Below are 57,671 nucleotides of genomic sequence, written 5' to 3' on the forward strand. Positions count from 1 at the left end.
CAACTGGAGCATGGGCGCCAAAATAACCATCGACTCCGCCACCCTGATGAACAAGGGGCTGGAGATGATAGAGGCCCGCTGGCTTTTTGGCCTGGAGCCGGACCAGATAGAGGTAGTGATACACCCGCAGTCCATTATACATTCCCTGGTACAGTTTGTGGACGGCTCCGTAAAGGCCCAGATGGGCCTGCCGGATATGAAGCTGCCCATACAGTACGCCCTGGGATACCCGGAACGCCTGTCCAACGATTTTCCCCGGTTCTCCTTTAAAAATTATCCTTCCCTCACTTTTGAGCAGCCGGATACTAAAACTTTCCGTAACCTTGCCGTAGCCATCGAGGCGATGAAAAAAGGAGGAAATGCCGCCTGTGTGCTGAATGCAGCCAATGAAGAGGTGGTGCATGCCTTCCTGAAGAACCGGATCGGTTTCTTGCAGATGACGGAAGTGATCGAGGAAACCCTGGTGAAGATACCGTTTATCGAAGTGCCTACCCTGCACGATTATTATGAAAGCGATACGGCCGCCCGCGAGCACGCCGCCACGCTGATCAATGCCATCGTGATCTGAGCACATCTTTAGTAAATCGTAAATAATATAATATCTTACACCGGCGGATACTTTTATCTATCAGACCTTTTTTAATTACATGACAACACAAGAAATATTAGTAAAAGCCGGGCAGTTGATCCTGTCGCTGTCTATCCTGGTGGTATTGCATGAATTAGGACACTTTATCCCGGCCAAGCTATTTAAAACAAAGGTGGAAAAGTTCTACCTGTTCTTTGATCCCTGGTTCTCTTTATTCAAATTCAAAAAAGGCGACACCGAATACGGCGTAGGCTGGCTGCCCCTGGGCGGTTACGTGAAAATATCCGGCATGATCGATGAAAGCATGGACCGGGACCAGATGATGAAGCCGCCGGAGCCCTGGGAGTTCCGCTCCAAGCCCGCCTGGCAGCGCCTGATCATTATGATAGGAGGGGTGACGGTAAACCTGATACTGGGCTTCCTGATCTACGCCATGATGCTGTGGTACTGGGGAGAGACCTACCTGCCCACCCAGAATGTAAAATATGGCGTAGCCGTGGATTCCCTGGCGCAGAGCATTGGCCTCCGCGACGGCGACAAGATACTGAGCATAGACCACCGGCAGGTGGAGAATTTCCAGGCCATTCCCGCCGAGATCATCCTGGAAGAAGCCAAAAGCATACAGGTGGAGCGTGACGGGCAGGAGCTGAGCATTGCCATTCCCCCCGGGTTCATCCGGCAGATGATCAAGCAGAAATCGCCCTTTGCCGTGCCCCGGGTGCCATACTATGTAGGGGCTTTCAGCAAGGAATCGGCCGGTGAAAAGGCCGGCATCCGCAAAGGCGACCGGCTGATATCCCTGAACGGGGAGCCGGCTTTATACCTCAGCGATTTCAAGCACAAAATACCGCAACTGAAGAACCAGCAGGTACAGATAGGCGTGCTGCGTGGCAAGGACACTTTGCAGATCCCGGTGCGGATACCGGAAACCGGTGTAATAGGCGTGGCCATAGACGCGGACCTGTCCAAGTTCTTTTCGCTCAATGTAAAAAAATACTCTTTCCTGGAGGCCATTCCTGCCGGGTTCAACAAATGCATTAATACCCTGGTAAAATACGTGCAGCAGCTCCGCCTGATCTTTGTATCCAAAGAGGTGAAGGCCAGCGAATCGCTGGGCGGTTTCCTGAGCATCGGCAACCTGTTTCCCGGCGAGTGGGACTGGATGTCGTTCTGGGAAATGACGGCCCTGCTGTCCATTATCCTGGCATTTATGAACATACTGCCCATCCCGGCGCTGGACGGCGGGCATGTGCTGTTCCTGCTGTACGAGATCGTGACCGGCCGCAAGCCGAGCGAGAAGTTCCTGGAATATGCCCAGATAGTAGGTATGGTGATACTGTTCGGCCTGCTGCTGTATGCCAATGGCCTGGACCTGTGGCGGAACATTTTCAGCAAGTGGTTTTCGTAACTGCTGATAGCTGAAAATGTCGTATCTTTGCATTTGCAAAAGCAAACCGGGGCTGCCTGGTTTTGACAGCATAGGTCTTTGAAAGTGTAAGCATGTCGTGCGTTGTGTAATTAGCACGTAAATCTGAATGCTCAAACAATAACTGGCGAATCTAACTACGCCATGGCTGCCTAATCAGCGATTAGACACCCATTATAGCCGCCGGAGTTGCTGCCCACTACGACTCCCGCCGCCGAATCAAACCATAGAGGGATAGGTACACATGGTTTCTGTGAGTGTGTAATGAAAATCTCAACGGATAAGGACGAGGTTGGTTTGTTGTGCCCCTGCCGAGTCCCGACACGCTAATGCACAAATAAGCATGTAGAAAGCTTTTGGAGGATATGTTTGGACGCGGGTTCGATTCCCGCCAGCTCCACTTTCTTTATATTATTGGACAATTTAATTTAATAGGTAGATCAACTTGATTTACCTATTTTTTTGTGCTTTGGCGATTTTTATTTTGTCAATTTGATAACTGGAATAGGGACGCTATCAAAGACTTTGTTTAGCATACGTCATCTTATTGGTAAAAGACGGGCCGATGGAACGCAATTGGAAATTTTACTAGTTTTGGTGCGCGAAACCTCGCCTTTCGGCAATACGTGAGCGGTTATCCTAATGCTATTAAAACAATTACACCCAAATGCCTATAAAAAAATCCGAGCTCTATAGATCCATCTGGGCGAGCTGTGATGAACTCCGCGGCGGCATGGACGCCAGCCAGTACAAGGACTACGTGCTTTTCATGCTCTTTATTAAGTACGTATCCGATAAATACGCTGATTCCGATGACTTCGCACCTCCGGTAACCATTCCTAAAGGTGCCAACTTTAAAGATATGCTCGCACTGAGGGGCAAGGATGATATCGGTGATAAGATCAATACGCAGATTATTCAGCCGCTGATCAACAGCAATTCAAGGCTGTCGAGAAGCGACTTTCCCGACTTCAATGATCCCAATAAGCTGGGTGAAGGAAAGGCCATGGTAGACCGCCTTACCAACCTGATCAACATATTCAACAGCCCCTCGCTTGATTTCTCAAAGAACCGTGCCGATCACGACGATATTCTGGGCGATGCCTATGAATACCTCATGCAGCATTTCGCCCAGGAGAGTGGTAAAAGCAAGGGACAATTTTATACACCGGCCGAAGTGAGTCGCATCCTGGCCAAGGTAATCGGCATCAGCCCTAGAAATTCAGTGGCCGCTACCACCGCTTACGATCCTACCTGCGGATCGGGTTCGCTGCTACTGAAAGTGGCGGCGGAAGCGGGCAAGCACATCACCCTGGAAGGACAGGAAAAAGATGTGACCACCTCTGGTCTGGCGCGCATGAACATGATCCTGCACGATTTTCCCACCGCCAACATCATGGCGGGTAATACGCTGGCCAATCCCAAGTTCAAAGACGGCGACAACCTGCGTACTTACGACTATGTGGTAGCAAATCCGCCTTTCTCGGACAAGACCTGGAGCGCTGGAATCACACCTTCTGAAGATCCCTTTAAGCGCTTTGCCTGGGGCGAACCGCCGGCCAGGCAGGGCGATTATGCTTACCTGCTCCACATTATTCGCTCCATGAAATCCACTGGCAAGGCAGCCTGCATCCTGCCACATGGAGTATTGTTCCGCGGCAATGCGGAAGCGGTGATTCGCAAAGAGCTTATCCGTTCGGGCATACTCAAAGGCATCATCGGTTTGCCGGCCAACCTGTTTTACGGTACAGGCATCCCGGCCTGCATACTGGTATTGGACAAAGAAAACGCTTCCGCCCGTAAAGGCATTTTCATGATTGATGCCTCCAAAGGCTTTATGAAAGACGGTAACAAGAACCGCCTGCGTGAGCAGGACATTCATAAGATCGTGGATACCTTTAAAAAGCTGGAGCCCATCGAGAAATTCTCCCGCATGGTGTCCCTGGAGGAAATTGCTGACCCGAAGAACGATTACAACCTCAACATCCCGCGCTATATCGATACCACCGAACCCGAAGACATCCAGGATATAGACGCCCACCTGAACGGTGGCATCCCGCAGCGCGACATTGATGATATGAAATCCTATTGGGAAGTGCTGCCTGGGTTGAAACATACGCTCTTTGAAGAAGGCCGCAGGGGTTACCTGAACGCACGGCTGCATGCGCAGGAGATTCGCAGTGCTATTCAACAGGACAAGGAATTTTTAGCGCTGAAGGAAAACAACATAAAGATATTTGAAAACTGGAAAAGGAAAGCCTTGCCGGAACTGAGAGATTTTGACAGGGACGCGCATCCCAAAGACCTGATCCATGCCCTCTCTGAAAGCCTGCTCGAGGATTTCCGCAAAGCGAAGCTCATCAACGCCTACGAGGTGTACCAACACCTGATGGATTATTGGAACGAGACCATGCAGGATGATGCCTACCTCATTGCCGCCGATGGCTGGAAAGCGGAAACCCGCCGCATAGTAGAAGAAGTGAAGGCCGGCAAGGACAAGGGCAAGCAAAAAGACAAAGGCTGGACCTGCGATCTCATTCCGAAGGCATTGTTGGTATCGAAATATTTTGCCAAAGAACAGGAAGCGCTGGACGCCAGACAGGTGGAACTGGAAACAGCGCAGGCATCCCTGGCCGAACTGGAGGAAGAGCATGCCGGGGAAGAAGGCGCTTTTGCCGAACTGGAAAAAATCAACAAGGCCGAGATCAGTAAACGCTTGAAGGAAATAAAAGGCAGTAAAGATTATAAAGAGGAAGAAAAGGTTTTAAAACAGTGGCTGGATCTCGACGCGCAGCAGAGCGTACTCAAAGCCGAAATAAAGAAGCGCGATGAAGCGCTGGATAAACTTGCCTATGAGAAATATCCAAAGCTCACGGCGGACGAAGTGCGCTCCATAGTGATAAATGATAAATGGTTGCCGGCTATTGAAGCCAGTGTGCAAGCTGAAATGGACCGCTTGAGTCAACAGTTGACCGGTCGCCTGAAGGAGCTGATAGAGCGCTATGAAACACCATTGCCCCAAATTGAACTGGCGCTGGCGGAAGCGGAAGAAAAAGTTAAGTTTCACCTGGAAAAAATGGGGTTTGTATGGAATTGAAGGAAGGATATAAAATGACTGAAGTAGGGGAAATACCTGAGGATTGGAATACTCCCGCCTTGGAAGATGTTTCGCAAGTTATTGGAGGAGGGACTCCTAGCACACAGAATAAGGAATTCTGGAATGGGGCAATAAATTGGTTTACCCCTTCTGAAATAGGAAAATCAAAATATGTTGCTGAAAGTTTAAGGAAGATTACGGAAAAAGGATTGAGGAACAGTTCCGCAAAATTATTGCCGGTAGGATCAGTACTCCTTACAACAAGAGCAACTATTGGGGAGTTAGCCATTACAACAGAACCTTCATGTACTAATCAGGGCTTCCAGTCATTAGTATTAAGAGAAAATGTTAACTTAGACTTCCTCTATTACGTACTTTGTAGACGAAAAAATGATTTTTTAAGAAATGCATCGGGTAGTACATTCCTAGAAATAAGTCCCCAAAAGGTTAAAAAGACGAAGGTTCCTTTTCCTAGAACATATTGTGAACAAACCGCCATTGCCACGACCTTGTCGGACATAGATACACTGATCGCCCGGACTGAAAAGCTCATCGAGAAGAAGAGAGCCATTAAACAGGGTATGATGCAGCAATTGCTCTCGCCCTATGATATGGAAGGGAGGTTGAAGGATGGGTGGATTAAGAAGAAGTTTACAGAAATTGTGGATTATGTACATGGGAAAGCGCACGAACAACACATTGTTGACGACGGTAAGTTTATCGTTGCCAACTCAAAGTTTATTTCAAGTGACGGCGAGGTCAAAAAATATTCCAATCATAGCTTCTTGACTGCAAAATCAAATGATATTTTGACGGTGCTTAGTGACTTGCCTAATGGGAAAGCATTGGCAAAGTGTTATTTCGTAGACTGTGATAATAGATATGCAGTCAATCAGCGAATTTGCATTTGGAGAAGCAAAGGTGCCGACCCCTTATTCTTATATTACCTACTGAACCGGCATGAATACTTTCTTCAATTAGATGACGGGGTTACGCAAACTCATATTTTAAATGGAGACATTGAGCGGTTTGAAATCGATATATTAGACAATAAGAATGAACAAATTCGAATTGGAAAAATTTTCAAATCAATTGAAAATGAAATGAATAGTTGGGTAAAATATATCGGCAAATTACAATCACTCAAACAATCCATGATGCAATCCCTACTCACCGGCAAAATCAGAATATATAAACCCGAATATGAACCAGCAACCCAGGTCTGAACGACATTCCCAAAACCGGGTAGTGCAGCTCTTCACCCAAACGCTCGGCTACGCCTACCTAGGTAACTGGGAGAAGCGTAAGGATAACCGAAACATTGAAACGGAGCTGTTTAAAGAGAGCTTGCAGAAACGAGGTTACACCGATGCGCAGATCTCCGCCGCCCTGCTGAAATTGGAAGCGGCCGCGGACACTACCGGCACCACGCTCTACCAGGCAAACATGCGCACTTACCAATTGCTACGTTATCCCATTCGCGTCAAAACATCGGTAAACGAACCTTACAAGGATGTATGCATCATTGATTGGGACAATCCGGCTAACAATGATTTCGCTATCGTGGAAGAAGTCACCCTCAAAGGCGGTTACCAGCGCCGGCCCGATGTGGTGCTCTACCTCAACGGTATCGCCATCGGGGTCATCGAGTTCAAGCGCAGTTCGGTGGAGATCAACGATGGCATCCGCCAACTCATTACCAACCAGGAGAAAATCTTCAACGAGCAATTCTTTTCCACCGTGCAGTTGCTCTTCGCCGGCAACGACTCCCAGGGCCTGCGATACGGTACTACCGGCACACCGGAGCAGTTTTTTGTGGAGTGGAAAGATAAACATAAAAAGAGCAGCACATTTCCCGGCGAATTACTCGATACACCGCTGGCGCAGCTTTGCAACAAAGATACCATCCTCGATCTCATTCGCAACTGCGTCCTGTTTGATGCCGGGCAAAAGAAAGTGCCGCGCCAGCACCAGTACAACGGCTTTAAGGCTGCGCAGGAACGCATCCGTCAACGCGAGGGCGGGGTTATCTGGCATACCCAGGGCAGCGGCAAAAGCATCCTCATGGTGTTGCTAGCCAAGTGGATCATGGAACATGACGCAGATGCGAGGATACTCATCATCACTGACCGCGATGAGCTGGATAGACAAATCGAAGGCGTGATGCGTAACGCCGGGGTATTGCCTGAAGATGCGCTCTCGCCACGTATTACCTCAAGAGCCGGATTACTGGAAGCCATCGCTGCTACCACCCCCCGGTTGCTTTGTGCCCTTGTGCATAAGTTCGACAGCACCGACCTGACCGGAGCCCTGCCGCCAGTCAGCGGAAAGTTTTACGTGTTCGTGGATGAATGCCACCGTACCCAGGGTGGCAACATGAATAAACAGATGAAACGCTGGATGCAGCATGCCATTTTTATTGGATTTACTGGTACGCCCCTACTGCGTAATGACAAGCAGACTACTCGCCAGGTATTCGGAACAAATATTCATACTTATAAATTCCATGAAGCGGTTGAGGATGGCGTAGTGCTCGACCTGAAATATGAAGCGAGAAAGGTGCCGCAGCAACTCACCTCCCAAGCCGCCATCGACAGGTGGTTTGATGCCAAAACCCAAAATCTCAACAACTTTCAGAAAGCCGTGGTGCGCAAAGCATGGGCCAATATGGAAAAGTTGATGAGCGCAGGGGAACGCAAGCAGCGTATCATTGCCAGCATCATCGAAGATTTTACCCTAAAGAACCGCCTGAACAACAACCGCGGCACAGCCATTTTGGTGGCGGCTTCCATTTATGACGCCTGCCATTATTACCGGCTGTTCCAGCATACAGATTTTGGACGCTTCACGGGCATTGTCACCTCATACGAACCCAATCATAATTCCATTTCGAGAGAACCCGCCAACAGTGATGAACGATATAAGTTTGATACGTATACGCAATATGTATTGAGAGCCGGCCAGACTACCGGGAAATATGAAGAGGAGATCAAGAGAAGGTTTAAGGATGAACCGGCCAATTGTAAACTGTTGATCGTTGTGAGTAAGCTGCTCACCGGCTTTGATGCGCCTTCCTGCTCGTACATTTACCTGGATAATGAGTTGCGAGATCATAGCCTTTTCCAGGCCATCTGTCGCACCAACCGCCTCGACGGCGACGATAAGGACTTCGGGTATATCGTGGATTTCAAGGAATTGTTCAACAATTTGCAGCAGGCTATTGCCGTGTATACCTCCGACGAACTGGATGTGGAAGATGGTGATGAGAAAGAGAATAATGTGGAGCTCGAACACTGGTTAGTGGCGGGCCGGGAAAAGCTAGATGCCGCCAGGGAAGCGCTCAATTATTTATGTGAGCCTGTGGCCCAGCCCCACGAAGTAGAGCAGTTCTTCGATTATTTCTGCGGAGACCCTTCCAATCCGCTTTCCCTGGGCGAAACCGAGCCGCTGCGTATTGCTTTCTATAAAGCAGTAGTGGCTTTTGTAAGAGCGTATGGGGCTATTTCACTGCACATGAGCGAAGCAGGATACAGCGCTAGTGAAATTGCAGGTATTGAAAAGGAGATTGCTTTCTATTCTGATGTACGCCTTGCTATCAAGCGCTATGCAGGCGAAGAACTTGATATTAAGCCGTATGAAGCTGATATGCGTCACCTGATGAATACCTATATTAAGGCAGATCCCGCGGATCCATTTGGTACGGTGGATCAATATTCGCTGGTCGATCTGATCATCCGCACAGGTATTCACGACGCCATTGCCCAGAAACTAAATCAGAAAGGAAAACTATCACGCAACGCCATTGCCGAAGGTATCATTAATAACGTAAGGCAGACGATCATCCGCGAACGGCTTACCGATCCGCGCTTCTACGAAGAAATGTCGAAATTACTGGATGACCTGATACGGCAGAAGCGTGAAGAAACCGAAGATTATGAAGCGTTTTTGCGAAACGCTGAAGAACTTGCAAGAAAGATGGCGAAGGGGCAGCATTCCGAAGATGTTCCTGGAAGGTTGCGCGGCAAACCGGAGGCCATCGTAATCTATAACAATCTTCCCAATATCCTCTCTGCCAATGCAGATAGCAGCCAGGTCGCAGACCCTGGGACAGTTTATGGTGATAAATTCATACCACTTGCATTGGAAATTGACCGTGTAATGCGTGAAAGAGCCCCTGCAGGCTGGCGGGGAGATGATACTCGGGAGAGAGAAGTCTTGAATGCCTTATTTCCTGTGCTAAACAGGGACAGGGGAGCAACCGAGGCATTGTTCGAACTTCTTAAGAACATGAAAGGCTACGAATGAAGGATTTGATCCAACTGGGAGACATCAGTATTGAAGTGAACAGGAAAGCGATCAAAAATGTACACCTGTCGGTGCATCCTCCGGATGGAAGGGTGACCTTGTCGACTCCTTTAAACACGCGATTAGAAGTAGCAAGGGCCTATGCCATCACCAGACTTGCCTGGATCAGGAAGCAGCAGGAAAAAATGAAGGCTCAATTGCGGGAATCACCCCGTCGTTATATTCAACGTGAATCACACTATCTCTGGGGAAGAAGATATTTACTGAACATAATACATACAGAAGATAAAGCGCATGTAACGATTGATCATAAGCGTATTACGCTGCATGTAAAGCCTGGCAGCAACAAAAGCAGAAGGGAAGCCATTATGTATGAATGGCAAAAATCACTGCTGCACGATTACATACAGCAGGTAATTCCCAAATGGGAGAAAATACTCGGCGTAAGGGTAAACGCTTACTATGTGCAGCGAATGAAAACAAAATGGGGGAGCTGCAATTATCGTTCGGGCAATATCCGATTAAATACGGAACTGGTTAAAAAGCCCAAAGACCTTGTGGAATATGTGATCGTTCACGAAATGGCCCATTTACTTTTTCCGACCCATAGCGGAAATTATGTGGCACTGATGAATCGTTTTTATCCGCGCTGGCGCGAAGCCAGAATGGAACTAAATGACCTGCCACTGGGGCACGTGGAATGGAAAGATATGTAAAGTTATAATGTATTTAAATGATTGGATTTCAATTAGTTTTTATTCTTAATAATATTTTCTAATTTTGCAGTAAATGATCTCCGATGAAATCCGGCGAAAACTTCAAAATATCATTAGAGGAGATGTCCTTGAGGGGCAAGAAGATCATTGCACAGCAATCAGAAATCTCCTTTGCCAAAGCTTTGGCTCAGATCCAACTGTTAAAAGAGAATTCGAAAGTCGCTCAGTTCTCAAAGAAGAGCAGGCTCGCTTCTTAAAATCTTACGCAGAAAATAACAGGCTTTGGATACCTGCCTTAGCCGAAGGTAGCCAATATTTGACCCGGGGCGGCGAGTCTGAGATTTATCTGGCACCTGATCATCGACATGTTATCAAAGTAAACGACGCTGTTTATTATGCTACCTGGACTGAATATTTCAATAGCCTGGTAATCCATAATTTGTTGTTCCCAAGCACTGCCTATGAATTGTCAGGTTTTACTGCTTGCAAAGATAGCGTACTTTGTGTTGTGCTCAGGCAACCATTCATCGAAGGTGGGCAGGCCAACCTCGCAAATATCAAAGAACATTTAACCTTTAACGGGTTTCGGAATACTAAAAGACAGGACTATTTCAATGAGGAATTTGGATTGATATTGGAAGATATGCATGATGAGAATGTAATTTCCAGGGGAGATGTACTGTTTTTTATTGATACAGTATTCTACATAATGGAAAAGGAGTAATTGCCCTTCCTCCTCTAAAATACTTGTTAATTTTCCGGTTGCCCGCAAGCGCCTGTTGTCCGTATTTTTGCATTATAACAAACCGCAAATGCAACTTTCAACAGACGTGATGTACCAGGCCATTCTCAACAAGGATACCTCTTTTGAAGGCGTATTCTTTACGGCGGTGAAAACAACCGGCATATTTTGCCGTCCGTCCTGCAGGGCCAGGAAACCCAAAAAAGAGAATGTCGAGTTTTTCAGTACGGTGAGGGAAGCGATCACAAAGGGATACCGCCCCTGCCGGGTCTGCAATCCCATGGAAAACCTGCATGAAACGCCGCCACAGATAAAACAGTTGATGGATGACCTGAACAACGATCCTTCCCTGAAGATCAGGGACAGGGATCTCAGGCAAAGGAAGCTGGAGCCGAATGGCGTCCGGCGCTGGTTCCTGAAACATTATGGGCTCACCTTTCACGCCTACCAGCGGATGCTACGCATTAATACCGCCTTCAAAAGGATACAGGAAGGGCAAACGGTAACAGATGCCGCGTTCAATATGGGATATGACTCGCTCAGCGGTTTTGGCGATTCATTCAGAACTGTTTTCGGGTTTTCTCCCAGCGACAGCAAAACAAAAAGAATAATAGACCTCAGAAGACTGGAAACGTCCCTGGGAACCATGTACGCCTGTGCCGTGCAGGAAGGCATCTGCCTGCTGGAGTTTACAGACCGGAGAATGCTGGAAACGGAATTCAGGGACCTGGGCAAAAAGTTCAATGCCAATATTGTGCAGGGGCATAACCCGCATTTTGCCTTGCTGGAAGAGCAACTGCGCGAGTATTTTGAGGGCAGCCGGAAAGCATTTACCGTTCCTTTATGCACGCCGGGCTCGGAGTTCCAGTTAAAGGTGTGGTCGGCGCTGCGGGAAATTCCCTATGGCGAAACAAGAAGTTACAAGCAGCAAGCGGAGCATATCGGTTCGCCGGAGGCTGTAAGGGCGGTTGCGCAGGCCAACGGCATGAATAAAATAGCCATTATCATTCCATGTCACCGCGTTATTGGCGGCAGCGGTGAACTTACGGGTTACGGTGGCGGCATCTGGCGCAAAAAGAAGCTGCTGGACATGGAAAAAATGAACCGCTAAACCGGTTGCGTTCCCTCTCTTTCTCTACTCCCTTTTCTTCATATCATTCAATTATTCCGGGCTATGACAGCACGTTCATACAGGCCTGAAGGGATCGCATTGGCGGTGCTCCTGACGGCTCCGTTACTTTATGTGATCGATATTTTCATCATTAACATGGCCATACCCGCCATAAAAAAAGGCCTGAACACAACCGATGCCGCTATCCAGTTGGTGATTGCAGGGTACCTGTTAGGCAGCGCCTGCTTTTTTATCATTGCCGGCAGGGTAGGGGACGCCGTGGGAAGAAAGAAAGCGTTCTTCTGGGGAATGCTGGCTTTTACCGTGACCTCCTGCATCTGCGGCATGGCTACCACCTCCCTGGCGCTGAACATAGCGAGATTGCTGCAGGGTATTAGTTCGGCATTTATGGTAACGCAGTCCATTGCCCTGATACAGTTGCTGTTTACGGCGCCCGGGGAAAGGGCCCGGGCCATTGGCTGGTACGGCATTACGCTGAGCATTGCCGCTATTATCGGCCAGATACTGGGCGGTTACCTGGCTGATACGCATATGCTTGTTGCAGGATGGCGCCTGGCGTTCTTTATTAACGTCCCTGTAGGCATGCTTGCCTTATGGGCAATCAGGCGATACCTGCCGGAAACGCCCGGGGAGCCCGGCTCTGGATTTGACTATGCCGGAGCGGTGACCATCATGTTCGGCCTGGGCGCCCTGATCTACTCACTCACCGAAGGCCGGGAACAAAACTGGCCGCTTTGGAGTAAGGTCATGATCCCTGTTGCAGTGGTGGTACTGGGTGCTTTCTTTCGTAGCCAGAAAAGAAAAAGCCGCGGCAACCTGGCTCCCCTGATGGATACGAACCTCTTCGGTTTAAAAACGTTCAATATCGGGTTGCTGGCCGTGCTTTTCCATTTTATGATGCATACGGCCTATTTGCTGATGAGCGCCGTTTACCTGCAAAATGGCCTGCGTATTTCGGCCCTGCAGTGCGGGGTGTGCTTTATCCCGCATGCGCTGTTGTTCATGCTGTCTTCGGCTATTGCATCCAGGATGCTGGTCAGGCATGGCAGGAACGTACTGTTGGCCGGCCTGGCGATCATACTGGTGTCGTTTGTCCTGCAATTGATCTATTTTAACGGGCATACCAGCTTCCGGGTAGCCATGCTGCTGATTGGCCTGTACGGGTTGGGCAACGGGCTGGTGCTGCCATTCATGTTGAACGTTGTGCTCAACGGGGTTCCTGCGCAACATGCCGGGGTGTCTTCGGGCATTTTTTCAACCCTGCAGCAAACCGCATCTGCCCTGGGGATCAGCATTATCGGCGGGATATTTTACCAGTCCATCGTACACAGTCCTTCCGACAAATACACCATTGGCCTGCACAACGGTCTGAAAGCAGGCATGCTGTGCCTGGTGATGGTGGCGCTCATGCTGAGCTTTCTTCCTAAAACTTTTTCAAAAGAATCGGCAGCGATGGCTGCTGAGTAAGGGGGATGGGTGACTGTTATTTTACCGCGTAGCTTTGAAAAAACCATCTACTTCCCTGGCCCACAATTCCGGTGTTTCCAGTGCTGCAAAGTGGCCGCCCTTTTCCATGACGGTAAACCGCTTCAGGTTTACATTTCTCTCCGCCCATTCCTTTGGCGTAGGAGCGTCTCCGGGGAATGTCGCCACGCCGGTGGGCGTGTTGACCTTTTGGCCCGAAGCCAGTTGCTGATAGAAATTTACCGCATATGTACGCATAGAGGAATTGATTGTCTGGCTCACCCAGTAGATCATGATGTTGGTGATCAGCTCGTCCTTTGTGAAATGATCCTCGATCGTGCCATCCTGCGTACGCCAGGTATTGAACTTTTCGATGATCCAGGAAGCGAGACCTACCGGGGAGTCATTCAAACCATAAGCCTGCGTTTGCGGCTTGGTGGAGTGCAGCATGGCATATGCTCCTTCCGTGTACCACCATTGCTGGATGAACTGCCCGAATTCCTGTTCCGCTTTGGTCATGGTGCTCCAGTCTTCCGACCCCTTGGGGTACCCCACGTCTGACAGGTGAATAGCTGCCACGTTTTCGGGGTGAAGATTGGCGAGTGACTTGGCGATGCCGCTGCCAACGTCGCCGCCAGCCACCAGGAAGGTTGGGTAGCCCAGGGCTTCTTTCATCAGCATAGCGAAAATTTTTGCGGAGCCGTCATCCGTCATGGCCACGCGGCTGGAGAAACCGAAACCGGGAATGGAAGGTATCACCATGTCATAGTCGTCCGTTAGTAAGGGAATGACTTTGTAATAACGGTAGAAACAATCGGGCCATCCGTGCAAAAGCAGCAAGGGCCGGGCATTGGGGTTTTTACTTTTGATGTGCAGGAAATGAATGGTAAGACCGTCTATTTCCGCTGTGAACTGTGGAAATTCGTTGAGCGCGGCTTCCTGCCTGCGCCAGTCGTAACCATCCTGCCAGTAAGCAATCAGGCTTTGGAGAAACACGGGATCCGTACCGTATTTCCAGCCGGCGTTTTCAGGCGCATCGGGCCAGCGGGTCTGGCGGAGGCGGTTTTGAAGGTCGTCCAATACAGTTTGTTGCACATCGATCCTAAAAGGTTTCACATTAAACATATGGGAGGTTTTTTGGGTTTGCGCGTGGGCGGTTTCCGTTATAACAGCGATAGCCAGTAAAAGGATGATCTGTTTCATGGGTCTTTGTTTGATGAAACAAAATTCCAGGTGGGCTATGACAACAGTATGTCAGTAGCAAGCCGGCTGTCAGAAATAAAAATACGTTCTTTTGAGGAAAAGGCGAAAAGGCGGGTACAACGGACGTAAGCCGCCCGCTGCATCCGCCTTTATAAGGGGTAATATATTTACGTTGAGCGCTGCTCAGTAAGGCAACTGGTAGTACCGGCAAACCGCGTAGTAGTCATTAAAGTCTATATCCGGCAATTGATCTGCAACCCGCCCGCCGGCTGTTACCTGGTTGGCATAGATGCGGATGATCCGTATACTGGCGTATTCTTCCCCGGTCCCGGAAACCTTGTTGATCACAAAGTTTACCTTGCCGGACGCATGAAACCAGTAGGCGCGGTAATCACTGCTGCCATTTAAACCGAAACCGGGTATGGGATATACGTTGCCGCTGGCCCTTACCAGGTATATATGCCAGGCACTGCGGTTCATGGTGTCGGCCGTAGTGGTGACCTGCAGTGTAACGGAAGCGGTAGTGGCAAAATTGTGCGCCCCGTAAGTGTATTGGGTAACGTTGGCATTACCGGCAATGCCTTGTGGCCCCTGTGGGCCTTGAGGTCCTTGCGGACCCTGGGAGCCGTCTGCGCCGGGAGTCCCCTGCGGGCCTTGTTCTCCCTGCGGCCCCTGTGGGCCTTCCAGGCCGGGATCTCCTTTTTTACAGCTAATGACAGCCAGGGATAATACAATAGCAGCAATGAGCATTTTGAACTGTTTCATGATAGTTGAGATTTGGGGTTCGTATTAATAAAATGACCGCTGTGAAATTATAACCTAATCCGGTAGGGACATCAGGTATAAATACCTGATTTGAATAGCGTATATACTGCATTTAGGAGCAGGGGCTGGCGGTGGGAGCCAGCCCCTGTCTTTATTGTTGTTGGGTTTTAATATAATAATCGGTCGCCGCTTTCATAAAAAGCGCCAGTTGCCTGTCGGGCAACACATCAGCAGGCGCATCCTGGTTGCCGGCAACATACAGTTCCCCCATTTTCCTGAGATACTCCAGTTTGTGTGGCGCTATTTCCCCGCCGGTGAGCCGGTTGATGATCTGGTAACGCCGCGCAATGCATTGTTGTACCTCCTTGCTTTCAGGGCCGCCGGGCATGAGCGCCGTTAACCGCGCAGTAATGTCATGCAGTTCCGTTTTCATAGATTCCATTTCCTGCTTGTCTAAACTGCGCAGCGTAGCCTCTATTGCTAAAACTTTTTCCTGGCCCCATCTGGACATGGCCGTTGTTCTGTAGGCCATCATTTTATCCTGCGGGATACCTTCGTATAGATCTTCTGCCTGTAACATAGTTTTGTTTTTTAGTGTTACCAATGTTTTTTCTATGGTACCAACCAATGTGTTTATCCTTTCCTTCCGGGCCAACAACGCTTTTTTATGCTCCTCCAGGGCCTGCTCCAGGTCAAATGCCGGATCATCCAGGATGGCGCAAATGTCTTTCAGCGGAAAGTCAAGTTCCCGGTAAAAGAGTACCTGCTGCAAACGCAACAGTTCTTTTTCGCCATATAGCCGGTACCTGGCCTCGGTACGGACAGAAGGTTTCAGCAGGCCCAGCTTGTCATACAGGTGTAAGGTGCGCACGCTGACACCAGCCAGTTGGGCGAGCTTTTTTACAGAATAGTTGTTCATTGTTTGGATTTATACCTTGTCAGTGCAAATGTAGGGTATGACCTAAGGTGAGAGTCAAGGGGCAAGCCGGATTTTTTTAAAATACGGCTAAAGGTGTTTTAATGTTACCTATCTTGCTCCCATGAAATTCAGGTTCAACCCATGGTACATTGGACTTACTATTTTGCTGTTTCTTATAGAAGTGCTGATTGCCAGGTATGTACATGACGCGTTTATCCGTCCCTATGCCGGCGATTTCCTGGTAGTTATCCTTATGTATTGTTTTATATGCAGCTTTGTACAGGCGCCGGTGGTACCGGTGGCTTTGGCAGTGCTGGCATTCTCATACCTGGTGGAGACCCTGCAATATTTCAACCTGGTAAAACGGCTCGGCCTTGAACATTCGCGGATAGCAAATATTGTTATCGGGAATCATTTTTCCTGGGCAGATATATTGGCTTACACACTGGGCGCGGGCTTTATAATGCTTGCGGCGCAGCTCCTGCGCAAAAGATCGCCTAGCGGGGCTACAGGCGCTTTATCCGTGTAGGAATTTTTATTCGCGGAATGCTTATCTTTGCCCCATCGCAAAACTGACAAAGCCTTGCGCCATGTAATCGTATCAACATATTAAATCTTCGTACGCGCTGCTCCGTGATGGAGCGGCAGGAAATCTGTTTGTTGATATAAAACCACTTTACATGGCTATTTCACGAAAATACGGCCGCACTTATCATTACCCCTTCTCGCCCGGCACCACCAGCGATGACCGCATACGGCATGACTATTGGCAGCATCTGCAAAAGATACCCGTGCTGGTGCATACCGAAAAGCTGGATGGCGAGAATAACTGTCTTTCACGTCATGGTGTGTTCGCACGTTCCCATGCTGCGCCCACTACCTCGCCCTGGACGGAGAGTATCCGGCGTTTTTGGGAGGGTATCCGCAGGGACCTTGGCAACCTGGAAGTCTTTCTGGAGAACCTGTACGCGATCCATTCTATTGAATACCGCAACCTGGAACATCACTTTTACGTGTTTGCCATACGCGAGCATGACCGCTGGCTGAGCTGGGAGGAAACAAAGTTTTATGCCGGTATGCTGGGTTTGCCCGTGGTACCGGAGATACAAGTGATCCCTACGCCTGCAGACCGGCATGCTTTTGAGCAGGAAGTGTGCGCTATTGCCGCAGGGCCAGGGGCGCTGCAACCGTATAATATGCTGGATGGGAAACCATCTACAATGGAAGGCATCGTTACCCGTAACGTTGAAGGTTACCCGGTGGATGCTTTCGCTGAAAATGTATTCAAATATGTGAGGAAAGGGCATGTGCAAACCGGCGCGCACTGGACGCGTAACTGGAAGCGCGCCCGCTTAAATTACGAAGGAGGTAAGCATGTGGACTATCACGGATCATAAAGACTGGACATTGCTGGAGCAGCAGTTTGACTGGGTGCGGGACATGCGGGAAGTACCCCAGGATGCGCTGCATCACGCAGAAGGCAACGTCGCCATACATACAAAAATGGTACTGGAAGCGATGGCACAGGATGTACGTTACCAGGAGCTGGATACGCAGGTACAGGAAACGCTTTGGGCAGCCGCCCTGCTGCACGATGTGGAAAAGCGCAGCACCACCGTTACGGAACCGGACGGCAGGATCACTGCCCATGGCCACGCACGCAAAGGCGCCCAGACGGCCCGGTTCCTTCTCTACCGTGACTTGCCTGCTCCCTTTTTTACCCGGGAGGAGATCGTGGGCCTGGTGCGGCATCACAGCCTTCCGCTCTGGTTGCTGGAGAAGCCCGATCCGCTGAAAACGCTGATCAGGGCCAGTATGGAAGTAAATACCCGCTGGCTGGCCATGCTTGCGCGCGCGGATGTGCGGGGGCGTATCTGCCAGGACCAGGAAGACCTGCTTTACCGGGTAGATTGCTTCGAAGAGTTCTGTAATGAGCAGGGCTGCTGGGGCGCCACCCGCCCCTTCCGTTCTGCTCATGCCCGCATGCATTACCTGGAGCGGGATGACGCCTACCCGGATTACGAGCCCTTTGAGGCGCCTGAAATGGAAGTAGTGCTGATGAGCGGGCTGCCGGGCGCCGGCAAGGACACTTTTGTGAAAAAGCATTTCCCCGGTATGCCCGTCATTTCCCTGGACGATATCCGCCTGCAACGCGGCATCGATCCTGGGGACAAGACCGGTAACGGTCAGGCCATCCAGGAAGCAAAAGAACGGGCCAGGGTGTTATTGCGGAAAAAGACAGGCTTTGTCTGGAACGCTACCAATACAACGGCGCAAATGCGCAGCCAGTTGATCTCGCTGTTCCTGGCTTACCGGGCACGCGTAAAGATCGTGTACGTGGAGAGCCCGTATATGGCCCTGCACAAGCAAAACCGCGACAGGGAAGCAGTGGTGCCCCCGGCCGTGATCGACCGGCTGGTGCGCAAACTGGAGGTGCCGGCGCCCTGGGAGGCCCATGAGGTGAGCTATCATATTCAATGACTGCGATCAGTGAGGGATAATATGACTATGAATTGACCAAACAAAACGGGGTAGTGCCAATCGCCTGGTACTACCCCGTTTATGCTACCCCGTTCTAACTCAATACCCCGGGTTCTGCAACAGGTTGTTATTCCCGGATATGGCCTGCGTAGGCACCGGGAATCTTTTATAATGATCATCAGAGGGTTCATGGTCCCACCAGGATTCCGTCGTGAATTTTTTCCAGCGGATCAGGTCCGTCCTGCGGCGACCTTCGGCCAGGAATTCAGTGCCCCATTCATCCAGCATACGGTACTCATCCAGGTTGGCGGCTGTTACCGGGTCGGGATCTATGCCGTTTTCAAAATTGCGTTTTCTCACTTCATTGATCAGGGTGGCCGCCCCGCCTTTATCTCCTTCGCGCATCAGGCATTCTGCCAGCATGTACTGGATCTCCGTCAGGCGGATAGCCGGGTTATCCGCGCCCCAGCGCAGGCTTTTGTCCGTATTGTTCGGGACAGGCACCTTCACGATGCGGACGCCGGTATTCTCTTCTCCTTCCGACATTTTGGAGGGCAGCTCGCTTACGGAGGCGTAGCGCCTGCCGGGGCCCACTTCGGAGAAACGGCCTACCTGGTCTACAAATACCAGCGGCTGGTCTTTGTACTCTTCGCCGCCGGTGATCACTTCCCCGGAAGGCGTCAGGTGCGGGCCATAGATGAACATGCCTTCATAACGGCCTCCGCCCAGGTATTTATACGGTTTTTTCCGGAGGTCGAGGTCATTGAATTTCCTGAAGGGAGCACCCAGCTTGTATTCCGCATACCATTCTCCCGTGGGTTTCTTTGAAGGGGTAAGATGTGCGCCGTTCCAGCCGCCGCCGTCTATGCCAAAATACTTAATTGTATTATAGTGGTAGAAGGTATTGTAGAACCAGTCATATTGCAGCTTGTTGAATTCCGAGGGAATGGACCAGATGATCTCCGGCGACCGGTCATTGCTAAAGTTGTGCGGGCCGTACCAGGTGGGGTCCAGGCTATATTCGCCGTATTGTTTGGACAGGATGTCCTGGCAGAGCTTTTTGCATTCCGCAAACATGGGCTGGCCGATATAGGCTTCCGCATTGAAATAAAGCCTTGCCAGCAAAGCGGCTGCAGCAGCCTGCCGTAAAGCCCCTTCTTCCATGTCCCCGGCATTCTTTTTCGGCAGTTTCTGTATGGCTTCCTTCAGCAGCGTTTCTACGTGCGTGAATGTCTCCTTATCGGTGTTGCGCGGCAGGGACTCGCCTTCCAGGGATTCGAAGATCGGGAGTCCGCCGAAATAGTCAAGACCTCTCAGGTAGAAGAAGGCGATGAGCGTAGTGAGCTGGTTGATATGATCATCCTTATCCGCCTGCGTCAGCGCAAACTTTGTATAATCCAGCTTTTCCAGGTCCTGCTTGGTGTCCAGCGCTAAGGCAACTCCCATCAGTGTTCCGCGCCAGGTGCCCCATATCCAGTTGTCATCCGGCGTCCAGCGATGGTAGTGATACCTTTCATTTTCCCCGCCGTTGTACCAGTGCCGGCCCTTGGTAGTGATAGCAAACTGGTCGGCAGTGTATTCCTGCAGGTTCCAGCGGTCCTCTCCCAGGTACCAGCGGGCATGGGTAAACGGGCGGTACAATGCCGCTTTGATGTCTTTTTCGCTTTTGAAGAATGTTTCAGGCGTTACCCTGTCATAGAACTCCTGGTCCAGGTTGGTACAGCCCCCCAGGATAAGGAAGGCCGCCGTCAGCAATGTAAATCCCAATATCTTTTGCATACTAATGACTTGTGAAATGAATAATGTGGCCCATTAAAAGCTGGCCTGCAGGCCAAACATGAACGTGCGTGTTTTCGGGTATACATCCCTTTCCTCAAAACCCGGTTCCAGGCCATTGATATTTACTTCCGGGTCCAGCCCGCTGTAATTCGTCAGCACGAACAGGTTACGGGCCGTAGCATACAGCCGCAACCCCTTGAGGGGCTTCACCATCTGCGGCCGGAAGGTGTATCCGAGGCTGAGGGCGTCCAGTTTCAGGAAAGTGCCTTTTTCCAGCCAGTAGTCGGTGAGCTCCTTTTCACCTGTGATATGCTGATGCTTGTCAAAGGCATCGCGGAGCACGTTCTGTCCTCTCACGTTCGGAAGGCTGTAGTACATGTTGATCATGTTGAATACATCATGCCCGATCCAACTGCGCATGTAAACGCCCGCGTCAAAATTTTTCCACCGCAGCGAGTGGTTCCACGAAAGGATCAGCGTGGGGATAGCATTGCCGACGAATGCTTTATCCTCATTCCGTTTAGCCTGCTCCGTTACATCAAAGGGCTTGCCTGTTTTATCATACAGCATCCAGTTGCCTTCCTCTGTAAAGCCGGCAAAGCGCCAGAGGAAGAAGCGGCCGATGTCTTCACCGGGATACAGGCGCACGGCGGTGCCGGGGTTACCGGGAGCGGGAAATGATTTACGGTCGGAGAAGGTCTGCCCGCCATTCAGCGTGGTCAGCGTGCTGCGGTTGGCAGACGCTACGATGCCGGTGGTATAATCCCAGTCTGCTGTTTTTACCGCGTTCCAGTTCAGCTCTACCTCATATCCCCTGTTCTCCATGTTGCCCACATTCACAGTGGTCTTGTCATGGATAGCAGGTGGCTGGGACACGCTTACGTCGTAGATCATATCATCCACACGGCGTTTGTATACATCTATACGCCCGCTCAGGCGGTTGTCAAACAATGCGAAGTCAAGGCCGGCGTTGAACTCTTTCTTTACCTCCCAGCGGATATTGGGGTTCTGGTTATGCAGCACGCCATAGGTGCGCAGCCATTCCCCGTTCACCAGCCACCAGGTGTCCGGGCCGTACATGCGGGTGGCTACATTGGCATTGAAACCTTCATTGCCGGTAGCGCCGTAGCCGCCGCGGATCTTCAGGTTGCTCACAATAGGGGAGCCTTTCAGGAAAGGTTCTTCAGACAGGCGCCAGGCGGCAGACAGGCCGGGAAAGTCGCCCCAGCGGTTGCCGGGGGCAAACTTGGAGGAGCCTTCGTGGCGCAGGGAGGCAGTAACAATATACCGGTCCCGGAAGGAATAGTTCACCCGTCCGAAGAAAGCGATGAGCTTTACGGTGGGGCTCTTCCAGGAGCCCAGTCCTGCGCGCCCGTCGGCCAGCCAGGTGCCCGTGTTCATATCGTTTTCTTCAATCCCGTCTACCGGGAAATTGGAGTTGTTTGCGTCAAAACCCTGCCCGTTGAAATCCTGGTAGGTATAGCCGCCTACCGCGTTGACCTGGTGGTAGCCGATCGACTTGTTGTAATTCAGCGTCAGCTCCAGGGTACGGTCGTTCCACCGGCTGTAGGACTGGCTGGCATACCCGTCAATGTTATCATTGCGGGAAATGCGGTGCTGGGCTGAGCGGTAGAAGTTCTTATGCTCCGTGTCATTCTTTAATGCCACCATGCCGGAGGCGTACAGGTCTTTGGTGATGTTGATCTTCAGTGTGGAGCTGGCCAACAGGTACTTGAACTGTCCCTGGTCTTTCCGCAGCTTCACTTCCGCCAGCGGGTTAAAATAATCATAGCCGCCAACGGGAATGTTGTAGCCGGTTACGTCATTCGGGTCATAAGGCGTTTCCGTAGGATTCATTACCAGCGCCATATTAAATATCCCGTTATCGCTGAAGTCCGCATCGGCCTGCATGTAGCTGATATTGCTCGTTAGTTCTGCTGCACCGTCAAAAAAGCGGAAGTAGGTATTGATACGGCCGCCGCGTTCTTTTCTTTTGGACTCAATGGCCATGCCTACGGCATCGCGGGCTGTGAAGGAAGCATATATCTGCGCATTTTCCGTTCCGCCGTTCACATTCAGCACGTAGCGCTGGCTGAAGGGAGACTGGTTGGTGACTTCCTTGTACCAGTCGGTTTTATGCCCGAAGTCGGTTCCCATGTCGTGTGCCACGAACTCTTCCGCGCTGAGGGACTCCGGCCTTCTGCGGACGGATTCAAGAAAAAGCTCGCTGGTAAAGCTGGCGCGTATGGCGCCGGCCTTTGCCTTTTTGGTAGTAATGAGGATCACGCCGCCGGAAGCCCTGGTGCCATAGATGGCGGCGGCAGACGCGTCCCGGAGTACGCTGATAGATTCAATATCTTCTTTCACCACCGTGTTGATATTGCCGCCAGGGATGCCGTCTATTACCACCAGCGGGCCCTGGGCTGCATTGATGGAGTTTACGCCGCGGAGCTGGAGGGAAACGCCGGCGTTCGGATCCGTGCCATTCGTGGATTGCACCGTGAGGCCGGGCACTTTTCCCTGTATGGCCAGCAGCGGCGATACGGTGCCGGCAATCAGGTCACGCTGGCCCAGGTTGGTAACAGCGCCGGTGAGGTCCCGTTTGTTGATGGAGCCGTATCCCACTACCACTACTTCATTCAGCTCCGTATCCGCGCTTTCGAGCATCGTCACGTTGATGGTCGTTTGCCCGTTTACCGGGATGGCCTGTGCGGTATATCCCACATAGCTGAAAGTGAGCGTGCCTTTTTCGTCTACACGGACGGTATATTCGCCGGCTTCGTTCGTCACGGTGCCGGAACCGGGGCCGGATGCCACGGTAACGCCCGGCAGGGGAAAACCTTTGCTGTCCGTTACCAGCCCGGTTACAGTGATCAGCCCAAGCGGACGTTCATCTTTTTTAATGACCACCAGTTTGTTCTCCATCTGGTCAAAAACGAGATCGGTGCCTGCCAGCAACCGGCTCAGCAGGTCCATTACGGGCATGTCCTTTGCATCCAGCGTCACCTTTACCTGGTCGTTCAATACCAGGTTGCTGAACACAAACCTGTAATGGGTCTTACGCTCCACTTCCTTCAGGGCGCTGGTGAGCTTTGTATTGTGGAAATCCACACTGACCCTGTCCTGTGAATTTCCCTCGTACGCCGTAACCTGCAATGTGGTAAGCAGCAATAATGCTGTTGTCAATTTCATAAGTAGAATCTTTTTAAACGCCCCTTCCAGGGGCAGTTTAATACAGGTGATTTTCATACCTTAGAGTAGGTTTAAATGTTAGAAATGCGGCACAGGTATTGTCTGATGCACTGGCCATGTTTTTAACCGGGAGCGTACAGGTACCAACTGTGCCCTCCCTTCTTTTTTTAGCAAACGGGAATTTTATTTATTTGACGTGATTTTGGTGACTGATCGTTATTTCTTTTCCATTGATACTGTACGTAAATCCGTATGAAGCCTGCAGCGCTTTCATAACCTGGTAGATATCCTCTTTTTCAAATGTGGCGGTGAAACTATATTGTTTGACGGTTTCATCTTCAAATATGATCTGCACATCAAACCAGCGTTCCAGCTTTTTCCTGATATCGGCGAAAGATTCATTTTCGAAGATCAGCCGGTTTTGCGACCAGGCTGTTTCGATATTCTCCTGGTTATGGTTGTAGGAAAGCGGCATGATGGCTGTTCCCAACTGGTGAACAACCGGCGAGGCCGGGCTGGATGAAGGCAGGGCGGCCAGGTCTTTGCTGAGTACGAATTTCTCCTTCGGCAGCAGCGTTTTGTAGCCGGATGCCGCGTGCTCCAGGCGTATTTCCACCTTGCCGCTGATGAGGGACGTTTCGCTTTTCTTTTCCCCCGGGTAAGCTTTTACGTTAAAGACGGTACCTAGTACCTTTATTTCATATCCTTCTACTTTTACGATAAATGGCTGACCGGCATCATGTGTTACATCAAACAGCGCCTCTCCCGAGAGGCTTACGGAACGGTGCTGGTTGCCGAAGTCCCGGTCTACCTGCAAAGTAGACCCGGCATTGAGCAGCACTGTAGAACTGTCCGGCAGCCTGATCTTCTTTTTTTCCGCCAGGGCTGTTGTGAACACGTATTCCTGTTCTGCCGCTGCCGGCTCCTGCCGCTTCCCGTTGCGGAAAAGGAAGGATACGGCTACAACGATCACAGCGATGGAAGCCGCTATGGCAATGGCTTTCCCGATATGCCGGCGCGGCCGGCTATCCGGGGATATTGCTGTTGTACCTGGTACAGGCGCATCCTCGGGCGCTTCCATCAGCATGAGGGAAAGGCCCAACACCAGTTCGCGGGCTTCTGCCAGCGTTCCCGCTTCCTCCGGGTGTGCTGCCTGGTAATTTTCCCAGTAAGCGACGTCTGCCGGGTCCCTGCCGTAGCAATAACTGATAAATGTATCATCTATGACCAGTTGTTCTATCTCCAAACGATCGGGCATGCTATACCTGTTTTAGATATAGACGGAAGCGCCCGGCTGATTTACCAACTTTTCCTGGTAATTTTTTTGGGGGGGAGTGCGGGAAGGGGATTTTCCGCCTAAAGCAGGGGCAGCAGGGAGAAGACTGCTGCAATTTTCAAACGGGGATGCGCCCGTTTCAGCTCTTCCCGGAGGGCTTTGATGGCTTCGTAGAGGTTATTATAAACGGTCCGGGTATGAAGACCGGTACGTTCAGCGATCTGTTCCGTGGTGAGGCCTTCGTAATATTTCAGGTGGATCACTTTCTGGCAGCGGGCGGGCAGCCGTTTGTAAGCCGCCCTGATGGAGGCCAGCAATTCCTCGTTGGCCTGGATGCGTACCAGGCTTTCCAGCACGGAGGGCTCGTAGGCGGTGGTGTCCATCATCGCCGCCCGCTGTTGTACTGTTTTTGTATGCCGGTAGTGATCGATCAGTTTGCGGATAAAAGCCCTGGTGAGGTAGGTCCTGGGATGTTGGACCGCCGTGGGGTCGAGATCTTTTTGCAGCAGCTCCAGGAAGAATTGCTGCACCAGGTCCCGGCTTTCATCTTCTCCATATCCCCAGCGGGTGGCGACATGGATCAGGTGAATGTGGAACTGCGCGTACCAGTTGTCGACGTGTTGTGAAAAGCTTGACCCCATAGCCCTGATGCGCCGAAAAAGTAATAATTAAATCCAAGCCATCCAAATTTCCCCGGAAAATGCTGCCCGGTAACCGCCGCAGCCCGCAGGTTTTGCCCTGCAGGCCGCGGCGGTATGTAGCCTGGCGTCAGCGCTGTGAACCGGTAGCGGCAACAGTATCTTCCTCCAGCTTTTTTTCAATGCTTTGCCGCAGTTCAAAAAGATTGTGACTGATGGCGGAAAGCCGGTCGCAAATATGATTGATGCGAAATACCCAGCGCAGGATTGCAACATAAATGACTACTACGCCGATGACCAGCATCAGTAATGGAATAAGTACTATGTAGTTATCCATAGGAAAATGTTTTATAAGGTGAAAAAATAGGCTGCCGCGTCAGCAGTTGCATTCGGACCTGTCTACATAAGTTTTATTTCCGTTGCTGTTGATATAGTAGCAACCTCCCTGTGCGCCTTTATACAGGCGCTTGCCGTTGTGGTATCCGCAGCCGGAAGCGCTGCCGCCGGAGGCGTTTCCCCCGGAACCGCTACCGCCTGAAGTGCTGCTGCCAGGAGACGTTTCGCCGGAACCGCCATCTTTTGAACAGGCCAGTAAGGAGAGCATAATAAGGGTTGACAGTAAGATCTTTTTCATAGCGTATAGTTGAGTTTACTCGTAATATTACCGGCATTCCGGGAGTGCCAGCAGGTTATTGGTCCAACGGGCATCTGCATCTGTTCTCAGGTACTTTCCGTTCGGGCCATCCACTACTTCTATATTGGCCCTCCTGCCATTAACGTAGGTATGGTAGGTATGGACGTTATTCTCAATATACCAGATCACTTCGCTGCTGGTCAGCTTCCAGCCCGCGCCGCCTAAATGTGTGATCCGCTTATCGGGATCGTTGTGGTCCTGTTTGTGGATACAGGTTACTTCATAATTTGCCATGATAAAAAAAAATTTTGGTTTTGAAATGGAGTACTATTCAGCAGTTAAAACTGCTATTCAAAACTAAGCAGCTTCTGTTTACCTGCAGGAGGGGATTTTTCCGGTTTTTATAAGCGTAGCAGGGAATAACAGGAGCGTCGGTCAGCCGGTATTACCACCAAAATTTGGTAAATCAAAAATTAATTGTCATTTTTACAATTAAGCTGTCGCCGATGGCTGCCACCGTTATGAATAAATGCTTCAGGCCGTACCTGAAGACAGACAGGTCCACTGCGTTATGATATGTAACTACCGGCACAGCTATGCTCCGATCATTATTCAAACCCGAAAATATACCGCTATGAGCTCAGGCAAATGGACAGGCTGGCTTTTAACAGTCATGATGACAACCTTCGTCAGCCATGGATACGGACAACAGCAGGCGGCGCTTTTCCCGCTCTCCGCCGTGCGGCTGCTGGAAAGTCCCTTTTTGCAGGCGCAGCAAACCGATGCGCAGTATATCCTGTCGCTGGATGAGGACCGGCTGCTGGCGCCTTTCCTGAAGGATGCGGGCATCCGGCCGCTGAAGGAGAACTATGGCAACTGGGAAAGCGACGGACTGGACGGCCATATTGCCGGCCATTACCTCACGGCGGCCGCGCAAATGTATGCGGCCACCGGTGATACCGTTTTCCGCAACCGGCTCAATTATATGCTGGATTGGCTGGAAAAATGCCAGCAGCAGAACGGCAATGGCTATGTGGGCGGTATCCCGGACGGGAAACAAGTATGGCAGCAGGTAGCGCAGGGCAGGGTGGAGGCCGTCTGGCAAAGGTGGGTGCCCTGGTACAATCTGCATAAGCTGTATGCCGGCCTGGTAGACGCTTACCAGCTTACCGGCAGTGAGCAGGCCAAAAGGATACTCATCGGTCTTTCGGACTGGTGCCTGCGTTTGACGGACAAACTGAGCGACGGGCAGATGCAGCGCATGCTGGGCAATGAACACGGCGGCATGAATGAAGTATTTGCCAACGTTTCCCGGATCACGGGTGACGAGCGATACATGACCCTGGCGAGGCGGTTTTCCCACCGGGCCATACTGGACCCTTTGCTGGAGCACCAGGATTCGCTGACCGGGCTGCATGCCAATACGCAGATACCCAAGGTGGTGGGCTTTGCGCGCATCGCGGCCCTTACCGGGGACAAGGCCTGGGCGGATGCAGCGGAGTTTTTCTGGAACACCGTCACCCTGCACCGGAGTGTTTCATTTGGCGGTAACAGCGTGCGGGAACACTTTAACTCCCCCGATGATTTCAGTCCCATGCTGGAATCCAGGGAAGGCCCGGAAACCTGTAACAGCTATAATATGCTGAAGCTCACCAAAGCGCTCTTCCTGGCAAACCCCGATGCAAAATATATCCACTATTATGAGCGGACCCTGTACAATCACATCCTTTCTTCCCAGCACCCGGAAGGCGGCTTCGTTTATTTTACACCGATACGCCCGGCCCATTACAGGGTATATTCCTCCTCGCAGCAATGCTTCTGGTGCTGTGTGGGGTCCGGCATAGAGAACCACGGCAAATATGGTGAGCTGATCTATGCCCACCATGCGGATGAGTTGTATGTCAATTTATTCATCCCGTCTGTACTGCAGTGGAAGCAGCGGGCGTTGGAGCTTTCGCAGGAAACCCGCTTCCCTTTCGAGACGTCCTCCACGCTGAAATTCTCTACCCAACGGCCGCAGCGCCTGGTGGTAAAACTGCGGCAGCCTGACTGGATTGCAGGCGCTTTCGAGGTGCAGGTCAATGGTAAACCGGTAAAGCTTCCGCCTGCCCGGAACGGGTATGTATCCATTGCCCGGACCTGGAAGAACGGGGACCGTATTACCGTGCGCCTGCCGATGCGCACCACGGCGGAGGTGCTCCCGGACAGCAGTCAATGGGTATCCTTCGTGCACGGGCCTTTGGTGCTGGCGGCCGCTGCCGGCCGCTCAGCTATGCCGGGGCTGAAGGCCGACAGCAGCAGGTGGGGGCATATTGCACACGGCAGGCTGGAGCCGTTGGAGGATGCGCCCTTGCTGGTGATGGAGGACCCCGCGCATGCGCCGATGCCGCGGGAAACAGATACCGCCGGGATGGTGTTCGGCATGGCCCACCTGGTGGAACAAGCAAAATATAAAAACCTGGAGCTGACCCCTTTCTTCCAGTTGCACGACAGGCGTTATATCCTCTATTGGCCTTATGCAGCAGCGGAGGAGGTCCCGGGCATAAAGGCTGCCATCCGGCAAAAGGAACAGGCCCGCCGGCAAAAGGAAGAGGCGACGGTGGATGTAGTATATCCCGGTGAACAGCAGCCCGAAGCGGATCACCAGTTCAAAGGAGGGCAAACCCGCGCCGGTTTTTTCAGGGAACGGCATTACCGTAGCGGTAAAGACTGGTTCAGCTATGTGTTGTCAGGCAGGGGAACGACGCCTGCAAAGCTGAGCATTACCTGCTATGGCGCGGAAAAGGACAGGAGCTTTGATATTTATGTTAACGATAGCCGCATAGGCGCCATCACCTTAACCGGGGAGGGCGGCAATGCCTTCAAAGATCATGTGTTTGACCTGCCGGCTGGTATTTCCGGCGGGGAGCCGCTCACCATCCTGTTCAAAGCCAGGTCCTCGTCCGCCATCGGAAGAATCTTTGAAGTAAGGTTATTAAAATAAAACAGCACGATTATGAAATTCCCTGCTTTCCTGGTAGCCATTTTAATGACCGGTTTAGCGGCGCAGGCGCAGCGCGCACAGAACCCTGTCATTTACGCGGATGTTCCCGACATGTCCATGATCCGGGTAGGAGACACCTATTACATGAGCAGCACTACCATGCACATGAGCCCGGGCGTGCCCATCATGCAATCCACCGACCTGGTGAACTGGCAGACCGTGAGCTACGCCTACGATGTGCTGGATGATGTGGACGCATTGAACCTTGCCAACGGGAAAAGCACTTATGGCAGGGGTTCATGGGCCAGCAGCCTGCGTTATCATAACGGTACTTATTACGTGACCACGTTCTCCAATACCACGGGTAAAACCTATATCTATTCCACGAAAAATATAGTGCAGGGCCCCTGGAAAGCGGTTTCGTTCAGCCCCTCCCTGCACGACCATTCCCTGTTCTTTGATGATGACGGCCGGGTATATATGGTCTATGGCGGCGGCAGGATCATGCTGACGGAGCTGAGCAAAGATGTTTCCGGCATTAAACCGGGAACGGACAGTAAGGTGATCATTGAAAATGCCAGCGCGCCTGCCGGCAACAATATCGGTCTGCCTGCCGAAGGTTCCCAGTTGTTCAAGGTCAATGGCAAATATTATCTTTTCAATATCTGCTGGCCAAAGGGCGGTATGCGCACCGTGGTGGTGCACCGTGCGGATAAAATTACGGGGCCTTATGAAGGCCGTGTCGCCCTGCAGGACAAGGGCGTGGCGCAGGGAGGACTGATCAGCACACCCGCGGGAAAATGGTATGCCTACCTGTTCCGGGATTTCGGTGCCGTAGGCCGTATTCCTTACTGGGTGCCGGTTACATGGGAAGATGGTTGGCCCGTGTTAGGTATTGACAACAAAGTGCCTGGTTCCCTGGATCTGCCGGCCGGCAGGGGATTGGCCCCGGGTATTGTCAGTTCCGATGAATTTGACCGTCCGCAGGGCGGCAATTCCCTGCCGCTGGCCTGGCAATGGAACCATAATCCGGATAATGACCATTGGTCGCTCACGCAGCGTCCCGGTTATCTCCGGCTAAGGACCGCCAGGGTGGACACCGCTATCCTGCAGGCACGCAACACGTTAACGCAAAGGACATTTGGTCCTGTTTGCTCAGTTGTCACGGCGATGGATATATCCCGTATGAAGGAGGGCGATTGTGCGGGCCTGCTGCTGTTGCAAAAGCAATACGGATGGGTGGGCGTGAAGGCGGACAAGGGCGCGAAGTCCATCGTAATGGTAAGCACAGATGCCGGCCGGCCGGTGGAAAGACAGCATATTCCCCTTACGCAGGATATCATTTACCTGAAGGCAGATTGCGATTTCAGGGACCGCACCGACAAAGGTTATTTTTATTACAGCCTGGATGGAAAGTCCTGGACGCCTGTTGGCGCCACTTTGCAGATGGCGTATACCCTTCCTCACTTTATGGGTTACCGGTTCGGATTGTTCAACTACGCCACGAAAGCGCCCGGCGGCTACGTGGATGTTGATTTTTACCGCGTGAGTGACCGGATCTCAAAGTAGCCCTGTTGCTGTTTCAACCCCGCATTGTATCCCCCCAAAGGCTGCCTCCTGCCTGGCAGCTAGCTGCTTTTTTTAAACATTTTATATTTTATGTACTACAAATAATCGAATTTGTGTACTTTTATTGCTGAAAACGGGAAATTGTATCCCTATATTCTGTTTTATATACTACATAATAAATGGGCAACCACGATCAACCAGGCAGCAATATGTAATACCTAACAGGGACAAGGCCGTCAGGCTACTATAAATTTCACAATTATGAAAAGATCACTTTTACCACGTTCATTATGGCAAAAGGGGTGGCTGGTGCTTTGTTTCGCCATGTGCCAGCCCTGGAATGCCCAGACCTATGCCGCCAGGCCGTTTACCGGCCAGCAACAGGAAAAGATCAGGGTTACCGGGCAGGTAACCGACGAAGCGGGACAGCCTTTGCCCGGCGTCACCGTTGTTGAAAAGGGCACATTAACCGGTGCTGTAACCGATGGAGCAGGCAGCTTCTCCCTGCTGGTAGCGCCTGATGCCGTCCTCGTATTCTCCCTGATAGGGATGGAAAAGCGGGAAGTGCCCGTTAACGGGAACAGCGTCGTCAATACTACCTTGTCCGGCACTTCAGTCCGTTTAAATGAGATCGTCGCGGTAGGTTACGGCAGCCAGTCCCGTGCAACGCTTACTACTTCCATTTCCAAAGTGTCCGAGGAGGAGTTCAGGCACGCCCCGGGCGCCAATCCCCTGTTGCAACTGCAGTCAAAAGTGCCCGGCCTCACTTTGCAGATCGGTAACGGCCAGCCGGGCGCTTCCCCGGATGTGTTTATCCGCGGCGGCACCACCACTTCTCCCAATTCCGACGCGCCGCTGATCATCGTGGACGGCATCGTGTCCCAGGGAATGCGGTCCCTGCAGGACATGAACCCGGACGATATTGAATCGGTGGAAGTGCTGAAAGACGCTGCTTCCACGGCCATCTACGGCGCCCGGGCCGCCAACGGTATTATTATAGTGAAAACCAAATCAGGGAAGGCAGGAAAGCTTGCTGTGAATTTCCGCTACACTTTTGGTATTGAGCAGCAGGCAAAAAGACTGGACCTGCTGAACGCGCGGGAATATGTGGAGCTGACGCGCCGCAATACCGCCCTGTTCAATAAATCGAATCCCGACTTCTTCCTCACCGGCGGGCGCTATGGCATGTCTACGGGCAATCCCCGCAATTCCAACAACACGCTGGAATTCCTGGACGTTTATACCCTGGAGTACGGGCAGGAGTATGTGAACCACCTGCTGAACAACGAAGGATGGGAGACGATGCCGGACCCCGTGACGGGCAAGGATCTCATCTTCAAGAACACCGACTACCAGGATGTTACTTTCAAAAGCGGCATCAAGCAGGAAGTGGATGTAGACATCAGCGGCGGTACGGACAAGGCCACCTACTACTTCGGCCTGGGATACCTGGACCAGGACGGGATTGTAAGGGGAACCAAGTACAGGAACTACAGCGCATTATTCAATGGCACCTTCCGGCTGACCGACCGTTTTTCGCTTACCAGCAAGGTGGCTTACCAGGTGCGGGAGTCCAACGCACCGAACAATTATGAATGGGTACTGAGCCGCAGTGTGCTGATGCCTCCTACCTACCGCCTTTATTACGAGAACGGCCTGCCGGCACCGGGCGAAGGGATATCTTCATTCCGCAACCGCATCCACGAGATCTACTACAAAACGAATTACAACGACGGCAAGGTATACCGCACTACCCTGCAACTGGGTGCCGACTGGGACCTGGCGCCCGGTCTCCGCTTCTCTCCCTCGGTGTATTACTTTACAGCCCAGGGCATTGACAACAAGTTTGAGGCTTATAACGAGACCGTGACCAACAGGCCTGCTTCCGCTTCGCATAATATGGACCGGCATTTCCAGTTCGATGGTGTGCTGACCTATAATAAACAGATCCGGAAGCACCACCTCGACGGTGTGCTGGGCACCAGCTATAACTCGGACTATTCTTACCGTCTTTCCGCCACCGGGCGTGAAGCGTTGACAGATCATATCCCCACGCTCAATGCTACCAGCGATCTCACACAACGGGCCTCCTCCGGCAAGAACTATGATGCCTTGCTCAGCTTCTTTGGCCGTGTGAGCTACGATTTCGACCGGAAGTATATTTTCTCCGCCAGCATTCGTGAAGACGGATCTTCCCGTTTTTCCGAAGACCGAAAATGGGGCTTTTTCCCCGGGGTATCCGCCGGCTGGAATGTTCACCGCGAAGATTTCTTTGAAGGACTGAGCGGCGTGATCTCCCAGTTGAAGGTACGCTCCAGTTGGGGTAAAACAGGGAACAACTCTCTCAGCATATTCGATTCAAGGGGCCAGTATGAAAGCGGGTTTGCGTACCTGGGCGAAGTGGGCATTCTCAATACCACCCTGCCTAACACCATGCTGGTATGGGAGTCTACCACTTCCTTTGATGCCGGGATTGACATCGGCTTCTTCGATGGCCGGCTGTCCCTGCTGGTGGACTATTACAGCAAGCTTACGGATAACCGGCTGTTTGACCGCCCGCTCTGGAGCTCTACCGGCTTCCCTAATGTAAAAAGCAACTACGGGTCTATCCGCAACCGCGGCGTGGAAGTGGAATTGCATGCCGTACCGGTAAGAACGGCCCGTTTCAGTTGGGACCTGGGCATGACCTTCTCCTACAATAAAGGCATCGTGGTATCGCTGCCGGAGAACGGGGAAGACAAGAACAGGATAGGCGGCAATTTCGTGTATGACCCTGCTGCAAAGACCAACGTAAAAGTGGGCGGTTTTGCGGAAGGGGAGGAGTTTGGCGGAAGGTGGGCCTACCATTACCTCGGTGTTTACCAGACCGACGAAGAAGCCGCGAATGCCCCCCGCGACCTGAATGCCGCCAGCAGGACCAAGATAGCCGGCGATGCCAAATTCGAGGACCGCAACAATGACGGAAAGCTGGATGCTGCAGATATGATCTACATGGGCTCTATCCGTCCGGATAAAATGGGCGCCATGGTGAATACGCTTAAGTATAAGCAGCTTACCATGCGCGTTGTACTGGATTGGGCGGTAGGCCATGTGATCGATAACGGGCTGAAAAGCAACATCATGGGCAGCGCCCGTAATAACAACAATGCGCTGAGAGATGCGCTGGAAAATTCCTGGATGCAGCCCGGAGACGATGCAAAGTATCCGCGTTACACCGTTCAAAGCGATGTGGATTATAATTTCCGCAATCACCAGCGCTGGGACAACGCGATCGGCAATTCCGGCGGCGGCAGCAATAATTCCCTTTATTACGGCAAAGGTGATTTCCTGGCTTTCCGCGAGGTATCGCTCAGCTACATGCTGAGAAGCCCGTTGCTGAAAAAGGCCTATATCAACGGACTGGAGATATTCGGCGGGGTGTACAACATCGGTTATATTACCGCCTATGAAGGACTGATGCCGGAGATATACACCGGCCGGGATTATGGCGTTTATCCCCGTCCCCGCCAGTTCAATTTCGGCCTGCGCGCCGGGTTTTAAAAAATTCCACCGACAAAAAAATACCAGATGAAAAAATATATCATCCAATATAGCCTGATGCTTACACTGGCTATGAGCGCCGGTTGCAACGATCTGCTGGATACGGATATCGTTTCAGATATTGTCAACAAGGATTACTGGAAAACAGAGGACGATGCAAGGGCCTACCTGGTCGGTATTTATGCACAGCTCCGCGATGCGGTCAATACCACCTATTACTTCGAGGATCGCGGAGATGCTTTTGTAAAGGGCATGGAAGGCGGCCCGTCCAATGCCTGGACGCAGAACCTGAACGTTTCCACGGCGCCGGGCTGGCTGAACTTCTACAAAGTGATCAACCATTGCAACCAGTTGCTGAAACATACGCCGGGGATCCCTTTTGCGGATGAAAGCGACCGGGACCGGATACTGGCGGAAGGTTATTTTATCAGGGCCTACATGTACTACTGGCTGATCCGCGCATGGGGAGACGTGCCCCTGGAGCTGGAGCCCACGGAGAATGCGGACCATCCGCAACTGGCGCGGGCTTCCCAGCCGGAAGTGATGGCGCAGATCGAAGCGGATGTGAACAGGGCTATTGAGCTGTTCCCGGAAAACGGGTTTATCAATAAAAGCCGCGCTTCCAAACCTGCGGCATGGGCGCTGAAAGCTGATGCGCTGCTGTGGAAGCACAAGGTGCTGGGTGGTACAGACGCCGATCTGCAGGATGTTATCACCGCTGCAGATAATGCCGGCACGGGACTGAGCCTGGAAAGCACCTACTGGCATATTTATGCAACGGACCGCAGGAACGGGAAGGAAGTGATCTTTTCCATCCATTTTCAGCGGGACGAAAAAACGGGCCAGTACGCCAGCCAGTTAAAACCGCGCGATATTTTTGTACAGGACGCCGTGAACAGGAACAGCATTGCATTTGCCAGGAGTGGTGCCCGCAGCCAGTATGCACCCAGTCCCAAGCTGGAGGACCTGTATCTTGTTAACAGCGCGGACGTCCGCCTGAAAGAAGCGATCATCAAGGCGGTAGCGGCTGACGGCAGCATCATCGGGGTGTTTGACAACAAGATGCGCGGCAGTAACGCTGCCGGCAACCGTTATTACGACAGCGATATCATTGTTTACCGGCTTTCTGAAATGTACCTCTTCAAAGCGGAAGCCCTGGCCGCGCTGAACCGGCCGGCAGAAGCGATCACGGAGCTGAACCGCGTGAGGAACCGTGCAAAGACGGGCGACTATACCGGCGCTGCCGACAAGCTGTCCGTGGAGCGCGAGATACTCAATGAACGTTTCCGCGAGCTCTACCTCGAGCTGAAAAGATGGCCCGACCTGGTACGTTTCCACTATGCCGGCATCATTAATATATATGATGAAGTACCGAACCTGAACGATAAACGGAACCTCCCGCTTTTCTTTCCCATCTCCAATACCGAAATGGACCGCAATACCAAACTGGAGCAGACAGCGGGCTATACGGAATAACTTTTAAAAAACTAAAGCTGACATATAATGACGAGCCTGAAGAATTTACTGATGCTGGTATTACCAGTTTTATGGCTTTCCTGCAAAGGCAGCGACAATCCGCCCGCTCCCAACCCGGCGCCGGAGCCGGGCCCGGGGCCGGGAACGGGCGTTACCACCCTTTCTTACATATACGCCGAAGGCACCTACGGGTACGAGGTATACCGCATTCCTGCGCTGGTGCGCACAAAGAAGGGCACCCTGCTGGCCTTTGCAGAGGCGCGTAAGAAAAAGAGCAATGGCGATGCGGGAGACATTGACCTGGTGGTAAAACGGTCCGAGAACAACGGGCAGACCTGGAGCTATATGACCGTTGTCTGGGACGATGGCGCCAACACCTGCGGTAACCCCGTGCCTATCGTAGATGAGGAGACCGGGCAGATCCACCTGCTGATGAGCTGGAACCACGGCGAGGACACCTGGGGCACCCTGACCAATGGAACAGGGAAGGATACACGCAGGGCCTACTATACTTCCTCATCTGATGATGGTAAGACCTGGGCAGTTCCCAGGGAGATCACTTCCAGCGTTAAGAAAGCGCACTGGGACTGGTATGCCACCGGCCCGGTGCATGGTATCCAACTGAAGAACGGCCCTAAAAAAGGCAGGCTGATAGCTCCCTGTTATTATACTTTTCGCCTGAATGGCGCCCGGAAGGATTATTCACAGGTCATTTACTCCGACGATCATGGTAGAACATGGATCAAAGGGGATACCACCAGCGCCGACCAGGTAGGGGAGTGCACCGTAGAAGAGCTGAAGGAGGGCAGGATCATGCTGAACCTCCGGACTTCGGCCGGCACTGCCAGGAGGTTTGCCGTAAGCCACGATGGCGGGGAGACCCTGGATGCCGTAAAAACGGATTATACACTGGTGGACCCACACTGCCAGGGCAGCCTGCTGTCCATAATGGCAGGCCAGCATACCCTGTTCTTTGCCAATGCCGCCAGTATGGAAAGAAAGGATATGACCGTAAAGATGAGTGCCGATGAAGGCAAAAACTGGTTGAAGCAATACCGCGTGTGGAGCGGGCCTTCCGCTTACTCGGATATGACGCAGCTTTCGGACACCACTATTGCGCTGTTATTTGAAGGCGGGCAGGGCCGGCCGTATGAAGGCATTGCCTTCGAAGTGATCCCCCTGAGCAAATTCAGGTAAGGGTGACGGCAGCCGGGAAGATTAGCCGGCTTTGTATGAGAACAGATTGATTATCTTTGAGCAGCAATGGTATGTTAAACTGCCCGGATAATAATGACGACGAAAGAAAGCTTTACCTCTGATTCTCTCTTCGAGCTTTATAAGACCCTGGGCCTTCCGGTGGATATGTTTGATCTGAAAGAAGGCTTTACGATATTCAACCTGAAGGAGGTGGGATTTACATTGCCCTACGAATCATCGTCCTATCGCCCGAATTTCTTTTCATTCCTGTTTGTAAAAGATGGCCAGGGGAAGTATGCCATTGATGAACATACTTTTGAAGTAGCGCCGCATTCCATTTATTTCACCAATCCCAGCAATTACCGCACCTTTAGCTGGCAGCGGATTGAAGATGTGCTGCTGATCACCTTTGATGAAGCCTTTCTGAAGAAATATATAGGTGAAGATGTGTATACTGATTTCCCCTTTTTACTTACTGAAGTCATCAGGCCAAGAGTAGTGCCTGATGACTTTTTCCGGGATATCGGGAACATCAACCTTCAAATACGTAAAGAGTATAAAGGGAATGCTGCTTCCAGGTATAAAATAATCGGGCATTTGCTGGCAGTGTTGCTTTTTAAGATCAAGGAACATATCTGGATGGATTACAACCCCATCTATGAAGGCAACAGGAGCTCCCAGATCGTGATCTTGTTTAAGCGGATGCTGGAGCAGCACTACCGTGACCTGGCCGCCGGCAAGGCAGCCGTCGTATTCAGGGTGCAGGATTATGCCGATGCCCAGCATTTGCATCCCAATTATTTAAGCAGCGTTATAAAGAGCAAAACCGGCAAACCGATTGCCGTGTGGATTGCGGAAAAAACACTGGCTGAAGCCAGGTCCTTACTGCAAAATTCATCGATCCCCGTTAAAGAAATTACCTACCGGCTAGGCTTTACTGAAACCTCCCATTTCAGTAATTTCTTTAAGAAACACATGGGAGTTTCCCCCAACAAGTATAGAAACACCCTCCATCTTTAAAATTCGCAACTCCTGGTTTAATTAGCGCAAGAAAGAGGATACCTCCCCAATGTAACTTTGCCAGTATAAATTTAAAAACACAGAAAGATGAAAAATTTAACTGAAAAAGTAGCACTTGTTACAGGCGCCTCCAGGGGTATCGGCGCTGAAATTGCCAAAGAGCTGGCCAATGCCGGGGCCAAAGTGATCATCAACTATGCGGGTAACAAAGCTGCTGCCGGCAGCGTGGTGAATGACATTACCTCCAATGGCGGAGATGCTTTTGCCGTGCAGGCAGATGTAAGCAAGGCGGACGATGTAAAACGCCTGTTTGATGAAGCGATTGCCCATTACGGGCGCATTGACATCCTGGTAAATAATGCCGGCGTGATCCTTTATAAACTCATTAAGGACACGACCGATGATGACCTGACAAAAATTCTTGACATCAACATCAAAGGCGTATTCAATACCCTGCGTGAAGCGGCCGGCCGGTTGGCGGACAATGGCGCTATTATTAACTTCTCCACTTCTGTCAACCGGTTGATCATGCCAACCTACGGAGCCTATGTAGCTACCAAGTCGGCTGTGGAACAGCTTACCCGTGTTTTTGCCAAAGAGATTGGCGCCCGTGGCATCAACGTCAATTCCGTATCGCCCGGACCTACCAATACCGAACTGTTCATGGACGGTAAATCAGCAGAGGCAGTAGCCCGTTTGGCTGGCCTGTCTGCTTTTAACCGGATCGGTGAGCCGGCAGACATCGCGAAAGTAGTCGCCTTCCTGGCCAGCGACGACGCCAAATGGATATCGGCGCAGAACATCGGTGTTAATGGCGCTATGGCTTAATAAGTATTAACCGGGAAAATATTTTAAAATGAACTCACTTAAAGGAAAAACAGCCCTGATAACAGGCTCTGCCCGTGGGCTGGGAAAAGCCATTGCAGAACGTTATGCCGCATTGGGCGCCAATATTGTGCTCAACTATTCAAAAGACAAAGTATCTGTTGATGAAGTAGAAAGCAACATCCGGGCAATGGGCGTGAAAGTAATTTCCGTACAGGCGGATGTAAGCAAAGTGCAGGATATAAAACGTCTTTTCGGGGAGGCGAAAGCCGCATTCGGCAAGATAGACATCGTGGTGGCGAATGCGGGTATCGAGATGGTGGAAACGCCGGTGACCAAATTTACCGAAGAGCAGTTTGACCGCCTGTTCTCCATCAACACCAAAGGTGCTTACTTTACGATGCAGCAGGCGGCATTGCAGGTAGCAAACAACGGACGTATCATTTACGTTGCCTCCAGCACTACGGTGTTCCCGGTTCCGGGAATGGCGGTGTATGGCGGCAGCAAAACCACGCCGCGGTACCTGGTAGACGTATTGTCAAAAGAAATAGGGCACCGGGGGGTGACAGTAAACTCCATTATCCCTTTTGCGGTGGACCATTCGGGGATATTTACCGAAGCCGGTAGCTACCCGGAATTAAGAAAATCGCTGATAGACAGTTGTCCCATGGGGCGCCTGGCTGAAGTGCAGGATGTGGCCAACATTGCCGAATTCTTTGCCAGTGACCTGTCCTCATTTGTCAGCGGCCAGCACCTGCTGGTTAACGGAGGGGCCAACCAGTAGCAGGGAGGGGGCATTAGAAATTATAAAGCCTTCCGGGAAAGGTATAACGAGGGCCCCTGTTTTATATATAACAGATTCCTGTTACATTTGCGGTATGTTCAACTCCTATACCATGTACCGGCACAGGCATGCCGGGCGTTCCTCCCGGTTTACCATATTGCTGCTGTTAGCCTTGCTCCTGCAAACAGTGGTTGTACAGGCACAATATGATAACAGGCCGCATTACCAGTTGCTTTGGCGTATTGAAGGCCCCGGCCTTTCTGCTCCTTCCTACCTTTTTGGCACCATGCACCTTACAGACAGGCGGGTGTTTGAGTTCAGCGATTCCGTGCTTGCCGCGCTGCAGACGGCATCCTCTTTTGCCATGGAAGTAAATATGGACTCCATGATGGCGTATATGCTGTCGCCCGGAGGCCCCATACTGGATACTTCCAACTATATGATCCGCCTGTTGGATCCGGACGAGTACCGGTACGTGGACAGCCTGGTGATGGAGAAAGCGGGGGTGCCTATCGCCCAGCTAAGGCTGAAGCATTTCTGGTTCGTGGAGAAGCTGCTGATAGATGAGGAGGAGGCGCTCGGTAAGGATACGGCCTCCGGCCGGGAGCCGGAAAGCATGTTCCTGGATGGCTGGCTGCACCAGAAGGCCACCAGGCTGGATAAACCGGTGCACAGCCTGGAGAAAATAACCAATCAACTACCTGTTGTAAGCGACGATGTTTCGGAGGCGGAGAAAGACGCATTCCTCTGGAGCCTTGGCTACAGGCAGGCCGGCCAGGGGAATGCGCAGGACAGGGCCGACCGTCTTACCGCAAGGGCAGCTTACCTGGATAACCTGGTTGAGCTGTATTACGAGGGCGACCTGCAAAAGATACAGGAAACGGTGAATGAGTATAAGGAGCACAGCGAAGTCCTGAACCTGGAATCGCGCAACCAGGAAATGGCGGTCAACCTGTCCGGCCTGATCAGGAAAGGCAGCGTGTTTGCCGCCGTAGGCGTTGCTCACCTGCCCGGCGCAGCAGGCATCATATCCCTGCTGCGGGAAAAAGGATATCGCATTACGCCGGTGGAGGCCACTTTTACGGGTATGGCGCAGCGCGATCTCAGCCGGCTGGACAGCCTGAAAGGATATTCGCTGAGCAGGGTAGTGGATGGGTACAGCGTTACGCTGCCGGGTGTACCGATCGCTTACCCGATACCTAATGTGAACAGGAAAATGTATATCGGAGGCAATGACGGGGAAGCGGGTTTTGCCTTTTCAATTGATGTTCCAATGCTGGCAGCGGATAAGCGCACGCTGGTCAATTCATTGATCAATAATATGGCCCGGCAGGGAAATGCCGTGCTGAAAACGTCTTATCCCATTACTTACCGCAATATACCAGGCACAGAAGCCGTATTGCAGCAAAGGGGCATGCCGTACTACATCCGCCTGTTCATCCGCAATAACAGGGCGTTTGTATTTATGCACAGCTCACAGGAAGCAGACAGCAGCGCCAGGAAGGACTTTTTTCATTCTGTTCGCTTCTACGACATTGTACGGCCGGTGGCGGTATACGACACGCTGCTGCGCCCGCAACTGGGTTTTTCAGTCCTCCTGCCTGCCGGGGCCAATCATGCGGTCACAAATGGCAATGAGGAGGGCGCGCGCCCGGAAGAGGCGTATGCTGCGCTGGACGATGTTAATCATATTTCATATGTGCTGCGGGTAGAGAAGATGCAGAGCGGTTACTATAACATCAATGATCATACGTTGTTGCAGGACCTTCGCAAGCTGTTGCTCGCCGGGGACAGCACGTTGCGGTTAATCGATTCGGCGGTGGTGACCGTCGCGGGTTTGCCGCTGCACACGTTCGCCTACCAGCATGCCAACGGCTATGTATCCCGTTTACAGTTCATTCCCCGGGGCAACCTGGCTTACTGCCTGCTTTGTGTTTATGACAGCACGCTTACAGACAGCCGCTACTGGCAGCGCTTCCAAAGCAGTTTCCGGGTACTGCCCTTGCAGGCGCAGGCGCCGGTGGTTCCCTTTGTGCCGGAGGACAGCAGCTTTTCGATAACCGGGCCTGGCAAGTTCAGCGGCCGTCCTGTCAGCTATGGTTTCTCATCACCCGTTGAGCGCTGGTACTATACTGCCATGGACAGTATTTCCTATTCCATGTATACCATAGAGGTAGAAAGGTACAGCCCTTACCATCATATTAACCCGGACAGCCTGTTGAAAACTTTTTTGACTCCTGAAGACGCTACCTTCATTGTAATGGGCCACCGCCGGTATATTTCCGGCGGCCGGCCCGCGTATGAAGCGGAGATGAAAGGACGGCATACCGGCTTGCATATGTTCCGGAAAGCGGTGGTTGCGGGGCATACCATCTACCGGCTGACAGCCATACAGCCGGAGGAGCTGGCGGCGAACGGCCATGCGCAGCAATTTTTTGCCGCCTTTCGCCCGGGCAGCCGCCAGCAGGCAGATACCCTCCAACTGCAACGGAAAAAGCTGTCCATGCTGCTGAGGGACCTGCAAAGCAGCGATTCTGCAGCATTCGCGCAGGCCAGCGCTTACCTGCGCCACCTTGAACCTGACAGCTCGGATGTTGCTCCTGTTATCAGCACGCTGGCCAGGCCCTTCCCGGCAGACACCGGTGAGAGCAGGGCCAGGGTGCGGTTGCTGCTTGCGCTGGAAAACGTAGCCAATGACTCCGTGGTAGCTGCGGCTGAAAGGTTGTTCCGGGATACGGAGATCCCCCGGCAACAAAAAGATATCCTGCGCTTCCTGAACGGGCTGGCCACGGATTCTGCCGTCCGCACCTTTCTGCGCCTGGCCCCGGCACTGCCGGAAAGTGCTGCCGGCTGGAGTATTTTCAGCTATACTTTCAAAGAAGACAGCCTGTACCAGCGATACCTGCCCGCCATGATCGCCACAGCCGGCCGGTCCCGGAGTTTTCTGCGATCCTTCACAGCCTATACCAATGATGATTCCCTGTGGATGGCTCCCCGGTTTGAGCAATATGGGCTGGAACGCCTGGTGCCGGGCGTGGTACAACTATTCGAGCAGCAATTGGCGCAATGGAAAAACCGGGCGCAGGATGAAGACAGCAGTTGGTACCGGGAGCATGAGGTGCTGATGACCGGCCAGGTACTGGCATTACCGGGTATGCCGGCGGCGGTTGCAAAGAGCTTCCGGGTGTTACTGGCCGACAGTTCGATGTCATTGCGGGCATTGGCTGCACGCGGATTGATCAACCGGGATATGCCGGTGCATGACAGCATCCTGAACAGCATCCTGGCCAATAATGACATTGCCTACACATTTATCCAGGCAGTAAAAAAGAATAAAAAGCTGCCGGCTATCCGTCACCTGCTTAGCCAGGAGCTGCTGGGACGTGCCTATGTGGCCTATTACCTGTCTGATGACTATTATCCTACGGCTATTGAGCAGGTGACCCGTGTAAAAGTACCGGAGGGGAAAGGCCCCGCTGCTTCGCTTATACTATACCGCTATCAATCCGGTGAGGACGAGGACTGGCACTACCTGTTGAATGGTCCCCATCCACCGGACGCGGCCAGCTTTAACCTTGATCCGGAGCTGGTACACCCGGTAGACGATGCAAGCGTAGTGACTGACAAGGAACAGCTCTCCGCCATGGCTACCAGGGCCTATCATGATTACCTGGAGCAGCAGCGGGAATCGCATTAAAAAAGAAGCACCGTTATCCGGCCGGACAACGGTGCTTCTTTTTATCTTTCCGCCGGGAGCGTCAGGTTCCCAGCAATTTATACAACTCATCCAGCTTCGGCGACAATATGATCTCCGTCCGGCGGTTCCGGGCCCTTCCTTCCGGAGTGCTGTTGGTATCCACCGGGTCGTACCAGCTATGGCCGGATGCCACGATCTTGGTAGGGTCCACATGGTAGTTGTCTACCAGTATCCGTACAATGGCAGTGGAACGGGCCGTGCTCAGGGCCCAGTTATCCTGGTACTTGATCCGGATGGGAATGGAATCGGTATGTCCCTCGATATTCACGGATATATCCGGGTTGGTGATCAGCACCTCGGCCAGTTTGCCCAGCGCGTCCTTGCCTTGTGCATTCACCGCGGCGCTGCCGGAGGGGAATAACAGGTTCTCGCTTAGGCTCACATATACTTTCCCGTTCTTTTGGGTAACGCTCAGGTCACTGGCGCTGAACCCGCTCAGGGCGTCCGCCATCTTTTGCCGGAGTGCTTCGGCCTGTTGTTTTTGCTGGTCCAGCAGGGCCTGGAGCTGTTCCAGTTTTTGCTGCTGTGCGGCATATGCCTCCTTGCTGCTGCTTAGCTGTGATTGCAGCCGGCTGCTGGCGGCGGTGGCATCTTCATTGGCAGCGCTCAGCGCCTGGATCTGCCGTTTTTGCTGGGCCACCATGGCTTCCAGGTTATTGACCCGGTTGGCCAGCGTGGCGCTGTCGCTCTTTAATAAGCGTACTGCTACCTGTGAATCAAGATATTTCCGCTTTGAAACGCAACCCGTCAGCAGTATCAATGCAACTGCCCACAGGGAAAGCATCTTTCCGGCATGCTTCATAATTAAAATTTTGGATTAATATATAAATAATGATCGGTTAATAATAAAGCTGGCATCAGTAAAAATAATGATTTATCTATTGTGATACGGTGAGCGGGCAAACTTTATGCCGGTATTGGTTTAACTATCCCCTTGCAGGAGTGGGGGTAGGGGCATCAAACATAAACCGGGGGGCTTCCACAGTAAACCAGGGGGGTAAACATGAACCTGGTTCGGGTTTTAGCCCAACCAGTTTATATAAGACATAAACCGGTTTATATAAAATATAAACCAGATCGTGCGATGAGATGGGGCTGGCTTTCCTGCGCCACTAAAACTAACAAATATATTTTTTCCCCGCTACCAACACACTGCAGGCTCATTACAGGCCACCTGCCTTAGTTTTAGTCTATTGTTGGACACTAAAAATTTGTTTTACTATGAAGTACCCTAAACAACTCCACCTCCCCGGAGCCGTCTTCGGCTGTTTACTAATGCTGCTTTTTGCGGCCTGTTCCCAGAAAGATAAAGAAATGAAGGACGCATCACCTGCTGCTGATGTGGAAACCATGACCGAGTACCTGGTCAGCCAGGGATTTGACGGTCAGCAGATCGTTTTTGAAAAGGATCGCGTGATCATTGAACAGGACATCATCATGACCATGCCGGAACTGGAAAAACGCGTAGCCGACTGGCAGGAAGAAAAGGCCGGTGGTGTACAGACAGAACAGCGGCGCCACACCAGCCTTATCAGCAATTCATACAACAGCAATGTCAGGATCTACATTGATCCCGGTGTGCCCACTGCCTGGAGAACGGCCGTACAGGGCGCTGTGAACAACTGGAACTCCATATCCGGCACCAGGCTGGGTATGTCTATTACCACCAGCCAGTCCAATGCGCATTGCGTGGTGTTTATGGGCTACCAGAATGCCAACTGGGTAGCCAGGGCCTATCTGCCCTCCGGTGGCCTGCCGGGCGTAAGCGTGGAGATCAACGGCTACTACAACAGCCTGTCAGCCAGTTACAAGCTCTTCACCATTACCCATGAGTTTGGCCACACCGTCGGGTTCCACCACACCAACCAGACCAGCGGTATCCATATACCCGGCACTCCTACATCAGATCCCAACTCTGTTATGAATTCATTTATCCTGCCCTGGGCAGGGTTTACTTCCGGGGATGTCCTGGCCACACAGATCATCTATCCGCTATAAACTTTGGCATGAACAGCAAGAAAGCGGCCTGTGTACGGGCCGCTTTTTGTTTTGAAAGTCCTCAGCTTCAGGTTATCTTGCTATATTTACACCGCCTACAAACAGCAGCACACCATGGAAATACTCGCAGCGGTCAGGCAGCTCTACATGCCCATCCAGCCTACGGTAAAGCAAACCGCTGATCATGTGACCTACTATGAATTTTTACCTGATCCCTCACTGCAGGATTTTATCTACTGCTACTGGGAATTGAAAACCACCCGGGCATTGCAGGAGCCTTTCAACTACCGGGTAGTGGCGGATGGCTGCATAGATATTTTCTTTGAGCTGAATGATCCCGGGGAGAACTTTGTAATGGGCTTTTGTAAAAAATATACCGAGTTCCCGCTGAACAATTCATTTCATTATGTAGGGGTCCGCTTCCTGCCCACCATGTTTCCCCAGCTTTTTAAAGTGAATGCCGCGGAGATCAGCAACCGCTTTGAGCACCTGTCTGCCGTAGTGCCCGCCGCCTCCCGGTTTATTGCAGGCACTTTTGGGCCGGGGCAAACCCCTGCACAGGTCAAAGCCCTGTTTGACGGGTACTTTACCGCTCATCTTTCCAATATCACGCTGGATGCGGACAACCGGCTTTATGAAGCCCTTGCCATTATCCTGAAGCATTTCGGCGTGCTGAACGTGGAGACAGACCTGGATACCGGCATCAGCTCCCGGCAATTGCGGCGCCTTTTCGGGTTTTATATCGGGGACAATGCCAAAACCTTCAGCAAGGTGGTCCGCTTTCAAAACATACTCCGGGCCAAGCCTTCCTCCCAGAGCCTGCGGAAGAACAAACTTTTCTTTGATGCCGGTTATTATGACCAGGCCCATTTTATCAAGGAGTTCAGGAACTTTTACGGCGTTACGCCCGGGAAGGCTTTCGGCCGCTAAGTTGTCCGATTTTTACAATGTTCCCGCTGCGGATCACCGCAATTTTGTACTGTTCAAAACATCCGCATCGCATGAAACGATTATCCATCCTTTTTGCCGCCGTTTGCATCGCCGCCGGCGCTTATGCACAAAATACCATCACCCATAAAAACACCAGCACCATGAAACTGAATGCAGGCATTATTACTACCAAACTGGCCGAAAGCAAGGCTTTCTACACGGGTATACTGAATTTCGGGGTCACTTTTGAGAATGAGTTCTACCTCCTGCTGCACACGCCCGGCCACGAAGCGGCCATCAGCTTCCTGCTGCCCAACCACCCCTCCCAGCAACCGCTCTTTCACCCGCCTTTCCAGGGACAGGGCATGTACCTGACCATCGAGGTGGAGGACGTGGACAAGATGTACCAGGAGATCAAAAAGAAGGGCGTGCCCATTAAGATCGATATCCGCGACGAGCCCTGGGGTGACCGGCATTTTGCCATAGAGGACCCCAACGGCGTGGGGATCGATATTGTGAAGTATACCCCCGCGGAAGGCTGACTGCCAGGCGCCGGGAACGGCGCCTGTTTCAAGGCTTAACCATTCCATAACATACTATTGTATAAATATGCTGCGAAACTTGTGTCTTTTAGTATGAACAAGTGATCCACCGCAGCATGAGCCAACATGTAGACGAGCTTTTAATGGAATACATCCGGCAGGACGACCACAAGGCATTTGAAGTGCTGTTTGTGAAATATTACAGCGTCCTGCGGGAGGTGTCTTTCCATTACAGCAACAACAGCGAGGATGCCGAGGAGATTGCAGCGGATGTACTGCACCAGCTATGGCAGAAAAGGAAAGACATCATTATAGAAAAGAATGTAAAGGCCTACCTCTCCACCGCCGCCAGGAACGCCACCTTTAACGTACTGCGCAAAAAGATACTGATCGTGGAGGAGCTGAGCGACTCCATCGAAAGGGAATACTGTAACGACTACGCCGATACGCCTGCTTCCTTCCGGATCAGGGATATTGAAACGGAGATACACCGTTCGCTGGAACACCTCACACACCGGCAACGGGAGATCTTCCGGCTATACCGCTTCCATGAATATACCATTCTCGAGATTGCGCAGTTGCTGCGGCTTTCGGAAGGCACCGTGCACTTCCAGTTGCACAAGGCCCATAAACGGTTGCGGGAATACTTCAGGATACAATTCAAACATTCAAAGCAAGGTATTTGACAGTGGGCAGAACGCAGGAACATATTGACTGGGAACTGGTGTACGCCATACTGGCCGGGGAAGCGGACGAGGAGCAGGAGGAGCGCTGGCGCCATCTTTTCCTGTCGTCCCAGGCCTGCCGCGATCTCTACGGGGAGCTGAAAGGCAGCTTTGTAGCGGCGGAAGAGGAGGGGGAGGCTTTTGCAAGGCTGCGCGCCATCTCACAACTGCATCATCCGGCGCCGGTGGCCCGTTCCCGCAAACGCTACCGGAAAAGGTGGCTCCTCATGGCCGGCTCCCTGGCGGCTATGCTCACCGCCCTGCTGTTCTTCATCCAGTCCCGCAAACAGCCGGAGCGGAAAGCCGCGGCCTGGCAGCAGATAAAGGCGGCTGCAGGACGCGCTACCGTTATCACTTTCCCCGAAGGATCTACCGTGCGGCTGGCGCCGCTCAGCAGCATCCGCTTCCCGAATGAGTTTGATGCGGACAAGCGGGAGGTGATCCTTACCGGTGAAGGTTTCTTTAACATCACGAAAGACAGCGCCCGTCCCTTCCTGGTACACACGCAGCAACTGGTTACCAAAGTGCTGGGCACTGCTTTTCATATGCAATATGACAGCGCGCAGCAACTGCGGGTCACGCTGGTGGAAGGAAAAGTAAAGATACTGAAGGAGGAGGGGCAGGACCTGGCCACGCTGCTGCCCTGCCAGTCGTTCCGTTACAACATACAGGAGGATAGCTGGGAGATCAGGCGCATACCCGCAACAGAGGCCGGCGTGCTGCAGAACGGCGGCCTCATTTTCCGGGCTGCCCCGCTGCACGAAGTGGCCGCCCTGCTGGAAAGGTACTTTGATGTGAAGGTGGTATTCAGCGAGCCGGCGCTCCGCGCGCTCCGCTTCTCATCCATGTTTGACAAACCTACACTGAACGGCATTCTCACGGCGCTGAAGGCGTCCGGTAAAATAGACTATTTCACAAGGGACAACATCATTTTCTTACAAAGAAAAAAATAAAAACATACTATGAGATCAAAAGTCTACCGCGTTCTTCCCAGGCGCACGGGCATCCTGTTGCCCATCCTGTTCTTCCTTTGCCTGGCAGCAGGCGCGCAGGAAAAGCGCCTCAGCGATTACAAGGTGTCATTGCAGTTGCAGGAGGGCACCGTGCAGCAGGCGCTAACGCAGTTGCAGGAGGCTACCGGCCTGGCGTTCACCTACTACGAGGAGGACATCCGGCAAACGGCGCCGGTCAGCATCCGTGTGCGCAATGCTGCGCTGGATGCAGTGCTGGACCGCGTGCTGGCCGGTAATAACTGTACTGCGCAACTGTCGGGCAACAAAGTATACCTCCGCCCGCTAAGAAAGGCGCCCGTGCTGAAGCCCGGCGTGATCAAAGGGCGCGTGCTGGATAAAAGCAACGGGCAGATACTGCCCTACGCCACTGTCCGGATCAAAGGTACCGCGGCCGGCGCTACCACGGATAAGGACGGGCAATTCCTGCTGGCGGATATCAAACCCGGCAAATATACCCTGCTGGCCGGCTACCTGGGCTTTGGCATGGCAGAAAAACAGGTGGTGCTGGAAGAGGGGCAACTGCTGGAGCTCACCTTTGAGCTGGAGTCCCTGACCAAAGCATTGAGCGGGGTAACGGTAACGGGCATCCGCCGCGGGGAGGCAAAGGCGCTCAACGCCATGCGGAACGCGGATAACATAAAGTATGTGCTGGCGCAGGAGCAGATGGAAAAGTTCCCGGATAATACCGTGTCCGAGTCCCTGCAGCGTGTGCCCGGTGTAGCGGTAGGCTATAGTTATGGCGTGGCAAGGGACGTGATCATCCGCGGCCTGGACCCTACCCGCAACGCCGTGCAACTGAACGGGAACCGCGTGCCGGCAACAGAAACACAGTCCCGCACCACGGACCTCAACGGCGTGCTGTCCAATACCGTGGAATCCATCGAGATCATCAAAACCCTGACGCCCGACCGGGATGCGGACGCTACCGGTGGCGTGATCAACATCATCAGCAAAAGCGCCCAGGAGGCCACGCCTGTGCTCAGCGGCAAGGCGCTGATCGGGTACAATGCGCTGACGCAAAAGCCTAATTATGATCTCTCCCTTTCTTACGGCCGCAAGCGGAAAAGGCTGGGCTACCTGCTGAGCGCCAGCTACTTCGCGTCTACCCGCGGGCAGGACCGGATGGATATATCTTACGAGGATTTTGAAGTGGAAGGCGTAACTTCCCGCAAGCCGGAAAGCATTACCAGCGAGGCCTTTAAAATAGACCGGAAGAACCTGGGCCTGACCCTGGACCTCAGCTATGACGCCAGCCCCAATACTTCCCTGTACCTGCGCACCATCTATAACAAATATTACGAGTTCCAGTATTCCGGCAGCATCGGCTACGGCATAGGGGAATACGACGGGCAGGATCATGTGACGGACATGACCATTTACCGTGAAGGCCGCTGGCGCGACTATCACCGCGATATCATCACCCTCAACTTCGGTGGTAAAACCCTGCTGCGGCAGTTCCAGGTAGATTATGACGTGAACCTGAACAAAGGCCTCTATGACCAGCCCAAATACTGGAACGCTTCCTTTAACCTGGAAGACCAGTCCGCCCGCCTGGACCTTTCACAGCCCGATCTCCCGGTGATACATTTTGACCATGCAGCGGCCAATGATCTCAGCAACTATACCACCCGCAACTATATCAACCGCCATGAAAGGGTGGATGATAAAGACGCCCAGGTAACGCTGAACGCTACCCGCACCTTTGAGCTGGGGCAGGACAAAAGCCTGGCCATCAAGTTCGGGGGCCGCTACCGCTATAAGACCAACGAGCGTTTCCGCAACTATTACAATCATGTGCTGCTGGAGGATGAACCCGATTTCAGGCTGTCCGATTACCTGTCCGGCTACGAGAGAAAGGATTTCCTGGACGGCTATACGCATCTGCATGGCTTCCCGGAAACGGAGCGCATGGAGCAGTATTTCCGGGAGAACGGCAGCAGGTTCAGCGAAGATCCTACCTATACCCGGCAGAATACAGACCCGGATTCCTATAACGGGAAGGAAGACCTGGCGGCCGCTTACGTGATGGGCACCTTCCGCATGAAAAAATGGGATATCGTGACCGGCGTGCGTTTTGAACGTACCTCTTTTGACTATACCGGTAATGAAGTGCTGATGGATGAAACCGGCAAATACATCTCCACCACGAAGATCGATCACCGCAATGCCTTTCATGGCTTCTATCCTTCGCTCAATGTAAAGTACAAGCTGTCAGAGCGCACCAACCTGCGCGCGGCTGTGACCCGTTCGCTGTCCCGCCCGAATTATTACGACCTGGTGCCCTGGAAGGAGATTGAAAGAAGAAGGAGCCGTATCAACCAGGGTAACCCGGACCTGGTGGAAGAAACCGCCACGAACTACGACTTCCTGTTTGAGCATTATTTTGCCTCCATCGGCCTGCTGAGCGGCGGCGTGTTCTACAAGGATGTAAAAGATGTGCTGTTCGACTATTCCTACGAGCAGCAGGGCGGCGAGTTTGACGGGTACCGTATCAACACCGTGTCCAACGGCGCCAATGGCAAGGTGTACGGCATTGAAATAGCCTGGCAGCAGCAGCTAACCTTCCTGCCCGGCGTGCTGAACGGTCTGGGCATTTACGCCAATTACAGCTATATCCACTCAAAATTGACGGTGCCGGGCATCGTCACCACCCGCGATATTGCCCTGCCGGAAATGCGGCCGCATGTGGGCAATGTATCGCTGACCTATGAGAAGCATGGTTTCTCCGGGCGCGTGTCCGCTTATTTCTTTGCCGCTTTCCTGGCATCCGTAGGCGATGTGCCGGAACTGGACGAGCATGAGAAAGGCCGCACGCAACTGGACTTCTCCGCCAGCCAGCAGATCACACCCCGGCTGAAGGCCGTGCTGAACCTCAGCAACCTGACCCGGGCAAAACGCGGCGATTACCTGGGCACTGCGCAATACCCGCTGAACACCTATATAGACGGATGGTGGGGCAGCGCCGGTATCAGCTTCCGGCTTTAATTTTAAAATGAAATGAATATCAAAGCAATGAAAATATCCATACGATACATCATCACCCTGCTGGCCATAGCACTGCATACCGCAGCCTATGGCCAGCAGGAGCCTTATCCTGCATCCGCCACGCCGGACAGGATCATACTGACCTTTAACGGGAACCCGGCCACCACGCAGGCCGTGACCTGGCGCACCGATACGCTTACCGGCGGCAGCGCACAGCTAAAACCGGCCACCCCGCACCCGGCCCGGGAGGATAGCGCGCGTTTATTCAACGCCGTTACGCAGCGCCTGGACCTGGGCGCCGCCAGCGCCCATTATCATACCGTTACATTTGACCGGCTGGAGCCAGCCACGCAATACATGTACCGCGTAGGCGACAGCAGCCACTGGAGTGAATGGCAGCATTTTACAACGGCGGCAGCGGAGTTCCGCCCTTTCTCCTTTCTCTACCTGGGCGATGCGCAGAACGAGCACAAGGAGCTGTGGTCCCGCAGCATCCGCGCCGCCTATGCAAAAGCGCCGCAGGCGGCCTTCTCCCTGCACGCGGGAGACCTCATCAACCGCACCAATACCGACCGGGAATGGGGGGAATGGTGCTATGCGGGCGGATGGATATTCGGCACCATGCCGGTTATTGCCACCCCCGGCAACCATGAGTATTACCGGGATGAGCAACGCAACCTGACGCTGACCAAACACTGGCGCCCCATGTTCGCCTTCCCGGAGAACGGGCCTGCCGGGCTGGAGGAAGTAGCTTACTACGTGGACTACCAGCAGGTGCGCATCATCTCCATCTGCTCCCAGGCCTTCCTGCTTAACCCGGCAGACAGCGCCCGGCAGGTGGCCTGGGTGGAAAACCTGTTGAAGCACAATCCCAACAAATGGACCATCGTTACCATGCACCATCCCGTTTTCTCTTCTGCAAACGGCCGGGATAACCTGTCGCTGCGCCATGCGTTCCTGCAGATGTTTGAGCAGTACGGGGTAGACCTGGTGCTGACAGGGCATGACCATACCTATGGAAGGGGCGTAGCGGAACAGTCGCCGCAAACGCCGCGGCAGCCATTGAAAGGGCCGGTGTATGTCACCTCCGTGAGCGGGCCTAAAATGTACATGCCCGGGCTGGGGGAATGGCTGCAGCGCGCCGCCGCGGATATACAACTGTTCCAGGTGCTGACGGTGGAAGCGGATCATATCAGCTACCAGTCCTTTACCGTAACGGGTGGCCTGTATGATGCTTTCCGGGTAGAGCGGAAGGGCAGGGGACAAAAGGTGCTGGTAGACCAGCAACCCTTGCAGGTAAAAGAGCAACTGGCATTGCCGCCGCGCTACGAGCAACGGCTGTCGGCAGAAGAAAGGCAGGCGTTTGAGGACAAGAAGCAGCAGTATTTGCGGAGGAAGCTATAACGCCATCCTCCTTTCGCCTACCTGCTGCCGCCACATGGCATAATACAGCCCTTTTTTCTCCAGCAGTTGCGCGTGCGAACCGGTTTCGGATACCTGTCCTTTTTCCAGCACATAGATCACGTCCGCGTGCATAATGGTGGAGAGCCGGTGCGCGATCAGCACGGTGATCCGTTCCCGGCCGGCGGAGATATCGCGGATGGTATTGGTGATGTCTTCTTCCGTGAGCGAGTCCAGCGCAGAAGTGGCCTCGTCAAAAATGAGCAGCCGCGGATGCCGGAGCAGCGCGCGGGCAATGGAGATGCGCTGTTTCTCGCCGCCGGACAGCTTCATGCCACCTTCTCCCAGCAGCGTGTGAATGCCTTTTTCGGACCTGGCCAGCAGGCCGGTGCAAGCGGCTTTTTGCAGGGCGTCCATGATCTCGTGGTCCGTGGCGTCTGCTTTTACAAACAGCAGGTTGTCGCGGATGGTGCCGGCAAATAGCTGGGTGTCCTGCGTGACAAAACCGATCTGCCGGCGCAGCTCATTATAACGGATATCCGTAGAGGCGATATCATTGAACAGGATGGCGCCGGAAACCGGCCGGTACAGCCCTACCAGCAGCTTTACCAGGGTGGACTTGCCGGAGCCGGAGGGGCCTACAAAGGCAATGGTCTCCCCGGCATTCACGGTAAAGGATACGCCGTCCAGCGCATTGAGCTGCGCCGTTTTATGCCGGAACACCACTTCCTCGAAACGGATACTTTTTAAAGGCCCGGTAGCAATGGGCGCTTCCGGCTTTTGCTCCACGGGCTTGTGCATGAGCTGGTCAAAGATCAGCACGGAGGCTTCCACTTCCCGGTAGTTGAGGATGATATTGCCCAAGTCCTGCAAGGGGCCGAAAATGGAGGTGGAAATGAACTGCATGGCGATCAGCTCACCGGTGCTGAGCACATGCCGGAAAATAAGCCATAAGAGGATGAACAGCACGGACTGCTTCAACAGGTTGAGCGTGGTGCCCTGCAGGAAGGAGAGCGTGCGCACCCGTTTTGTTTTCAGCATTTCCAGGTCGTATATCCGTTGCGTTTGCACCCGCAGCCGGCGTATTTCAGGGAAGGTTAGCCCCAGGCTTTTTACCAGCTCTATGTTGCGCAGCGATTCCGTAATAACGCCCGCCATCTTATTGGTCTCCTTGTTAATGGACCGTTGCACGGTTTTGATCTGCTTGCTCAGCAGGCCGGTGAGGGAGCCGAGCACCAGTATGCCGATCACGAAAACGGGCACCAGCATCCAGTTGCGTGTAACGGCGTACCATACCAGGAAGCCCATACCTACAATGGAAGAGAACAGCACGTTGATAAAGGAGTTGATGAACCGCTCTGTGTCGGTCTTTACCCGCTGCAGGATGGAGAGGGTCTCGCCGCTGCGCTGCTCCTCGAATTCCTGGAAGGAAAGGCGCAGGGTCTGCTTCAGGCCGTCATTAAATATCTGCATGCCGAAGAGTTGCACGGCCTTCCGGGTGAAATATTCCTGGAAGGCTTTGGCGATCCTGGCCGCGATGGCAATGGCGATAGCGATGCCCAGCCAGTACAATACGCCCCGCACCAGTGCGGGCTCGCTCATAGCGCCGGGATTGGTGGCGTAATCGTCTATGATCTTACCGAAGATGATAGGGTCCGTAAGGCTTAGCAACTGGGCAATGCCCGCCAGCACAAGGGCAAAGCCCACCCACCACTTTTGTTGTCTGAAATACTTCCACAGGATTCGCATATTTAATAATAAGCAAAAAACGCCAGATGGCGCGCTTATTTCCGGGCGGCTTTTACGGCGGGGGGCATAATGGCGTCGCCTTTATTGCCAAAGGCATTGCGGATGTAGTTGAGGACATCGCTGGCTTCGCGGTCGCTAAGGTCAAAGCCGGGCATCGGCTGATTGTATACCTTGCCCTTCACCGTGATCTCGCCGGAGGCGCCGTACAGCACCAGTTGTATGGCGCGTTGGCGGTTGGCCATCAGGTAGTCGGAGCCGGCCAGTGGCGGGAACACGCCCTCCATGCCCAAGCCCTCCGCGCCGTGGCAGGACTGGCAGTAAGCGGCATACAGGGATCTGCCGCGTTCCATGCTGGCTTTCAGGTCAAAGGAGGATTGCGCCTGCAGGCTAAGCCAGGCAACCACGGCGGCAAACGGGAGTATGATAAAGAAAAAAGTGGCGGATCTCATCATACGTCAGTATGGTTCAGGGTTACGGGTAATGTTCTCACCCTTTTGCCGGTAGCGGCATAGATGGCGTTCAGTACAGCCGGCACCGTTACCGGGTTGGAAATTTCGCCCAGGCCCCAGGGCTGTTCATCCTGCGCTTCCACGAAATGCACTTCAATGTCCGGGCATTCATGGATGCGCACTACTTTATGGCGGTTGAAGTTGCCGCCGGTTACCCGGCCGTTCCTGATATCCACGCCGCCATACAGCAGGGCGGAGAGGCCCCATACCACACCGCCCTCCACCTGGTTCCTGGCGCCGGAAGGGTTCACCACCATGCCGCAGTCCACTGCGCAGATCACTTTGTCCACGCTCACCTTGTTGTCCTGCACGGTCACTTCGGCTATAATGGCGCAATAGCTGTTGCCATACGGGTAGGCCGCAATGCCCCGCCCACGGCCTTTGGGCAGGGGGTGGTCCCAGTCGCTTTTTTCCTTTGCCAGCCGGAGCACTTTCAGCAGGCGGGTGTTGCTGACCTTCTCTGCGCGGCCCACATTCACTTCCCGGCCTTCTACGAGCAGGGACAGCCGGAAGGCGTAAGGGTCTTTTTTGAGCGTGGCGGCTACTTCATCCACGAAGCATTCGCTGAGCGCCCAGCCGTTGCTCATAACAGAGCGCCAGGCGGTGGATTGTATAATGCTCTGGCTGGTGAGGTCTTCGAAATCGTAACGGATATTGGGAATGTTGTAACCAATGCTGGTGAGCTCCGTAGCGGGGTAGGTACGGTCCCACATGTAGGTGCGGCATTCTTTTTCATACCAGGCGTATAATTGCCCGTTATCGTCCCAGGCCGCCTGGTAGTCCAGGCGCTGGTAGCAGTGCGCAAAGTTTGTTTGGTGATCGTCTTCCCGTGTCCAGGTCACTTTTACGGGAATATTGCCCGCTTCCCTGGAAATGCACAGGGCTTCGATGGCTGCATCGGGAAAAGCCCGCCTGCCAAAGCCGCCGCCGGAAGGAAAGAGATGGATCAGTACCTTTTCCTTCGGGATGCCGAAGATGCGGTGGATCTCGTCCGTAATGTATTCAGGCCATTGCGTGCCGGTCCACAGCTCGCAGCTATCTCCTTTAAAGTGCGCCGTGCAGTTCAGCGGCTCCATGAGGGAATGCAGCATGTAGGGGAACACATAACCGGCGCGGAGGCTGTGTTTGGCATGGTCTATATTGGCAATGGCATTCACCTCGCCGGTATAACCTACCGGGTCTATACGCTGCCCGCCCCGCTGCGCTGCCATCGCCTCAAACCCGGCAATGCTGGCATGGGCATGCGGGCCTTCCTCCCAGTTCACGGTGAGCTGGTCCCTGCCTTTTTTGGCCGCCCAGTAAGAGCTGGCGATGATGGCCACGCCCTCGCGTATATCATAAGGATATACAGGCCCCTGCAGGCCGGCCACCGCGCGGGTGGTCACAACCTTGCTGACCCCTTTTACGGCGAGGGCTTTGGCGGCATCATACGATCCTACTTTTCCTTTAAAAACCGGGCAGCGGGCAACCAAAGCGTATTGCATGCCCGGCACGCTTGCGTCCATGCCGTACGCCAGCTTGCCGGTCACCAACAGTGGTAATGTTTTGCCGGGCTGCGGTTGGCCGATGATGGAAAAGTCTTTGCTGTTTTTCAGCTTCGCGGAAGCAGGCGGCGGCAGTTTGGCAGCGGCAGCAGCCAGCGTTCCAAAACCGGCCTGCTGGCCGGTTTTGCGGTGAATGACTGCGTGATTGGCTGCATAGCAGTTAGCGGGCGTGGTGTTCCACTGCGCCGCAGCGGCCTGTACCAGCATTTCCCGCGCCGTAGCGCCGGCCTGGCGCAGGATCGGCGTCATACTGATCACGGTGGAGCTGCCCCCGGTGCCATGCCCGCCTTTGGCTTCCGTATATTTTTGCGGGTCGGCATCCGGGTAGGTTATGCTTACCTGCCGGAAATCGGCGCAAAGCTCTTCCGCGATGATCATGGCCAGCGCGGTGCTAACGCCCTGGCCCATTTCGTGGCGGGTAACGTTGAAGATCACTTCCCCGCCGGGAAGGATGGAAAGGAAATCGCCCAGGGCGGCGCTTTCCGCGGTAGGGGCGGTATCCTGCATGGCAGGCGGCGTTTTGCCCAGGCCATAGAAACTGAGCATAAAGCCGCCGCCTGCCAGCGGCATTACCCGCATAAACTGGCGCCTGTTCATAACGAGCTGGTTTTAGCCTGTAAAGCAATAGCGGTTTTAATAGCTTTCCGGATACGCACATAAGTGCCGCAACGGCAGATGTTGCCTGCCATTGCGGTATGTATGGCATCGTCGGAAGGAGAGGCGTTGGTATTTAGCAGCGCGGCGGCCGACATGATCTGCCCGGCCT

At 52.8% G+C, this 57,671-nt stretch carries 43 protein-coding genes and 1 other RNA gene (2 of these 44 cut by a window edge); 29 read left to right on the plus strand and 15 right to left on the minus strand.

All coding sequences use genetic code 11. The features are described 5' to 3' along the window. The 10 genes from LX66_RS13105 to LX66_RS13150 all read left to right on the plus strand — a co-directional run. Nucleotides 1-568: the final stretch of a 1-deoxy-D-xylulose-5-phosphate reductoisomerase gene (locus LX66_RS13105; RefSeq protein ID WP_145714135.1), read on the plus strand. 599 nt of this gene lie to the left of the window's left edge; only the last 568 of its 1,167 coding nucleotides appear in the window; the start codon falls outside the window, past its left edge; the stop codon is at nt 566-568. 79 nt (nt 569-647) lie between these two features. Further along, nucleotides 648-1,997: an RIP metalloprotease RseP gene (rseP, locus tag LX66_RS13110; RefSeq protein WP_145714140.1), complete on the plus strand. Its 1,350-nt coding sequence runs from the start codon at nt 648-650 to the stop codon at nt 1,995-1,997. Between the two features lie 48 nt (nt 1,998-2,045). Beyond that, nucleotides 2,046-2,418, plus strand: a transfer-messenger RNA (tmRNA) gene (gene ssrA / locus LX66_RS13115). A 264-nt stretch (nt 2,419-2,682) separates the two neighbouring features. Then, a complete protein-coding gene (locus LX66_RS13120) occupies nt 2,683-5,112 on the plus strand; it encodes a type I restriction-modification system subunit M (protein WP_145714142.1) in 2,430 nt (809 codons plus the stop codon). Next, nucleotides 5,103-6,338, plus strand: coding sequence for a restriction endonuclease subunit S (locus LX66_RS13125; RefSeq protein WP_145714144.1), 1,236 nt, complete (start codon nt 5,103-5,105; stop codon nt 6,336-6,338). Before LX66_RS13120 ends, LX66_RS13125 begins: the two co-directional genes overlap by 10 nt. Beyond that, nucleotides 6,316-9,417: a type I restriction endonuclease subunit R gene (locus LX66_RS13130; protein WP_145714146.1), complete on the plus strand. Its 3,102-nt coding sequence runs from the start codon at nt 6,316-6,318 to the stop codon at nt 9,415-9,417. Before LX66_RS13125 ends, LX66_RS13130 begins: the two co-directional genes overlap by 23 nt. Beyond that, nucleotides 9,414-10,133 (plus strand): M48 family metallopeptidase, encoded by a 720-nt coding sequence (locus LX66_RS13135; RefSeq protein ID WP_145714148.1) that lies wholly within the window; start codon nt 9,414-9,416, stop codon nt 10,131-10,133. Before LX66_RS13130 ends, LX66_RS13135 begins: the two co-directional genes overlap by 4 nt. A gap of 73 nt (nt 10,134-10,206) precedes the next feature. Further along, nucleotides 10,207-10,857 (plus strand): putative polyvalent protein kinase domain-containing protein, encoded by a 651-nt coding sequence (locus tag LX66_RS13140; protein WP_145714150.1) that lies wholly within the window; start codon nt 10,207-10,209, stop codon nt 10,855-10,857. An 88-nt stretch (nt 10,858-10,945) separates the two neighbouring features. Continuing rightward, the gene (locus LX66_RS13145; protein ID WP_145714152.1) at nt 10,946-11,986 is read left to right on the plus strand and encodes a bifunctional transcriptional activator/DNA repair enzyme AdaA; all 1,041 of its coding nucleotides are present in this window, start codon (nt 10,946-10,948) and stop codon (nt 11,984-11,986) included. Between the two features lie 63 nt (nt 11,987-12,049). Further along, on the plus strand, nt 12,050-13,474 hold the full coding sequence (locus tag LX66_RS13150) for an MFS transporter (protein ID WP_145714155.1): 1,425 nt from the start codon (nt 12,050-12,052) through the stop codon (nt 13,472-13,474). 21 nt (nt 13,475-13,495) lie between these two features. Here the strand turns inward: LX66_RS13150 and LX66_RS13155 are convergent, their stop codons facing one another. From LX66_RS13155 to LX66_RS13165, 3 genes are all read right to left on the minus strand, one after another. After that, on the minus strand, nt 13,496-14,674 hold the full coding sequence (locus LX66_RS13155) for an epoxide hydrolase family protein (protein WP_244620388.1): 1,179 nt from the start codon (nt 14,672-14,674) through the stop codon (nt 13,496-13,498). Between the two features lie 183 nt (nt 14,675-14,857). Further along, nucleotides 14,858-15,439 carry a collagen-like protein gene (locus LX66_RS13160; RefSeq protein ID WP_145714157.1) on the minus strand — a complete coding sequence of 194 codons (582 nt, stop codon included), beginning with the start codon at nt 15,437-15,439 and terminating at the stop codon, nt 14,858-14,860. 151 nt (nt 15,440-15,590) lie between these two features. Beyond that, entirely contained in the window at nt 15,591-16,358 is a 768-nt protein-coding gene (locus LX66_RS13165; protein ID WP_145714159.1) for a MerR family transcriptional regulator, read from the minus strand. A gap of 163 nt (nt 16,359-16,521) precedes the next feature. Here LX66_RS13165 and LX66_RS13170 point away from each other — a divergent pair, with 163 nt between their 5' ends. The 3 genes from LX66_RS13170 (at nt 16,522) to LX66_RS13180 (ending at nt 18,839) form a co-directional block, all read left to right on the plus strand. Further along, nucleotides 16,522-16,887 carry a ribosomal maturation YjgA family protein gene (locus tag LX66_RS13170; RefSeq protein WP_244620389.1) on the plus strand — a complete coding sequence of 122 codons (366 nt, stop codon included), beginning with the start codon at nt 16,522-16,524 and terminating at the stop codon, nt 16,885-16,887. A 151-nt stretch (nt 16,888-17,038) separates the two neighbouring features. After that, nucleotides 17,039-17,755 (plus strand): RNA ligase family protein, encoded by a 717-nt coding sequence (locus tag LX66_RS13175; RefSeq protein ID WP_145714163.1) that lies wholly within the window; start codon nt 17,039-17,041, stop codon nt 17,753-17,755. Then, entirely contained in the window at nt 17,733-18,839 is a 1,107-nt protein-coding gene (locus LX66_RS13180; protein WP_145714166.1) for an AAA family ATPase, read from the plus strand. Before LX66_RS13175 ends, LX66_RS13180 begins: the two co-directional genes overlap by 23 nt. Before the next feature lie 99 nt (nt 18,840-18,938). Here the strand turns inward: LX66_RS13180 and LX66_RS13185 are convergent, their stop codons facing one another. The 7 genes from LX66_RS13185 to LX66_RS13215 form a co-directional block, all read right to left on the minus strand. After that, complete coding sequence (locus tag LX66_RS13185; RefSeq protein WP_145714168.1) at nt 18,939-20,618, minus strand: RagB/SusD family nutrient uptake outer membrane protein; 1,680 nt, start codon at nt 20,616-20,618, stop codon at nt 18,939-18,941. 33 nt (nt 20,619-20,651) lie between these two features. Then, nucleotides 20,652-23,810, minus strand: a complete 3,159-nt coding sequence (locus LX66_RS13190) for a SusC/RagA family TonB-linked outer membrane protein (protein ID WP_211366196.1) — start codon at nt 23,808-23,810, stop codon at nt 20,652-20,654. Nucleotides 23,811-23,997: 187 nt separating this feature from the next. After that, complete coding sequence (locus LX66_RS13195; protein ID WP_145714171.1) at nt 23,998-25,068, minus strand: FecR family protein; 1,071 nt, start codon at nt 25,066-25,068, stop codon at nt 23,998-24,000. 98 nt (nt 25,069-25,166) lie between these two features. Further along, nucleotides 25,167-25,727, minus strand: a complete 561-nt coding sequence (locus LX66_RS13200) for an RNA polymerase sigma factor (RefSeq protein WP_145714173.1) — start codon at nt 25,725-25,727, stop codon at nt 25,167-25,169. A gap of 127 nt (nt 25,728-25,854) precedes the next feature. Then, nucleotides 25,855-26,061: a hypothetical protein gene (locus LX66_RS13205; RefSeq protein ID WP_145714174.1), complete on the minus strand. Its 207-nt coding sequence runs from the start codon at nt 26,059-26,061 to the stop codon at nt 25,855-25,857. Between the two features lie 39 nt (nt 26,062-26,100). Next, complete coding sequence (locus LX66_RS13210; RefSeq protein ID WP_145714177.1) at nt 26,101-26,358, minus strand: hypothetical protein; 258 nt, start codon at nt 26,356-26,358, stop codon at nt 26,101-26,103. Nucleotides 26,359-26,385: 27 nt separating this feature from the next. Further along, nucleotides 26,386-26,652, minus strand: a complete 267-nt coding sequence (locus LX66_RS13215) for a DUF3892 domain-containing protein (RefSeq protein ID WP_145714179.1) — start codon at nt 26,650-26,652, stop codon at nt 26,386-26,388. 340 nt (nt 26,653-26,992) lie between these two features. On the opposite strand from LX66_RS13215, the gene LX66_RS13220 reads away from it, so the two are divergent. From LX66_RS13220 to LX66_RS13260, 9 genes are all read left to right on the plus strand, one after another. Continuing rightward, nucleotides 26,993-29,341: a glycoside hydrolase family 127 protein gene (locus tag LX66_RS13220; protein ID WP_211366200.1), complete on the plus strand. Its 2,349-nt coding sequence runs from the start codon at nt 26,993-26,995 to the stop codon at nt 29,339-29,341. A 12-nt stretch (nt 29,342-29,353) separates the two neighbouring features. After that, nucleotides 29,354-30,910, plus strand: coding sequence for a glycoside hydrolase family 43 protein (locus LX66_RS13225; protein WP_145714181.1), 1,557 nt, complete (start codon nt 29,354-29,356; stop codon nt 30,908-30,910). 261 nt (nt 30,911-31,171) lie between these two features. Next, nucleotides 31,172-34,450, plus strand: a complete 3,279-nt coding sequence (locus tag LX66_RS13230; RefSeq protein ID WP_211366203.1) for a SusC/RagA family TonB-linked outer membrane protein — start codon at nt 31,172-31,174, stop codon at nt 34,448-34,450. A gap of 27 nt (nt 34,451-34,477) precedes the next feature. Continuing rightward, nucleotides 34,478-35,926 (plus strand): RagB/SusD family nutrient uptake outer membrane protein, encoded by a 1,449-nt coding sequence (locus LX66_RS13235; RefSeq protein ID WP_145714183.1) that lies wholly within the window; start codon nt 34,478-34,480, stop codon nt 35,924-35,926. Nucleotides 35,927-35,953: 27 nt separating this feature from the next. Beyond that, entirely contained in the window at nt 35,954-37,123 is a 1,170-nt protein-coding gene (locus LX66_RS13240) for a sialidase family protein (protein WP_145714185.1), read from the plus strand. Nucleotides 37,124-37,216: 93 nt separating this feature from the next. Beyond that, the gene (locus LX66_RS13245) at nt 37,217-38,143 is read left to right on the plus strand and encodes a helix-turn-helix domain-containing protein (RefSeq protein WP_145714188.1); all 927 of its coding nucleotides are present in this window, start codon (nt 37,217-37,219) and stop codon (nt 38,141-38,143) included. Nucleotides 38,144-38,230: 87 nt separating this feature from the next. Beyond that, complete coding sequence (locus LX66_RS13250; protein WP_145714190.1) at nt 38,231-38,971, plus strand: SDR family oxidoreductase; 741 nt, start codon at nt 38,231-38,233, stop codon at nt 38,969-38,971. A 28-nt stretch (nt 38,972-38,999) separates the two neighbouring features. Beyond that, nucleotides 39,000-39,752, plus strand: coding sequence for an SDR family oxidoreductase (locus tag LX66_RS13255; protein WP_145714192.1), 753 nt, complete (start codon nt 39,000-39,002; stop codon nt 39,750-39,752). A 94-nt stretch (nt 39,753-39,846) separates the two neighbouring features. After that, nucleotides 39,847-43,449, plus strand: a complete 3,603-nt coding sequence (locus LX66_RS13260; protein WP_158642627.1) for a TraB/GumN family protein — start codon at nt 39,847-39,849, stop codon at nt 43,447-43,449. Between the two features lie 61 nt (nt 43,450-43,510). On the opposite strand, the gene LX66_RS13265 is transcribed toward LX66_RS13260, so the two are convergent. After that, nucleotides 43,511-44,311 (minus strand): OmpA/MotB family protein, encoded by an 801-nt coding sequence (locus tag LX66_RS13265; protein WP_145714197.1) that lies wholly within the window; start codon nt 44,309-44,311, stop codon nt 43,511-43,513. A gap of 512 nt (nt 44,312-44,823) precedes the next feature. Between LX66_RS13265 and LX66_RS13270 the strand changes: the two genes are divergently transcribed. The 7 genes from LX66_RS13270 (at nt 44,824) to LX66_RS13300 (ending at nt 53,106) form a co-directional block, all read left to right on the plus strand. Further along, nucleotides 44,824-45,507, plus strand: a complete 684-nt coding sequence (locus tag LX66_RS13270) for a M57 family metalloprotease (RefSeq protein WP_244620390.1) — start codon at nt 44,824-44,826, stop codon at nt 45,505-45,507. A gap of 114 nt (nt 45,508-45,621) precedes the next feature. Next, nucleotides 45,622-46,437 carry an AraC family transcriptional regulator gene (locus LX66_RS13275; RefSeq protein ID WP_145714201.1) on the plus strand — a complete coding sequence of 272 codons (816 nt, stop codon included), beginning with the start codon at nt 45,622-45,624 and terminating at the stop codon, nt 46,435-46,437. Nucleotides 46,438-46,508: 71 nt separating this feature from the next. Continuing rightward, nucleotides 46,509-46,979 carry a VOC family protein gene (locus LX66_RS13280; RefSeq protein ID WP_211366206.1) on the plus strand — a complete coding sequence of 157 codons (471 nt, stop codon included), beginning with the start codon at nt 46,509-46,511 and terminating at the stop codon, nt 46,977-46,979. A 116-nt stretch (nt 46,980-47,095) separates the two neighbouring features. Next, nucleotides 47,096-47,665, plus strand: a complete 570-nt coding sequence (locus LX66_RS13285) for an RNA polymerase sigma factor (RefSeq protein WP_145714203.1) — start codon at nt 47,096-47,098, stop codon at nt 47,663-47,665. A gap of 2 nt (nt 47,666-47,667) precedes the next feature. After that, a complete protein-coding gene (locus LX66_RS13290) occupies nt 47,668-48,657 on the plus strand; it encodes a FecR family protein (RefSeq protein ID WP_244620436.1) in 990 nt (329 codons plus the stop codon). A 9-nt stretch (nt 48,658-48,666) separates the two neighbouring features. Further along, a complete protein-coding gene (locus tag LX66_RS13295) occupies nt 48,667-51,702 on the plus strand; it encodes a TonB-dependent receptor (protein WP_145714207.1) in 3,036 nt (1,011 codons plus the stop codon). Nucleotides 51,703-51,714: 12 nt separating this feature from the next. After that, nucleotides 51,715-53,106 carry a purple acid phosphatase family protein gene (locus LX66_RS13300; protein WP_145714209.1) on the plus strand — a complete coding sequence of 464 codons (1,392 nt, stop codon included), beginning with the start codon at nt 51,715-51,717 and terminating at the stop codon, nt 53,104-53,106. On the opposite strand, the gene LX66_RS13305 is transcribed toward LX66_RS13300, so the two are convergent. The 4 genes in view from LX66_RS13305 to LX66_RS13320 are tightly spaced (at most 35 nt apart) and all read right to left on the minus strand, a layout consistent with a single transcriptional unit that may run on beyond the window. Next, entirely contained in the window at nt 53,101-54,852 is a 1,752-nt protein-coding gene (locus LX66_RS13305) for an ABC transporter ATP-binding protein (RefSeq protein WP_145714212.1), read from the minus strand. The genes LX66_RS13300 and LX66_RS13305 overlap by 6 nt on opposite strands. Nucleotides 54,853-54,887: 35 nt before the next feature. Continuing rightward, entirely contained in the window at nt 54,888-55,304 is a 417-nt protein-coding gene (locus LX66_RS13310; protein WP_145714214.1) for a c-type cytochrome, read from the minus strand. After that, nucleotides 55,301-57,502 (minus strand): xanthine dehydrogenase family protein molybdopterin-binding subunit, encoded by a 2,202-nt coding sequence (locus LX66_RS13315; RefSeq protein ID WP_145714216.1) that lies wholly within the window; start codon nt 57,500-57,502, stop codon nt 55,301-55,303. Before LX66_RS13315 ends, LX66_RS13310 begins: the two co-directional genes overlap by 4 nt. Beyond that, nucleotides 57,499-57,671 carry the final stretch of a (2Fe-2S)-binding protein gene (locus LX66_RS13320; RefSeq protein WP_145714218.1) on the minus strand. 304 nt of this gene lie beyond the right edge of the window, so the window shows 173 of its 477 coding nt (coding positions 305-477); its start codon lies beyond the right edge, outside the window; it ends in the stop codon at nt 57,499-57,501. The genes LX66_RS13315 and LX66_RS13320 overlap by 4 nt, the downstream gene beginning before the upstream one ends.

Source organism: Chitinophaga japonensis (genome assembly GCF_007830125.1).
In the GTDB taxonomy this organism is placed as follows: Bacteria; Bacteroidota; Bacteroidia; order Chitinophagales; family Chitinophagaceae; genus Chitinophaga; species Chitinophaga japonensis.

Bases quoted from the DNA above. Each gene is read 5' to 3' on its own strand.
- LX66_RS13140 (WP_145714150.1), top strand. From the start codon at position 10,207: ATGATCTCCGATGAAATCCGGCGAAAACTTCAAAATATCATTAGAGGA.
- LX66_RS13185 (WP_145714168.1), bottom strand. From the start codon at position 20,618: ATGCAAAAGATATTGGGATTTACATTGCTGACGGCGGCCTTCCTTATC.
- LX66_RS13195 (WP_145714171.1), bottom strand. From the start codon at position 25,068: ATGCCCGATCGTTTGGAGATAGAACAACTGGTCATAGATGATACATTT.
- LX66_RS13120 (WP_145714142.1), top strand. From the start codon at position 2,683: ATGCCTATAAAAAAATCCGAGCTCTATAGATCCATCTGGGCGAGCTGT.
- LX66_RS13130 (WP_145714146.1), top strand. From the start codon at position 6,316: ATGAACCAGCAACCCAGGTCTGAACGACATTCCCAAAACCGGGTAGTG.
- LX66_RS13165 (WP_145714159.1), bottom strand. From the start codon at position 16,358: ATGAACAACTATTCTGTAAAAAAGCTCGCCCAACTGGCTGGTGTCAGC.
- LX66_RS13205 (WP_145714174.1), bottom strand. From the start codon at position 26,061: ATGGATAACTACATAGTACTTATTCCATTACTGATGCTGGTCATCGGC.
- LX66_RS13300 (WP_145714209.1), top strand. From the start codon at position 51,715: ATGAATATCAAAGCAATGAAAATATCCATACGATACATCATCACCCTG.
- LX66_RS13235 (WP_145714183.1), top strand. From the start codon at position 34,478: ATGAAAAAATATATCATCCAATATAGCCTGATGCTTACACTGGCTATG.
- LX66_RS13270 (WP_244620390.1), top strand. From the start codon at position 44,824: ATGAAGGACGCATCACCTGCTGCTGATGTGGAAACCATGACCGAGTAC.
- rseP (WP_145714140.1), top strand. From the start codon at position 648: ATGACAACACAAGAAATATTAGTAAAAGCCGGGCAGTTGATCCTGTCG.
- LX66_RS13200 (WP_145714173.1), bottom strand. From the start codon at position 25,727: ATGGGGTCAAGCTTTTCACAACACGTCGACAACTGGTACGCGCAGTTC.
- LX66_RS13215 (WP_145714179.1), bottom strand. From the start codon at position 26,652: ATGGCAAATTATGAAGTAACCTGTATCCACAAACAGGACCACAACGAT.
- LX66_RS13310 (WP_145714214.1), bottom strand. From the start codon at position 55,304: ATGATGAGATCCGCCACTTTTTTCTTTATCATACTCCCGTTTGCCGCC.
- LX66_RS13280 (WP_211366206.1), top strand. From the start codon at position 46,509: ATGAAACGATTATCCATCCTTTTTGCCGCCGTTTGCATCGCCGCCGGC.
- LX66_RS13250 (WP_145714190.1), top strand. From the start codon at position 38,231: ATGAAAAATTTAACTGAAAAAGTAGCACTTGTTACAGGCGCCTCCAGG.
- LX66_RS13125 (WP_145714144.1), top strand. From the start codon at position 5,103: ATGGAATTGAAGGAAGGATATAAAATGACTGAAGTAGGGGAAATACCT.
- LX66_RS13180 (WP_145714166.1), top strand. From the start codon at position 17,733: ATGTGGACTATCACGGATCATAAAGACTGGACATTGCTGGAGCAGCAG.
- LX66_RS13255 (WP_145714192.1), top strand. From the start codon at position 39,000: ATGAACTCACTTAAAGGAAAAACAGCCCTGATAACAGGCTCTGCCCGT.
- LX66_RS13240 (WP_145714185.1), top strand. From the start codon at position 35,954: ATGACGAGCCTGAAGAATTTACTGATGCTGGTATTACCAGTTTTATGG.
- LX66_RS13230 (WP_211366203.1), top strand. From the start codon at position 31,172: ATGAAAAGATCACTTTTACCACGTTCATTATGGCAAAAGGGGTGGCTG.
- LX66_RS13305 (WP_145714212.1), bottom strand. From the start codon at position 54,852: ATGCGAATCCTGTGGAAGTATTTCAGACAACAAAAGTGGTGGGTGGGC.
- LX66_RS13145 (WP_145714152.1), top strand. From the start codon at position 10,946: ATGCAACTTTCAACAGACGTGATGTACCAGGCCATTCTCAACAAGGAT.
- LX66_RS13160 (WP_145714157.1), bottom strand. From the start codon at position 15,439: ATGAAACAGTTCAAAATGCTCATTGCTGCTATTGTATTATCCCTGGCT.
- LX66_RS13225 (WP_145714181.1), top strand. From the start codon at position 29,354: ATGAAATTCCCTGCTTTCCTGGTAGCCATTTTAATGACCGGTTTAGCG.
- LX66_RS13135 (WP_145714148.1), top strand. From the start codon at position 9,414: ATGAAGGATTTGATCCAACTGGGAGACATCAGTATTGAAGTGAACAGG.
- LX66_RS13260 (WP_158642627.1), top strand. From the start codon at position 39,847: ATGTTCAACTCCTATACCATGTACCGGCACAGGCATGCCGGGCGTTCC.
- LX66_RS13220 (WP_211366200.1), top strand. From the start codon at position 26,993: ATGAGCTCAGGCAAATGGACAGGCTGGCTTTTAACAGTCATGATGACA.
- LX66_RS13315 (WP_145714216.1), bottom strand. From the start codon at position 57,502: ATGAACAGGCGCCAGTTTATGCGGGTAATGCCGCTGGCAGGCGGCGGC.
- LX66_RS13245 (WP_145714188.1), top strand. From the start codon at position 37,217: ATGACGACGAAAGAAAGCTTTACCTCTGATTCTCTCTTCGAGCTTTAT.
- LX66_RS13155 (WP_244620388.1), bottom strand. From the start codon at position 14,674: ATGAAACAGATCATCCTTTTACTGGCTATCGCTGTTATAACGGAAACC.
- LX66_RS13265 (WP_145714197.1), bottom strand. From the start codon at position 44,311: ATGAAGCATGCCGGAAAGATGCTTTCCCTGTGGGCAGTTGCATTGATA.
- LX66_RS13150 (WP_145714155.1), top strand. From the start codon at position 12,050: ATGACAGCACGTTCATACAGGCCTGAAGGGATCGCATTGGCGGTGCTC.
- LX66_RS13285 (WP_145714203.1), top strand. From the start codon at position 47,096: ATGAGCCAACATGTAGACGAGCTTTTAATGGAATACATCCGGCAGGAC.
- LX66_RS13275 (WP_145714201.1), top strand. From the start codon at position 45,622: ATGGAAATACTCGCAGCGGTCAGGCAGCTCTACATGCCCATCCAGCCT.
- LX66_RS13210 (WP_145714177.1), bottom strand. From the start codon at position 26,358: ATGAAAAAGATCTTACTGTCAACCCTTATTATGCTCTCCTTACTGGCC.
- LX66_RS13190 (WP_211366196.1), bottom strand. From the start codon at position 23,810: ATGAAATTGACAACAGCATTATTGCTGCTTACCACATTGCAGGTTACG.
- LX66_RS13295 (WP_145714207.1), top strand. From the start codon at position 48,667: ATGAGATCAAAAGTCTACCGCGTTCTTCCCAGGCGCACGGGCATCCTG.
- LX66_RS13175 (WP_145714163.1), top strand. From the start codon at position 17,039: ATGGCTATTTCACGAAAATACGGCCGCACTTATCATTACCCCTTCTCG.